General features: G+C 36.1%; 44 protein-coding genes, 4 tRNA genes, 2 rRNA genes and 1 pseudogene (1 of these 51 running past the window's edge). 39 read left to right on the plus strand and 12 right to left on the minus strand.

What is annotated here, in order from left to right:
• The 5 genes from GYX25_RS08265 to GYX25_RS08285 all read left to right on the plus strand — a co-directional run.
• Positions 1-93: ribosomal RNA gene (locus GYX25_RS08265) — 23S ribosomal RNA — on the plus strand; the annotation flags it as partial.
• Positions 94-239: 146 nt separating this feature from the next.
• Positions 240-355, plus strand: a 5S ribosomal RNA gene (gene rrf / locus GYX25_RS08270).
• A gap of 33 nt (positions 356-388) precedes the next feature.
• Positions 389-465, plus strand: a tRNA-Asp gene (locus GYX25_RS08275).
• 8 nt (positions 466-473) lie between these two features.
• Positions 474-549 (plus strand) — tRNA-Trp (locus GYX25_RS08280).
• A 131-nt stretch (positions 550-680) separates the two neighbouring features.
• Positions 681-1,019 carry a DUF413 domain-containing protein gene (locus GYX25_RS08285; RefSeq protein WP_091350762.1) on the plus strand — a complete coding sequence of 113 codons (339 nt, stop codon included), beginning with the start codon at positions 681-683 and terminating at the stop codon, positions 1,017-1,019.
• Between the two features lie 5 nt (positions 1,020-1,024).
• On the opposite strand, the gene GYX25_RS08290 is transcribed toward GYX25_RS08285, so the two are convergent.
• From GYX25_RS08290 to znuC, 3 genes are all read right to left on the minus strand, one after another.
• The gene (locus GYX25_RS08290; protein ID WP_085246932.1) at positions 1,025-2,548 is read right to left on the minus strand and encodes a YifB family Mg chelatase-like AAA ATPase; all 1,524 of its coding nucleotides are present in this window, start codon (positions 2,546-2,548) and stop codon (positions 1,025-1,027) included.
• A gap of 123 nt (positions 2,549-2,671) precedes the next feature.
• Positions 2,672-3,472 (minus strand): zinc ABC transporter permease subunit ZnuB, encoded by an 801-nt coding sequence (znuB, locus tag GYX25_RS08295; protein ID WP_174787162.1) that lies wholly within the window; start codon positions 3,470-3,472, stop codon positions 2,672-2,674.
• Complete coding sequence (gene znuC / locus GYX25_RS08300; RefSeq protein ID WP_091350758.1) at positions 3,465-4,247, minus strand: zinc ABC transporter ATP-binding protein ZnuC; 783 nt, start codon at positions 4,245-4,247, stop codon at positions 3,465-3,467. Before znuC ends, znuB begins: the two co-directional genes overlap by 8 nt.
• A gap of 140 nt (positions 4,248-4,387) precedes the next feature.
• Here znuC and znuA point away from each other — a divergent pair, with 140 nt between their 5' ends.
• From znuA to GYX25_RS08340, 8 genes are all read left to right on the plus strand, one after another.
• The gene (gene znuA, locus GYX25_RS08305) at positions 4,388-5,299 is read left to right on the plus strand and encodes a zinc ABC transporter substrate-binding protein ZnuA (protein WP_091350767.1); all 912 of its coding nucleotides are present in this window, start codon (positions 4,388-4,390) and stop codon (positions 5,297-5,299) included.
• Positions 5,300-5,327: 28 nt separating this feature from the next.
• Positions 5,328-6,677 carry a murein DD-endopeptidase MepM gene (gene mepM / locus GYX25_RS08310; RefSeq protein WP_091350756.1) on the plus strand — a complete coding sequence of 450 codons (1,350 nt, stop codon included), beginning with the start codon at positions 5,328-5,330 and terminating at the stop codon, positions 6,675-6,677.
• Between the two features lie 128 nt (positions 6,678-6,805).
• Positions 6,806-9,139, plus strand: a complete 2,334-nt coding sequence (gene mrcB / locus GYX25_RS08315) for a bifunctional glycosyl transferase/transpeptidase (RefSeq protein WP_174787163.1) — start codon at positions 6,806-6,808, stop codon at positions 9,137-9,139.
• Positions 9,140-9,150: 11 nt separating this feature from the next.
• Positions 9,151-9,960, plus strand: coding sequence for a bifunctional DNA-formamidopyrimidine glycosylase/DNA-(apurinic or apyrimidinic site) lyase (gene mutM, locus GYX25_RS08320; protein WP_174787164.1), 810 nt, complete (start codon positions 9,151-9,153; stop codon positions 9,958-9,960).
• A 412-nt stretch (positions 9,961-10,372) separates the two neighbouring features.
• Positions 10,373-11,668 carry a Tol-Pal system beta propeller repeat protein TolB gene (gene tolB, locus GYX25_RS08325; protein ID WP_446718920.1) on the plus strand — a complete coding sequence of 432 codons (1,296 nt, stop codon included), beginning with the start codon at positions 10,373-10,375 and terminating at the stop codon, positions 11,666-11,668.
• A gap of 167 nt (positions 11,669-11,835) precedes the next feature.
• Positions 11,836-12,315 carry a peptidoglycan-associated lipoprotein Pal gene (gene pal, locus GYX25_RS08330; protein WP_091350748.1) on the plus strand — a complete coding sequence of 160 codons (480 nt, stop codon included), beginning with the start codon at positions 11,836-11,838 and terminating at the stop codon, positions 12,313-12,315.
• Between the two features lie 66 nt (positions 12,316-12,381).
• A complete protein-coding gene (gene ybgF / locus GYX25_RS08335) occupies positions 12,382-13,122 on the plus strand; it encodes a tol-pal system protein YbgF (RefSeq protein ID WP_091350745.1) in 741 nt (246 codons plus the stop codon).
• 132 nt (positions 13,123-13,254) lie between these two features.
• A tRNA-Lys gene (locus GYX25_RS08340) sits at positions 13,255-13,330 on the plus strand.
• Positions 13,331-13,466: 136 nt separating this feature from the next.
• Here the strand turns inward: GYX25_RS08340 and pepT are convergent.
• A complete protein-coding gene (gene pepT, locus GYX25_RS08345; protein ID WP_174787166.1) occupies positions 13,467-14,699 on the minus strand; it encodes a peptidase T in 1,233 nt (410 codons plus the stop codon).
• 23 nt (positions 14,700-14,722) lie between these two features.
• The gene (locus GYX25_RS08350) at positions 14,723-16,282 is read right to left on the minus strand and encodes an AbgT family transporter (RefSeq protein ID WP_091350740.1); all 1,560 of its coding nucleotides are present in this window, start codon (positions 16,280-16,282) and stop codon (positions 14,723-14,725) included.
• Between the two features lie 396 nt (positions 16,283-16,678).
• On the opposite strand from GYX25_RS08350, the gene GYX25_RS08355 reads away from it, so the two are divergent.
• The 4 genes from GYX25_RS08355 (at position 16,679) to murJ (ending at position 23,286) form a co-directional block, all read left to right on the plus strand.
• Positions 16,679-18,943, plus strand: a complete 2,265-nt coding sequence (locus tag GYX25_RS08355) for an aconitate hydratase (protein WP_174787167.1) — start codon at positions 16,679-16,681, stop codon at positions 18,941-18,943.
• Positions 18,944-18,969: 26 nt separating this feature from the next.
• On the plus strand, positions 18,970-20,232 hold the full coding sequence (gene icd / locus GYX25_RS08360) for an NADP-dependent isocitrate dehydrogenase (RefSeq protein WP_174787168.1): 1,263 nt from the start codon (positions 18,970-18,972) through the stop codon (positions 20,230-20,232).
• An 18-nt stretch (positions 20,233-20,250) separates the two neighbouring features.
• Complete coding sequence (locus GYX25_RS08365; RefSeq protein ID WP_091350729.1) at positions 20,251-21,606, plus strand: citrate synthase; 1,356 nt, start codon at positions 20,251-20,253, stop codon at positions 21,604-21,606.
• A gap of 141 nt (positions 21,607-21,747) precedes the next feature.
• Entirely contained in the window at positions 21,748-23,286 is a 1,539-nt protein-coding gene (murJ, locus tag GYX25_RS08370; protein WP_174787169.1) for a murein biosynthesis integral membrane protein MurJ, read from the plus strand.
• Positions 23,287-23,409: 123 nt separating this feature from the next.
• On the opposite strand, the gene GYX25_RS11280 is transcribed toward murJ, so the two are convergent.
• Positions 23,410-23,541 (minus strand): hypothetical protein, encoded by a 132-nt coding sequence (locus tag GYX25_RS11280; protein WP_255457064.1) that lies wholly within the window; start codon positions 23,539-23,541, stop codon positions 23,410-23,412.
• Positions 23,542-24,475: 934 nt separating this feature from the next.
• Here GYX25_RS11280 and GYX25_RS08375 point away from each other — a divergent pair.
• A complete protein-coding gene (locus GYX25_RS08375) occupies positions 24,476-26,164 on the plus strand; it encodes a hypothetical protein (protein WP_174787170.1) in 1,689 nt (562 codons plus the stop codon).
• Positions 26,165-27,951: 1,787 nt separating this feature from the next.
• On the opposite strand, the gene dusC is transcribed toward GYX25_RS08375, so the two are convergent.
• From dusC to GYX25_RS08400, 5 genes are all read right to left on the minus strand, one after another.
• Positions 27,952-28,917: a tRNA dihydrouridine(16) synthase DusC gene (dusC, locus tag GYX25_RS08380; protein ID WP_174787171.1), complete on the minus strand. Its 966-nt coding sequence runs from the start codon at positions 28,915-28,917 to the stop codon at positions 27,952-27,954.
• 8 nt (positions 28,918-28,925) lie between these two features.
• Positions 28,926-29,687 carry a molybdopterin-synthase adenylyltransferase MoeB gene (locus tag GYX25_RS08385; protein ID WP_174787172.1) on the minus strand — a complete coding sequence of 254 codons (762 nt, stop codon included), beginning with the start codon at positions 29,685-29,687 and terminating at the stop codon, positions 28,926-28,928.
• 76 nt (positions 29,688-29,763) lie between these two features.
• Positions 29,764-31,083 carry an amidohydrolase gene (locus tag GYX25_RS08390; protein ID WP_091348507.1) on the minus strand — a complete coding sequence of 440 codons (1,320 nt, stop codon included), beginning with the start codon at positions 31,081-31,083 and terminating at the stop codon, positions 29,764-29,766.
• Positions 31,084-31,103: 20 nt separating this feature from the next.
• Entirely contained in the window at positions 31,104-31,553 is a 450-nt protein-coding gene (locus tag GYX25_RS08395) for a hypothetical protein (RefSeq protein WP_091348510.1), read from the minus strand.
• On the minus strand, positions 31,550-32,341 hold the full coding sequence (locus GYX25_RS08400; RefSeq protein ID WP_091348514.1) for a DUF3100 domain-containing protein: 792 nt from the start codon (positions 32,339-32,341) through the stop codon (positions 31,550-31,552). The genes GYX25_RS08395 and GYX25_RS08400 overlap by 4 nt, the downstream gene beginning before the upstream one ends.
• A gap of 277 nt (positions 32,342-32,618) precedes the next feature.
• Between GYX25_RS08400 and aspS the strand changes: the two genes are divergently transcribed.
• From aspS to GYX25_RS08425, 5 genes are all read left to right on the plus strand, one after another.
• Positions 32,619-34,376 (plus strand): aspartate--tRNA ligase, encoded by a 1,758-nt coding sequence (gene aspS / locus GYX25_RS08405; protein WP_174787173.1) that lies wholly within the window; start codon positions 32,619-32,621, stop codon positions 34,374-34,376.
• A gap of 9 nt (positions 34,377-34,385) precedes the next feature.
• A complete protein-coding gene (nudB, locus tag GYX25_RS08410; protein ID WP_174787174.1) occupies positions 34,386-34,835 on the plus strand; it encodes a dihydroneopterin triphosphate diphosphatase in 450 nt (149 codons plus the stop codon).
• A gap of 14 nt (positions 34,836-34,849) precedes the next feature.
• Positions 34,850-35,266, plus strand: coding sequence for a hypothetical protein (locus GYX25_RS08415; protein ID WP_174787175.1), 417 nt, complete (start codon positions 34,850-34,852; stop codon positions 35,264-35,266).
• Between the two features lie 89 nt (positions 35,267-35,355).
• On the plus strand, positions 35,356-36,819 hold the full coding sequence (ubiD, locus tag GYX25_RS08420) for a 4-hydroxy-3-polyprenylbenzoate decarboxylase (protein WP_174787176.1): 1,464 nt from the start codon (positions 35,356-35,358) through the stop codon (positions 36,817-36,819).
• Positions 36,820-36,973: 154 nt separating this feature from the next.
• Complete coding sequence (locus GYX25_RS08425) at positions 36,974-38,038, plus strand: SEL1-like repeat protein (RefSeq protein WP_091348531.1); 1,065 nt, start codon at positions 36,974-36,976, stop codon at positions 38,036-38,038.
• A gap of 357 nt (positions 38,039-38,395) precedes the next feature.
• Here the strand turns inward: GYX25_RS08425 and ppc are convergent, their stop codons facing one another.
• The gene (gene ppc, locus GYX25_RS08430) at positions 38,396-41,041 is read right to left on the minus strand and encodes a phosphoenolpyruvate carboxylase (RefSeq protein WP_091348534.1); all 2,646 of its coding nucleotides are present in this window, start codon (positions 41,039-41,041) and stop codon (positions 38,396-38,398) included.
• A gap of 352 nt (positions 41,042-41,393) precedes the next feature.
• Here ppc and GYX25_RS08435 point away from each other — a divergent pair, with 352 nt between their 5' ends.
• From GYX25_RS08435 to yejF, 16 genes and pseudogenes are all read left to right on the plus strand, one after another.
• Positions 41,394-41,885 (plus strand): NADH-quinone oxidoreductase subunit J, encoded by a 492-nt coding sequence (locus tag GYX25_RS08435; RefSeq protein WP_091348538.1) that lies wholly within the window; start codon positions 41,394-41,396, stop codon positions 41,883-41,885.
• A 1-nt stretch (position 41,886) separates the two neighbouring features.
• Complete coding sequence (nuoK, locus tag GYX25_RS08440; RefSeq protein ID WP_091348541.1) at positions 41,887-42,189, plus strand: NADH-quinone oxidoreductase subunit NuoK; 303 nt, start codon at positions 41,887-41,889, stop codon at positions 42,187-42,189.
• The gene (locus GYX25_RS08445; RefSeq protein WP_174787177.1) at positions 42,186-44,033 is read left to right on the plus strand and encodes an NADH-quinone oxidoreductase subunit 5 family protein; all 1,848 of its coding nucleotides are present in this window, start codon (positions 42,186-42,188) and stop codon (positions 44,031-44,033) included. Before nuoK ends, GYX25_RS08445 begins: the two co-directional genes overlap by 4 nt.
• A gap of 15 nt (positions 44,034-44,048) precedes the next feature.
• Positions 44,049-45,593, plus strand: a complete 1,545-nt coding sequence (locus GYX25_RS08450) for a complex I subunit 4 family protein (protein ID WP_174787178.1) — start codon at positions 44,049-44,051, stop codon at positions 45,591-45,593.
• A 6-nt stretch (positions 45,594-45,599) separates the two neighbouring features.
• Positions 45,600-47,345: an NADH-quinone oxidoreductase subunit N gene (locus GYX25_RS08455; protein ID WP_091348551.1), complete on the plus strand. Its 1,746-nt coding sequence runs from the start codon at positions 45,600-45,602 to the stop codon at positions 47,343-47,345.
• Positions 47,346-47,530: 185 nt separating this feature from the next.
• Positions 47,531-47,860 carry a preprotein translocase subunit YajC gene (gene yajC, locus GYX25_RS08460; RefSeq protein ID WP_091348553.1) on the plus strand — a complete coding sequence of 110 codons (330 nt, stop codon included), beginning with the start codon at positions 47,531-47,533 and terminating at the stop codon, positions 47,858-47,860.
• Between the two features lie 59 nt (positions 47,861-47,919).
• Complete coding sequence (gene secD, locus GYX25_RS08465; protein ID WP_174787179.1) at positions 47,920-49,776, plus strand: protein translocase subunit SecD; 1,857 nt, start codon at positions 47,920-47,922, stop codon at positions 49,774-49,776.
• Between the two features lie 15 nt (positions 49,777-49,791).
• On the plus strand, positions 49,792-50,787 hold the full coding sequence (secF, locus tag GYX25_RS08470) for a protein translocase subunit SecF (protein ID WP_091348765.1): 996 nt from the start codon (positions 49,792-49,794) through the stop codon (positions 50,785-50,787).
• 126 nt (positions 50,788-50,913) lie between these two features.
• Positions 50,914-50,989 (plus strand) — tRNA-Ala (locus GYX25_RS08475).
• Positions 50,990-51,356: 367 nt separating this feature from the next.
• Entirely contained in the window at positions 51,357-51,629 is a 273-nt protein-coding gene (locus tag GYX25_RS08480) for a chorismate mutase (protein ID WP_091348768.1), read from the plus strand.
• Between the two features lie 89 nt (positions 51,630-51,718).
• The gene (locus tag GYX25_RS08485; RefSeq protein WP_091348559.1) at positions 51,719-52,234 is read left to right on the plus strand and encodes a ClbS/DfsB family four-helix bundle protein; all 516 of its coding nucleotides are present in this window, start codon (positions 51,719-51,721) and stop codon (positions 52,232-52,234) included.
• A gap of 32 nt (positions 52,235-52,266) precedes the next feature.
• A complete protein-coding gene (locus GYX25_RS08490) occupies positions 52,267-52,500 on the plus strand; it encodes a Pathogenicity locus (RefSeq protein ID WP_091348561.1) in 234 nt (77 codons plus the stop codon).
• Positions 52,501-52,704: 204 nt separating this feature from the next.
• Complete coding sequence (locus GYX25_RS08495) at positions 52,705-54,672, plus strand: extracellular solute-binding protein (protein ID WP_202983852.1); 1,968 nt, start codon at positions 52,705-52,707, stop codon at positions 54,670-54,672.
• 1 nt (position 54,673) lies between these two features.
• On the plus strand, positions 54,674-55,762 hold the full coding sequence (locus GYX25_RS08500; RefSeq protein ID WP_174787180.1) for a microcin C ABC transporter permease YejB: 1,089 nt from the start codon (positions 54,674-54,676) through the stop codon (positions 55,760-55,762).
• The gene (locus tag GYX25_RS08505; protein ID WP_174787181.1) at positions 55,762-56,793 is read left to right on the plus strand and encodes an ABC transporter permease; all 1,032 of its coding nucleotides are present in this window, start codon (positions 55,762-55,764) and stop codon (positions 56,791-56,793) included. The genes GYX25_RS08500 and GYX25_RS08505 overlap by 1 nt, the downstream gene beginning before the upstream one ends.
• Positions 56,790-57,671 (plus strand): annotated as a pseudogene (gene yejF / locus GYX25_RS08510) (microcin C ABC transporter ATP-binding protein YejF) (its annotated part continues 693 nt past the right edge of the window); the annotation flags it as partial. The gene GYX25_RS08505 and the pseudogene yejF, both read left to right, overlap by 4 nt.

The raw sequence follows: 57,671 nt of genomic DNA on the forward strand, positions 1-57,671 counted from the left end.
GTCCGTTTGAGACTAAGACGTAGATAGGTCAGGTGTGTAAGTGTAGTGATACATTGAGCTAACTGATACTAATGAACCGAGAGTCTTAACCTTACAACTCGGAGTTGTTTTGTATTACGCAGAAGTTTTGATGAAGAAGAGAGCTAGTATAAAAGTTGAAATAACAGTTTGTTCCGGATTGAGCGATTGGTGCTGATATGAGATAATGGACACCAATTGAGAAGAGAAGACAGGATATGTCTGGCGGTAATAGCGCGGTGGTCCCACCTGACCCCATGCCGAACTCAGAAGTGAAACGCCGTAGTGCCGATGGTAGTGTGGGTATTACCCATGTGAGAGTAGGGTGCCGCCAGACTTTAAAATTTTATGTATACACACCAAATACGGTGGAGCGGTAGTTCAGTTGGTTAGAATACCTGCCTGTCACGCAGGGGGTCGCGGGTTCGAGCCCCGTCCGTTCCGCCACCTTATCTAGGGGCGTAGTTCAATTGGTAGAGCACCGGTCTCCAAAACCGGGTGTTGGGAGTTCGAGACTCTCCGCCCCTGCCAAAAAATGTTAATTTGTTCTAATTTTAGTCATTTGGCTATTTTCGTCTATATAAATAAAAGAATTTTGTTTACAGATTAACTTAGTCAATTATAATTCTCGCCCAATACTTTTACAATCTAGAGGATAGAACATGGCTGAGAGTTTTGTAAGTCAACAACGTTTTTTTGATAATAAAAATTATCCAAGAGGATTTTCCCGCCATGGGGATTTTACTATTAAAGAAGCTTTGATTTTAGAAAAGCATGGTTGTGCTTTTAAAGATCTTGATGCAGAAACCAGAAATCCATCTACTGCAGAAGAAAAATCATTTGTAGCTGTTTGCAAAGGTAAAAAAGAACCATCTACAGATTTTGAAAAAACATGGTTGAAGTACCTTTCTCGTATAAATAAACCAAAACGGTTTCATACATTATCCGGTGGAAAACCACAAGTTGATGTGACTGATGATTTTGTAGATAGTGATGACTAATTCTTTTAACCAATGTTTTTGTGTAATTGAATTAGTAATCGATCCATAGAGCGATAACTCAATGCTTCTGAAATGTGTTTTCGTTCTATGTTTTTTGACAAATCTAAATCAGCAATTGTGCGTGATACTTTCAATATTCGATGCCATGCCCTAGCAGAGAGTCCTAATTTTATTAAAGCTTGCTCTAAATATTCGTTATTTTCATTTGATAACTGACAATAGCATTGAATTTCTTTTGTACTTAACTGACTATTTAATTTATTGTTTCTTTTAAATTGAATTTTTCTCGCCTGTAAAACTCGTTGTTTTACTGTTTCAGTTGATTCTGATTGAGTGGCATTTTGACTCAGTGTACCTTTAGGTAATAAAGGTACTTCAATAGAAATATCGAACCTATCAAGAAACGGTCCTGAAAGTCGATTTAAATAGCGTATTGTTTGTTGCGGTGTTGTTCTATTATGTGTTCCTTGATAATGCCCTGTTGGACTTGGATTCATTGCAGCTATTAATTGAAACTTTGCAGGAAATTTTATTTTTGCGTTTGCTCTAGAAATGATAATTTCACCCGATTCAATCGGTTCTCTCAAAGCATCTAATACCTTTCGATTAAATTCAGGTAATTCATCTAAAAATAATACCCCATTATGTGCTAGTGAAATTTCTCCCGGTTTAGGTATCGATCCTCCGCCAACCAGTGCAGCGGTTGATGCACTATGGTGAGGAGATCTAAAAGGTCTTTTGCGCCAGTTTTTAATTGAGCCATTTGGACTAACTAAACTAGTTATTGCAGCACTTTCAAGTGCCTCTTCATCAGACAGTTGGGGTAATAAAGATGTTAAGCGAGTTGCTAACATCGTTTTTCCTGTGCCAGGAGGACCAATTAATAATAAATTATGACCACCTGCAGCTGCAATTTCTAATGCTCGTTTTGCATGTTCCTGTCCGATTATATCTTGTAGATTAGCCGAATTATTATCAATATCATAATATTCACGATATTGAACTGTTGGTAAATCAATTTCTTTGGATAAATACTGACATAACTCTAATAAGCTACTAGTAATCAATGTATTATTTTGATTAATTAAAGATATCTCAGATTGGTTTTCAGCCGAAATTATTAAGGTACGCTTTTTCTTTTTAGAAGAAATTGCAGCAGGAATAGCGCCTTTTACCGCTCTGATATTTCCTGACAAGGCTAATTCACCCAAAAATTCATAATGCAATAAATTATCTGTTGGAATTTGTTCTGTTGCAGCAAGAATAGCAATCGCTATTGGTAAATCAAAGCGGCTTCCTTCTTTGGGTAGATCTGCTGGAGATAAGTTAACTGTTATCTTTTTAGCTGGAAAGGTAAAACCGCTATTAATAATGGCACTTCTAACTCGATCTTTAGCCTCTTTAACAGTTGCTTCAGGCAGGCCAACTAAGACAAAGCCTGGCAAGCCATTACTAATATGAACTTCAACGTTTATTAAGGGCGCTTGTATTCCAATAGATGCTCGCGTATAAATAATTGCAAGTGACATAATTTCTAATTATTAACATGTTGATTTGTATTCTTATAATATTAGAAAATATCGAGCAACCCATTAATACCATTTTATTAATGGGATACAAAACGCAATAAATAATTCAATTTTGCAATGATTTCAATTTTTTTTATTTAAAATTAGTTTTGAAATAAATAGTGATATAAAAAACAGACAAGTATTACTTAATACTATTGATGGACCAGTTGGCGTGTCGTAAATAAATGAAAATATCAATCCAGCAATAACTGATAACATACCTATTATTATTGCAACTAATGCCATTGTTTCGGGAGTTTTCGAATAATATTTAGCTGTTGCGGCAGGAATAATAAGCAAAGATGTGATAATCAGGGCTCCGACAAATTTCATCGATAGACCTATAGTTAACGCTAATAGGAGCGTCAAAAGTAATTTTGTGATTTGTACATTAATTCCATGGCTAAAAGCTAATTCTTCACTCACAGTAATGAATAAAATGTTATTCCATCGCCAAAACAATAAAGCACCAATAAGTGCTACACAAATTATAATTTGATAAAGATCTGAATATGTTACTGATAAAAGATCACCAAATAAGTATCCCATTAAATCAATGCGAATATTGTTCATTAAACTAATTACTACTAAGCCAAGCGATAATGCACTATGGGCTAAAATACCAAGTAAAGTATCAATGGGAAGTTGTTTTTGAGCTTCTAACCAAATTAATCCTAAAGCGAGTAAAAGAGTTATAAAAATGACAGCATAAAATAAATTGATATTCAGTAAAAATCCAAATGCGATACCAAGTAAAGCAGCATGTGATAACGTATCACCAAAATAGGACATCCTACGCCAAACAACGAAAGTACCTAACGGTCCTGTTATACTAGTTAAGCATAATCCAGCTAATAAAGATGGTAATAGTAACTCAATCATTATTTTTCCTTTCATGGCTAGGTAAAACAATTACCTTATTTTGTTTAATAGGGGATTTGCAACAATCATGTTGGTGATTGTGATGGTGTTTATAAACAGCGATTTGTGATGCCCCATGTTGACCAAAAAGAGAAATAAATTCTGGGTCATTAGAAACAATTGCTGGCGTACCAGAGCAACAGATATGATGATTTAAACAGATTACTTCATCTGTTTTTGCCATCACTAAATGAAGATCATGAGAAACCATTAAGACACCGCAATTAAACTGATTTTTTGCATCGGTGATTAAATCATATAATAATACCTGACCATTGACATCAACGCCTTGAGTTGGTTCATCAAGAATCAATAATTGAGGTTTCTTTGCTAAGGCTTGAGCTAATAAGACACGTTGTAATTCACCACCTGATAATTGATGCATTGATTTATTGATCAAATATTCAGCTTTTACCATGGATAATATATTAAGTATATCTTCGTTATTTAATTGCTTATTTAAGCGCATAAAACGTTTAACTGTAATAGGTAGTGTTGAATTTAAGTTGATTGATTGTGGCACATAGCCAATCGTTAAATTAGGTGAACGCACGATTGTCCCTGAGGTGCAAGGGATTAATCCCAAAATAACTTTTACTAGGGTAGATTTACCCGCACCATTAGGTCCTAATAATGTAATAATTTGATTAAGATGTATTCTTAATGAAACATCATATAATATTTTTTGATGGTCAATTTCTACCGAAATATTATCAAGAGAAATTAATGGCGTCATATTGTTGGGGCCCTTGCCTATAAATATGTTATGTTATATTATAACAACAATTAGTTCTATTCTATCATAATTTATAAATATAGGATAATGATGTGAAAAAATATATTGTACGAAATAGTAAACAATTAGCTTCTTTTTTAATGATACTAAGTTCATTAGCACTTCTTCAAAGTATCACTAATTATGCTAACGCGAAAATTATTTCGTCTGTAAAACCGATAGGTTTTATCACTGAGGCCATTGCTTCTGGAGTGAGCGATACTGATATTTTACTTCCTGATGGTGCATCTCCTCACACGTATTCTTTAAAACCATCTGATTTAGCTAAACTAAAATCAGCTGAGCTTGTGGTTTGGGTTGGTGAAGATATGGAAACTTTTATGCCAACAATCCTAAAAAGTATTGATAAGCAAAAGCAAATCGAATTAATGGCAATACCAGAGATTAACGCATTGCTTCGTACTAGCCATGATGATGAGGATGAAGATAACCATTCTCATGATGAGTCTGTTCAAGATCATCATCAGCATGGTGAATATGATGAGCATATTTGGCTTTCCCCTGAAATTGCTAAGATTGTTGCGCAGTCAATTCATGATAAACTCATCAAGCTTTATCCAAATAAAAGCGCATTAATCGATGAAAATTTAAACAAATTCAACATAAAGCTTGCAGAAACAGAACAAAACATTGCAAAAAAACTAATTACCGTACAAAATAGAGGGTATTTTGTGTTTCATGATGCTTATGGGTATTTTGAGGCACGGTTCGGATTGAAAAAACTAGGTAGTTTTACTATAAATCCAGCAGTTCAGCCTGGAGTTCAAAAAGTTTATTCTATTCAGCAAAAACTCAAAGAACACCAAGCTGTATGTGTATTTCGTGAACCACAGTTTAGCCCAGCGGTTATTGAAAAATTAGTGGATGGGACAGATGTTCGAATTGGAGAATTAAATCCATTAGGAACAGGTATCGCTCTTTCAAAAGATGCATATTCGCAATTTTTATTAAAACTAACACAGCAACTGTTGGATTGTTTAGATAAAAATTAGTTTTAGTAATAAATAGTTAAGGTTAATTTTGGCAAGACAAATAAAATCCCCTGATATTGAAAAAAATAATTTTAACATTCCCTATTTTTCAATATTAGGCGTTCTTTTTATTGTTATTTTATTTACCATTCTGTGGCGTCCACTTAATTTGGATCGCACTGTTTATGTTCCTTTAACTCCTCAAGTTGAAACTACTGTAAATGATAACTCCCATTCTATTGATGATGATGGAATAGTCGAAATAGTCAATGGGAAAGCTGCTACTGTTACCGAATCATCAGATGTTCCTGAAGATGAAATTGTAAAAGATGAATTAGATGATATCGTTGATGATAAAGATAACTCAGTGCAATATACTATTGTGCGCGGCGATACTCTACATGATATTTTAATTCGCTATAATGTTAATCGAAATGATATTTATCAGTTAACGACTAAATTTAAACAACTCGCAAATTTAAGAATAGGCCAACAAATTAGCTGGACGACTGATGATAACCATAATTTGCAAACTTTTAGTTGGACAATATCAAGTAATAATATTCGAATCTATGAAAAATCGGGCGATAAATTTGTAGAAAGTTCTGAAACAGCTGAAGTAGTGCCACAAGATATTGTTATAAAAGGCGACATTAAAACTAATTTTGTTGCTGATGCTCGCAAAAGTGGGCTAACTAGTAATGAAATTGGTATTATTACCCGTGCTTTACAATGGCGTTTAGATTTTCGTCGATTACAAGTTGGTGATAAATTTTCAGTTGCTTTAACACGAGAAATGCATGGTAAAAATTTATCCAATAGCCAGTTGCTAGGCGTCCGTATAAAAAGTGGAACCAAAGATTATTATGCTATTTTAGCTGATGATGGTAAATATTATGACATCAGTGGTAACAGCTTATCCCAAAGCTTTTTTCGTTATCCTTTAGCCACAAAAGCGCGAGTTTCCTCTGGATTTAATCCACGCCGCTTGCACCCCGTTACAGGACAAATAGCCCCTCATAATGGTGTTGATTTTGCGGTATCGCGTGGAACACCTGTATTATCTGTTGGTAATGGTGAAGTAGTCATTGCAAAGTATAGTGGTTCAGCGGGTAATTATATTGCTATTCGGCATGGTCGCCAGTATATGACCACTTATATGCACTTGGATAAAATTTTAGTCAAACCTGGGCAACAAGTTAAACAAGGTGATAAAATTGGACTATCAGGAAATACAGGGCGTTCCACAGGGCCTCATTTGCACTTTGAATTACATATTAATAACAAGCCTGTTAATCCGTTAACGGCAAGTTTACCTATCTCGGAAGGATTAACCGGTAAATCGAAAAAAGCATTCTTATCAAAAGTTAAAAGTATTAGCTCACAGCTAAATTTCTAAACTTACACATTTATTCCATATTTAAGCATCTAGTTACCTGAAATTTTCACAAAAAGAAGGGCGAGGTATCCTTCAAAAATTATGTTATCATAAGCTAATTTTATTGGATAATAAATGTTAGGTGAAGTTTGAACACATCAACTAAAACAGCAAAAAAACGATCTTCTAAAAGGACTAAAAAAAATAAAAAGACTACACTTTGGCGACGATTTTTAACATTACTATTTAAGTTATTTCTCGTATTTGCTGCTGTGGCTATCATTTATGGCGTCTATCTTGATCAACAAATCAAAGAGCGGATTGACGGAAATGTGTGGGAGTTGCCAGCAGCGGTTTATGGTCAAATTATTGATCTTGAGCCTGATAGTGAATATAGCTTAAACGATGTAGTGACACTATTAGTTGGTGCACAATATCGTCAGCAAGATACTAAAGCTACTCGCCCCGGTGAATTTATTGTAAGTAATGATGCGGTTGAGGTTTATCGTCGACCTTTTACTTTTCCTGATGGTGAAGAGCAAGCGTTTAGAGTTAGAATTACTTTTTATGAAAATCGTATCGATCGTATTACTAATCTAGAGACAGGACGTGATTTTGGATTGCTTAAAATTGATCCTAAATTAATTACTATGATGCATTCTCCAAATGGTGAGCAACGGTTATTTGTGCCATTAAAGGAGTTCCCTGATTCGTTGTTACAAACATTAGTTGCAACAGAAGATAAACGTTTTTATGATCATCATGGTGTAAGTTTATATTCTATTGGCCGTGCTATTTTTGTTAATTTAACAACAGGTCGTACCGAAGGTGGGAGTACATTAACCCAGCAAACGGTTAAAAACCTTTTTTTAACTAATGAACGTAGTTTAAGTCGAAAAATACGTGAAGCTTATATGGCATTGATTTTGGATGGTCGTTATAGCAAAGAACGTATTTTAGAACTTTATTTAAATGAAGTTTATTTGGGACAAGCGGGTAGTGAGGAGATTCATGGCTTTCCATTAGCGAGTCTTTACTATTTTGGTCGTCCAGTTAATGAACTTACATTAGATCAGCAAGCAGTACTAGTTGGTATGGTAAAAGGGGCTTCACAATATAATCCTTGGACACAACCTCAACAAGTTATCGAACGTCGTAATGTAGTTTTAAAACTCGCTCAGCAGCAAGGTATTATTGATGATGAGCTGTATACTTTATTAAGTCAGCGCCCACTAACAGTTCTACCTAAAGGTGGTGTGATTTCACCACAACCAGCATTTATGCAAGTTGTGCGCAGTGAACTTCGAAAACAATTAGGTGATAAAGCAGATCATTTGTCTGGTATGAAGATTTTTACTACCTTTGATCCTGTGGCTCAATCCGCTGCAGAGCAAGCGGTCACTAACGAAATTGAGAAACTGCGTACATCAACCAATAAAGAATTACAAACAGCAATGGTGATTGTCAGTCGCGAGACTGGGGAAATACGCGCAATTATTGGTAGCGCAGAGCCGCGTTATCCGGGTTATAATCGTGCTTGGTTAACTCAGCGAGCAATTGGTTCATTAGCTAAACCGTCAACTTATCTAACCGCACTTGGACAACCCGATCATTACCAACTTAATACTTGGCTTAACGATAATCCTTTATCGATTAAGCTTGATGGTGGGGGGTATTGGGAACCGAAAAACTATGACCGTAAATTCCGCGATCGTGTTATGTTGGTCGACGCCCTAGCGCTTTCACTCAATGTACCTACTGTTAATTTAGGTATTGCATTGGGGCTTGATGCAACAAAGAATACTTTACAAGCATTAGGCATACCCGCAGAGCGTATACCTAATTTACCATCAAGGTTACTTGGTGCTTTAGAATTAACACCGTTAGAAACTGCACAGATGTTTCAAACGATAGCTAATAATGGTCAACGTTCTCCACTTTCTATTTTAAGATATGTATTGACGGATAAAGGTGAGCTGGTTTATCAAAGCTATCCACAACAGCTTCAGGCAGTATCTCAACAATCGGCTTATTTAACTACTTATGCTATGCAACAAGTGGTTAATTCTGGGACATCTCGTTCATTAAAAGCTAAATACGGTTCGTTTAATTTAGCTGCTAAGACAGGTACAAGTAATGATTCTCGTGATAGCTGGTTTACAGGGATTGACGGTAAAAATGTTGCTGTTATTTGGATTGGTTTAGATGATCATTCCCCAATGAAATTGACAGGTGCAACGGGTGCTTTAAAAATTTATAGTGAATATTTACAAAATAATCCACCAAAGAAATTAGTATTGCCACAACCTCAAAATATTTTTATGGTACCTATTGATAGCGATGGGCGGTGGCAATGTAATGGAAGTGGCATTCGATCTTTACCTGTATGGACGATTAATCCACAGAGCTTATGCTCTGGCAATAACCAGTCAGTGCCTGCTCAGCAAGCACCAACTTGGGTTACAGACCTATTGAATAATTAGGAGAGAAGAATATGCCTGAATTACCGGAAGTTGAAACAAGTCGTCGAGGTATTTTACCGTATTTAAAGGGACAGATTATAGATAAAATTATTGTTCGACAATCTAAATTACGCTGGCCAGTTGATAGGGCTATAAGTAATGCTCATGGACAAGTGATTTTAGATATAAAACGGCGTGCAAAATATTTATTATTACAGCTATCTAACAATTGGATTGTAATTCATCTGGGAATGTCAGGTAGCTTACGTATTTTACAAAATCACCAAAAAGCAGAAAAGCACGATCATATCGATCTAGTCTTAGACAATGGTGTCATCTTACGTTATACCGATCCAAGGCGTTTTGGATCTTGGCTTTGGGCAAATTCATTAGATCAAATATCTCAATTACAACATTTAGGACCAGAGCCTTTAAGCAATGAATTTTCAGCAGAATATTTATTCGAGAAAGCCCGAAATCGACAAGTTCCTATTAAAAGCTGGATTATGGATAACCATATTGTGGTTGGCGTTGGTAATATTTACGCTTCTGAATCGCTATTTATGGCTAAAATTAATCCTAATCGCAAAGTCAACTCCTTACAATTAAATGAATTTGAAAGATTGGTTGCTTCCATTAAACAAGTTCTTACCAAATCAATTGAACAAGGCGGAACAACACTAAAGGATTTTCTTCAGTCTGATGGCAAACCTGGATATTTTGCACAAGAACTACAAGTTTATGGTCGCAAAGATGAACCGTGCATAATTTGTGGAATAGAAATAAAATCACAAAAAATAGGGCAGCGTAATACTTTTTATTGTGAAAATTGCCAAAAATAATGGCATATTTTTAAGCAAAATTATCACTTCCTTATGGTCATCACCAAAATTGTAAACTTTTTGATATATTCGTTCTTTTTCATGCATAAAAATATCTTTTCAAACTCTTTAAACCTTATTTAAATAGGATTAGTATAGATACATACAATTAGAATAATTTTTTTATTGTTACTTTGAGTATTTTATAGAGTAACACCATGAATATTATAGAAATCTTTTTATTTTAAAGACTATGGACTTGTTAACGGATATCGGCTATCTTTCTTGATACAAAATTGTTTATGTTTTGTAAAGTTTTCATGTGTGGCTAATTATCGGTAATATATTAATTTTAAATGGTTTTTTCTGTTTTTTATCGGTTTATGTTTAATTTAACTCAATGTTTCTTGCTTTTATTAAGGAATTTAAGATGATCAAATTCGCTTCTCGCTTTTTGACAACTTGTTTTATTTTATTTTTTACTACGATGGCTAATTCTGAAGTCAGAATTATTATTACCGATGGTGTGAATTCTGCTAAACCAATCGCTGTTGCTCCATTCAAATGGACTGGTGGCGGTGAGCCCCCACAAATTATTGAAGATATTATTGCTTCTGATTTGCGTAATAGTGGTAAGTTTAATCCTATTGAAGTTAATCGCATGCCTCAAAAGCCAACCACTGCTTCAGAGGTGACTCCTGCGGTATGGAACAATCTTGGTGTTTCAGCAGTTGTAGTAGGTTCAATTCAACCCGATGCATCTGGAAAATACCTTATAAATTATCAATTAGTTGATACAGTCAACCGTCCTGGTACAGTTTTGGCACAAAACCAATTTTCTATTGAAAAACGCTGGGTTCGTTATGCGGCGCATACTGCTAGTGACGAAATTTTTGAATCATTAACCGGTATTAAAGGCGCATTTAGAACACGAATTGCTTATGTTGTTAAAACAACCAAAGGGCCTTTTTCGCATGAATTAAGAGTATCTGATTATGATGGTTATGATCAAACCACAGTTCATCGTTCTAAAGAACCGTTAATGTCTCCTACTTGGTCACCTGATGGTAAAAAATTAGCTTATGTGACTTTTGAAGGCGGTCATTCTGCATTGGTTTTAAAAACATTAGAGAGCGGTGCTGTTCAAACAATTGCATCTTTTCCGCAACATAATGGTGCTCCGGCATTTTCTCCAGACGGTAGCAAATTAGCTTTTGCTTTATCTAAAGGAGGAAGCTTAAATTTATATATGATGGATTTATCTAGCAAAAAAATCACGCAAATTACATCTAGCCGTAGTAATGATACGGAACCATCTTGGATGCCGGATAATCAAACTATTGTTTACACATCTGACCAAGCTGGACGTCCTCAATTATATAGTATCAATATCAATAGTGGAGCCTCTCAAAGAATAACATGGGATAATACGCAAAATCAGAATGCTCGAGTATCACCTGATGGTTCCTTTATTGCAATGATCTCAACTAATAATGGTGAACAACATATTACTCGATATGATATGGATACAAAAACCTATCAACGTTTAACCGATACTTTTTTAGATGAAACGCCAAGTATTGCACCAAATGGTACTATGATTATTTATAGTTCATCACAAGGATTAGGTACCATTTTGAATCTTGTATCTACCGATGGTAACTTCAAAGCAAGGTTGCCAGCAACTGATGGGCAGGTAAAATTCCCTGCATGGTCTCCATATTTATAAGAGGAGCTTAAAAATTATACAATATTAAGATTATTAAAATTGTGTAAAGTTTAAGGCCGTTATAATATATACCTCTAATCTTTCTGGTTAGTAACAGATGTTACTTTTAAGTTGGTTAGATTTATAAAATATAAGTAATAATTTATTTAAACAAAGGAGTTAATACAATGCAATTTTCTAAATTTCTTAAAGTAGCAGCGGTTGCTTTACCATTAATCGCTGTAACTGCATGTTCATCTAATAGTAGCCGTAATGCAGGCGGTAATTTAAATGGTACTTTATCAAAAGAAGCCTTAGAACAACTTCAAAAATTACAACAAACCAATACAGTATATTTTGATTTTGATAAATATAATGTTAAGTCTGAATATGCAACATTATTAAATGCACACGCTGTATTTATCCGTGCAAATAATGTAAAAGTTGTTATCGAAGGTCACGCTGATGAACGCGGTACTCCTGAATATAACATCGCATTAGGTGAACGTCGTGCAGCTGCGGTTAAATCTTACCTACAAGGTAATGGTGCTTCTGCAAGCCAAATGGAAATTGTTTCTTATGGTAAAGAAAAACCAGCTGTATTAGGGCATGATGAAGCGGCTTATGCTAAAAACCGTCGTGCTGTAGTAACTTATGCTGGATATTAATAGCATCTTATAACGGCTGATTATTCAGCCGTTTTTATTTTTTAAGTTCACGCCGAGTCTAATAATATGCATAAAAAAATACTCACATTGTTCCTGTTTCTTTTATTTACAGGTTATGGTTGTGCTGCAGGTAGTTCTGATATTGATCGAACTATTCAAGCTCAAGGGCAGTTGATAATTCAAAACCAACAAAAAATTAGCGATTTACAAGCTGATGTAGATACACTCCGCGGTCAGTTAGAGGAAACAAAATATCAATTGAATCAGGTGATTGAACGCCAAAAAATGATTTTACAGCAAATGGCTAATGGTTCTGGATTTTCATCAAATTCTAATTCTGACTCACAAGAAAATAACTCAGCTCCATCTTCTGATTCGACTTCATCAACATCTTCGTCTTCAGATTTATCTGGATGGACAACTTCAGGTGATGATAAAGCTGATTATAATTTTGTCATGCAGTTTGTTAATGATGGCAAACAAAATAATGAAGCCATTGCCGCGTTTCAAAAGTATTTAAAAACCTACCCAAAGTCTAATTACCGAGCCAACGTTAATTATTGGCTTGGTCAACTTTCATATAAACAAAACAAAAAAGATGATGCTTCATTTTATTATGCGACTGTGGTAAAAGATTTCCCCTCTTCACCAAAAGCCGCTGATAGCCTTTATAAAGTAGGATTAATTTTACTTGATAAAGGAGACAATAAAAATGCCAAAGCGGTTTTTCAACAAGTGGTGAATAAGTATTCAAAAGATAAGAATGCGGTCGCACTTGCGAATAAAAAATTAGCGTCACTAAAGTAAAGTGTATAAATAACCGGCTATTGCGTAAAAATGACAATAAAAGGGTTGCGTAGCATTATAATTATAAGTATTATACCAACCCGAAATCGCTTGTGGCTTTAAGCATTAAAGCTAAAGTGTTTTTTGTCAAATGGGTCGTTAGCTCAGTCGGTAGAGCAGCGGACTTTTAATCCGTTGGTCGAGCGTTCGAATCGCTCACGACCCACCATTTATCTCATAAATCTTCACTTACTTCATTTTTAGCTAATACCATTTCAATGTTTGAACCTTGAACAGAATAAATCTCTACATTCATTGGTATGCTTAAAAGGAAGAAAAAGGGAGATATTCCCCCCTTTTTTATATTACTTTGCTTTGGCGGCTAATTCGATAATTTTCATCGTTACTTCAAAAGATTTAAGAAATGATGATAATGGTAAAAACTCAAAGCACGAATGAAAGTTATGTGCACCAGTAAAGTAATTTGGTGTGGTAAGACCTTTAGCAGAAAGTGCTGAACCATCCGTCCCCCCCCGCATAGCGATCGTATTTGGCTGAATATTGAGGTGCTCAAATGATTGATAAATCAAATCAATACAGCGACGATCATTACCCAAATAGTTAGCTATATTGCTATAAATATCGGTAATTTTACACTCAATTTTAGCCCTTGGATATTTTCGACTAATAAAGCTCACCACTTCTTGGATATAAGCTTTACGTGCTTCATATTTAGCTAAATCAAAGTCACGAATACTCATTTTTAATGTTGTGGTACTTTGATTGCCAACAATATCATTAAACCAAAAATAACCTTCTTTACCTTCGGTATGCTCAGGTGTTTCGAAACTATCAAAACAGTTAATAATATCATTAGCTACACGGATAGGATTGATTAAAACATTTTTTGCCGACATTGGATGAGCAGATACACCAGTAATCTCAATGATTGCTGAGCCAGCATTGAAAGTTTCATAAACAACTTCACCTAGTTCACAACAATCGATTGTATAAGCAAAATCAGGTTTGAAGAGATTTAAATCAAGTTTCTTAGCACCATTTAAGCCTACTTCTTCATCAGGTACAAATGCCACATAAATATCGCCATGAGTACAATTTTGTTGTTGTAATTGATCTAACATTGTCATCACAACGGCAATGGCGGCTTTATTATCAGCCCCAAGAACACTTGTACCATCCGTCACAATCAATTCATCATTAAGATACTTATTCAATTCGGGATGTTCATCAACTTTAAACCAGATATTTTTATCTTTATTCAACAAGATATCTTGACCGGTAAAGGTTACTCTCTGTGGGTTAATTTTATCTGATAAGGCAACATCGACCGTATCAAGATGGGCAACATAACCAATTTTCGGTGCATTTGGATTATTGCCTGGTAGTTTAGCTGTTACAATACTATGCTCATCAAGGTGAACATCTTGTAAATTAAGTTCGATCAATTCTTGTTTGAGTAATTTGGCTAATTCTGTTTGCCCTGGGGTTGAGGGCACATGCGCACATCCAAGAGCACTTTGACTTGGAACGTTGACATAACGTAAAAAACGCTCAACTAATTGTTCGGTAATATTCATTATAGTGTGACTCCTTATGGTAACTAATTATTTACGGGTGGATATACATAGCCACTGTCAAAACCAATTGGTAGACCTAAGAACCAAAAGAGTAATAAGTTTACCGTTAATGCAATAAGTAGTGCGGCGGTATAAGGAATCATCATCGAACTTAATGTGCCTACACCCGTGTTTTTACAGTATTGCTGGCAATAAGCAATAATCAAAGGATAAAAAGCAAACATTGGTGTACTAACATTAACTGCCGAGCTGATACGATAAGCCGCTTGTGTTAATTCTGGTGAGATGCCAACTGACATAAGCATTGGTACAAAAATTGGTGCTAATATGGCCCATTTAGACGATGCAGAGGTAATTAACACATTTAACATGCTCGTTAGAATTATCACTCCAAAGATTGTGACCACTGAAGGCAGATGCAATGCTTTTAAAAACTCCGCGCCGCCAATCGCAATTAATGTTCCAATTTGTGAGTGAGAAAAGACATATAGAAATTGTGCACAAAAGAACGCAAAAACAATAAATGGAATAAGAGATTTAGTGATGTTCTCCATCGCTTTGACAATATCGCGTGATGATTTAAATGCTCCGGTTATAAAACCGTGTATTAAACCAGGAATGGCGAAAAATACAAACAATAGTGGCACAATAATTTGCATAATTGGTGCTTTATTGCTTGTCATACTTCCATCAGGCGCACGTAATAAAGAGTTTTCTGGTAATAATAATAAAACCAAGCCAATAGCAATTGCTAAAAAGACCATTGAAGCGACTTTAAATGCTCGGTTCTCAACCGGTGTGATAGCTGGCGAATTGGCAATATTATCTAACTTTAAATCATTATTTAAAGGCATGGTTGCATTCAAACGAGGTTCGACGATTTTGTCGGTAACAAACCAGCAAGCTAACAATACAAAAAAGGTACCACCAAAGCTCAAGAAATAGTTACAAAGTACATTGACTTGATAATAAGGATCGATAATTTGTGCAGCACTTTGGGTAAATCCTTGCATAATTGGATCGATAATTGATGGCGTATAACTTGAGCTAAATCCACCAGCTAAGCCTGCAAATGAAGCTGCAATCCCCGCTAGTGGATGGCGCCCGATTGCATAAAACATCATCGCTGATACAGGCATTAAAATCACATAAGCAGAGTCAGCCGCAATATGGCAAACCATACTGACAAAAATAACCGATGGTGTGACTAATTTTTTAGGGGTGATAGCTAGTAATTTTTTAAGTAACACATGGATATAACCACTACTTTCAGCAATACCAATACCTAATGTTGCCACAATTGTGATGCCAAGTGGTGGAAAAGAGACAAAATTAGGCACCATCTTGGTAAAAAAAGTGACAAGATGATCGGGGGCCAGCATATTGACAACGACCAGTTTGCCTTGCGTAACAGGATTAATAAAATTAAAGCTGACAAAAGAGAGTAATAAAGAAGCAACAAAACAGATGATTAAAGCATAAAAAAACAGTGTGGTTACATCAGGGATCTTATTTCCAATTCGTTCAATAGTATTTAGAAAGCCACCCGTTCTTATTGGTGACGGATTAGTTGTTTGATTCATAATAAAATTAGCTTAAATATTGTTCGGAAAAACAATGTAGCATAGATCGATCATGCAGGCAAACATGGCTTTTAGCTATTGTTTTGTTTAGGTTGTTACTTAACTTGCAACTTTTTTATATTATTTTTATTTATATGATCACGCAATTTTGAATTGTCGTTAATGTGCATAATATTTAATATTTCGATAGTGTAAAAATCACACTATCGATCGTACTTGTCCTACATAATTTTAATTAATTATCAAAAAGCGCGCTTCATAAAAGATTTTAATACAAGATTGCATAAAAAAATTATTAGTATATTGTAATGAATATTAATTCATAAAAAAAGAATAAATATTCATTTAATTTTAAGTGAAATCTAAAAGGATAATATATGCAATAGGAGCCTAATTATGGTTTTTGATATTGATTTAATTAAACGAATTTACCAAAGTTATCCACAAAAGATTGATCTGATCCGCCAAAAAATTGGAAAACCGTTAACCTTGACGGAAAAAATCCTTTATGCACATCTAGCAGAAGGTGAAGAGATTAAGGTTTATAAACGGGGTGAGGACTATGTTAATTTTTCACCCGATCGCGTTGCTATGCAAGATGCAACTGCCCAAATGGCGCTTTTACAGCTAATGAACTCAGGTCGTCAAAGCGTTGCTGTGCCCTCAACAGTGCATTGTGATCACTTGATTCAAGCCTATAAAAATGCTCATGATGATTTAATTGTTGCAGAAAGTCATAATCAAGAAGTTTATCAATTTCTACGTGATGTATCGAATAAATATGGTATTGGGTTTTGGAAGCCCGATGCAGGTATTATTCATCAGGTCGTACTTGAAAATTATGCATTTCCTGGAGGTATGATGATCGGTACTGATTCACATACGCCAAATGCTGGTGGACTTTCAATGCTCGCAATAGGGGTTGGTGGTGCAGATGCCGTTGATGTCATGGCTGGTATGCCTTGGGAATTGAAAATGCCAAAAATCATTGGCGTAAAATTGATTGGTAATCTATCAGGTTGGGTATCACCAAAAGATATTATTTTAAAACTAGCAGGCATTTTAACGGTTAAAGGCGGCACCAATTCAGTGATTGAATATTTTGGTGAAGGGACTTCAACTTTATCAGCAACAGGAAAAGCAACTATATGTAATATGGGGGCCGAAGTCGGAGCAACAACATCAATATTCCCTTATAGTAAAAAGTCGGCTGATTATTTAACGATGACAGGACGCCAAAAAGTGGTGGATTTAGCAAATATGTTAACGGACTGTTTCAATCCTGATCAGGCTGTTTTAGTACAACCAGAAACATACTATGATCAAGTAATAGAAATTAATCTATCTGAATTGGAGCCTTATGTTAATGGGCCTTTTACACCTGATTTAGCTTATCCTATTTCACAACTTGCTACTGCTGTCAAAGAGCATAATTACCCAGATAACATGGAGGTGGGCTTGATTGGTTCATGTACTAACTCTTCCTATCAGGACTTGATGCGTGCGGCTTCTGTGATTGATAATGCAAATCAATTAGGACTAAAGGTGAAAGCAAAACTAATCATTAACCCTGGCTCAAAACAAGTGAAATACACCTCAAAGAAAGATGGCATTTTAAGTCGCTTTGAACAAGCTGGTGCAGCTATTATGGCTAATGCTTGTGGACCTTGTATTGGGCAATGGCGTCGTGATGAAGTTGCTGATGAACATAAAAATTCGATTGTGACATCTTTTAATCGTAACTTTGTTAAACGTAATGATGGTAGCCCAAATACTTATGCATTTATATGCTCTCCTGAAATTGTAGCTGCATTATCAATTGCAGGTAAACTCAGCTTTAATCCACTCACTGATAGTTTAATCAATGATAAAGGCCAGAAAGTGAAATTATCTGAACCAGTAGGGGATGAGTTGCCTAAGCAAGGGTTTGTTGTTGATGATGCTGGTTATATAGCACCCATTGCCAATGGCAGTGCGGTTGAAGTTCATATTTCAAGTCACTCAGAGCGGCTACAACAACTTTCACCTTTTTTACCTTGGGATGGAAAAGACATTACTTCACAACCCTTGCTCATTAAAGTAACGGGTAAATGTACAACCGATCATATTTCAATGGCGGGTAAATGGCTAAAATTTCGAGGACATCTAGATAATATTTCTAATAATATGTTAATTGGTGCAGTTAATGCCTTTAATCAAAAAACCAACTCAGTTTTAGATCCGCAAACAGGTAATTATGTTGAAGTACCCATATTAGCTCGTCAGTTAAAAGCTCAAGGACTAGGCTCAATTGTTGTAGCTGAAGAAAATTATGGTGAAGGCTCATCACGGGAACATGCCGCAATGGAGCCTCGCTTTTTAAATGTTAAAGCCATTGTGGTTAAATCATTTGCACGAATTCATGAAACGAACCTTAAAAAACAAGGAATGTTAGCTTTAACATTTGTTAATAAAGACGATTATGACAAAATTCGTGAGGATGACAAAATTAGCATTATTGGGTTAGTAGATTTCGCACCAGATAAAGAGCTGACAATGATACTTCATCATCAAGATGGAAGCGTGGACTCTTTTGCTGTTGCACACACTTATAATCAATCTCAAATAGAATGGTTTAAAGCAGGTAGTGCTTTAAATAAGTTGAAGGAAGGATTTAACTAACTGAAAAAAGAGGGGGAAGATGCAATATGAATCAGCAAGTTTCAATTGAAAATGGACAATTAATTGTCCCAAATCATCCAACTATTCCTTTTATTGAAGGTGATGGTGTGGGTAAAGAGATTTGGAATGCTGCTCGAACAATTTTTGATAAAGCGATTGAAAAAGCTTATCAAGATAAACGTAGCATTAAATGGCAAGAAGTACTTGCTGGTGAAAAGTCATTCAACTTGAATGGTGAATGGTTACCTAAAGAAACCATGAATGCTTTTAAACAATATCTTGTTGGTATCAAAGGCCCTTTAACTACGCCAGTGGGGGATGGGATTCGTTCACTCAATGTTGCTCTTCGCCAAGAGTTAGATCTTTATGTATGTCTGCGTCCTGTTCGTTGGTTCAAAGGGGTGGAATCACCAATAAAACATCCCGAAAAAGTAAGCATGACTATTTTCCGAGAAAATACTGAAGATATTTATGCTGGTATTGAATGGCTACAAGGCACACAGGAAGCTGAAAAATTTTATCAATTTTTATCACAACAAATGGGCGTTAGTAAAGTTCGTTTTCCTAAAACTTCGTCATTTGGTGTCAAACCTGTTTCAATTGAAGGATCAGAACGTTTAATTAGAGCTGCAATTAAATATGCTCTTCACCATAAATTACCCTCTGTTACCTTAGTACATAAAGGTAATATTATGAAGTTTACTGAAGGGGGATTTAAACAGTGGGGATATGCACTAGCAGAGAAAGAATTTGCTGATGCTGTTTTTACTATGAATCAATATGCAAAAATCCAAAAAACGGCTGGCACATCAGCGGCAGAACAAGCATTAAAGAACGCTCAATCTTCGTCAAAATTAATTATTAAAGATGTGATTTGTGATGCATTTTTACAAAATACTTTGTTAAAACCAGAAGATTATTCTGTTGTTGCAACGTTAAACCTTAATGGTGATTATGTTTCAGATCAACTTGCTGCGATGGTCGGGGGCATTGGTATTGCACCTGGCGCGAATATTAACTATCTGACAGGTCATGCTATTTTTGAAGCAACACATGGCACTGCGCCTGATATTGCAGGAAAAAATCAAGCAAATCCATCATCATTATTGCTATCAGGTGTGATGATGTTTGATTATCTTGGTTGGTATGAAGTTGGACAATTAATTACCCATGCAATGCAAAGCTTATTTCAAGAAGGTAAGGCAACAACCGATTTAGCTCGTTTTATGAAAAATGGGCAATCGTTATCTACAACTGAATTTACTCAAGCAGTAATCGATAATTTATAACACAAAAGGAAATAATAAATGAAAGAAAAATATTTAGTTTATAAATTATCTGAAACGATTAAAAACACTAGTAAAATTGAATCACAATTATTTGAAACTTTTAATGTAAAACGTGGGTTACGTAATGCTGATCACACTGGCGTATTAGTTGGTTTAACCAAAATTGGAGATGTGCTAGGTTATGAACATTTAGAAGGTGGTTCATTAAAACCTATTCCAGGGAAATTATTATATCGAGGCATTGATATTGAAGATCTTGTACATAATGCACAAAAAGAGCAACGAACAGGATTTGAAGAAACGATCTATCTACTATTATCAGGTTCTTTACCCGATAAAGAAGAGTTATACGATTTTTCACGATTACTTTGTGAATCAATGGCACTGGAAAAGCAAACTAAGATTGCTATCATGGAACTTGAAGGTCATGATGTGATGAATATTTTAGCAAGAACAGTGCTTGAAATGTATACTTATGATTCTAAAGCTGATGATACATCCCGTGATAATTTAATGCGACAATCCATAGATCTCATTGCAAAATTTCCTGCCATTATTGCCTATGCTTATAATATGTTAAGTCACAGCGCTAAAGGTAAATCATTACATATCCGCCACCCAAATGAGGATTTTTCCATTGCTGAAAACTTTTTATACATGATGAAAGGATCTGAAGGATATACTGAACTTGATGTGCGAGTGCTTGATTTGGCAATGATTATCCATGCAGAACACGGCGGCGGAAATAATTCAACATTTACGGTACGAGTGACGAGTTCTACAGGCACTGATACTTACTCATCAATTGCGGCAGGTATTGGATCGTTAAAAGGTCCATTACATGGTGGTGCTAATTTACAAGTGGGTAAAATGCTTAAACACCTAGCTAAAGAAATTAAAAATTGGAGTGATGTAAATGAAATTGATGCCTATTTACAACGTATTTTAAATAAAGATGTATTTGATAAAAAGGGTCTAATTTATGGTATTGGGCATGCAGTTTATACGGTATCAGATCCAAGAGCTGTGTTGCTCAAAGAAATGGCGTATGAACTAGCCAAAGAAAAAGGGCGAGAAAAAGAGTATAATTTTTTAAATTTGCTTGAAGAACGTGCTATCCATGCTATTTTGAATCGAAAAAATGCCAGAACAAAAAAACAAGTTTGCGCCAATGTCGATTTCTATTCTGGCTTTGTTTATGACATGATTGGCTTACCTCGAGAGGTTTATACGCCATTATTTGCAATGTCACGTATTGTTGGTTGGTGTGCTCATCGAATTGAAGAGCTTAATTTTGATGATCGCCGAATTATTCGCCCTGCTTATAAAAATATTGGTCAATTTATGCCGTTTATTCCATTAAAAGATCGTTAAACTTATCATCCGTCAGTATTATGCTGGCGGCATGAATAAAAACCATTATTTATTGAAAAAAGCGTGGTGATTTAAAGTAATAGTTTGTAGACTATGCTTCCTTATCAGTTTTCAGCTGTATACTTTTTATATAAATTAGATATGAATCTTTTAAAATCTTTAGCCACAGTTAGTTCAATGACGATGGTCTCTCGTGTATTAGGTTTTGTTCGTGATGCCGTTATTGCGCGTTTTTTTGGCGCTGGTATGGCAACTGACGCTTTTTTTGTAGCCTTTAAACTCCCTAATTTGCTGCGGCGTATTTTTGCGGAAGGTGCTTTTTCGCAAGCCTTTGTGCCTATTTTAGCTGAATATAAAAATCAGCAAGGGATTGAAGCAACGCGTACCTTTGTTGCTTATATTGCAGGTTTATTAACGCTAGTATTAGCTATTGTTACTTTTATTGGTGTTGTCAGCGCACCTTTTGTTATTATGTTAACTGCACCAGGATTTATGCAAGAGTCAACCGAAAAATTTGAACTTGCAACGACCATGTTGCGTATAACCTTTCCTTATATCTTTTTTATATCACTGGCTTCACTTGTCGGCGCTATACTCAACACATGGAATCGTTTCTCTGTTCCTGCTTTTGTGCCAACACTACTTAATGTGAGTATGATTATATTCACGCTATTTTTAACTCCTTACTTTAACCCTCCGGTATTAGCGCTTGCTGTATCGGTTGGTGTTGGTGGGATTTTACAATTACTCTATCAGCTACCTTATTTAAAAAAGATTGGCATGCTAGTGTTACCTCGTATAAATTTTAAAGATAGTGGTGTTTGGCGGGTTTTAAAACAGATGGGGCCGGCAATTTTAGGGGTGTCTGTTGGACAAATATCATTAATTATTAATACAATTTTTGCATCATTTCTTGTTTCTGGCTCGGTTTCGTGGATGTATTATGCGGATCGATTAATGGAATTCCCTGCCGGTGTGCTTGGTGTGGCATTAGGTACTATATTATTGCCATCGTTAGCTAAAAGCTTTTCTAAAGGCGATCATAAACAATATTCAGAGTTGTTAGATTGGGGATTGCGCCTCTGCTTTTTATTGGCCTTACCAAGCACGATTGCATTAGGTGTTATTTCTCGCCCACTTATATCAACGTTATTTGAATATGGCCAATTTACTTTAAATGATACATTGATGACACAGCGAGCTTTAGTTGCTTACTCTATCGGTCTACTTGGATTGATTTTAATTAAAGTGTTAGCACCCGCATTTTATTCCCGTCAGGACATTAAAACACCCGTCAAAATTGCAATTGTCACGTTAATTTTAACTCAACTAATGAATCTCGTTTTTATTGGGCCATTACAGCATGCAGGCCTTTCACTATCCATTGGTTTAGCTGCTTGCTTTAATGCTGGATTATTGTATTGGCAATTACGTAAAAAACAACTTTATCAACCCCAACCCGGTTGGTATCGGTTTTTAATTAAAATCGTCATAGCGGTAATTTTAATGTCTGCGGCATTATGGTTTGGTTCACACTTATTACCTGACTGGTCAACCGGCTCAATGTTGGTTCGTATTGGGCGATTGTTTGCATTGGTAATTGTTGGAATCGTTGTCTATTTTGCGTCGTTGATTGCTATGGGATTTAAGATCAAACACTTTATTAAACGAATTGATTAACAACAAACAATAATTAAAATTTTGTTAAAAATTTTAGGTAACAGGAACGTTTAAGTAAAATTAATAGGGAAATAAGATGAATAAAGTGTCTTTTTTTACTCTTCCCATTATTGGCAGTTTAGTTTATTTTGTGTTGAGTTCTTTTCTTTGGTTGTGTTTTGCCTTTTTACGACCCGAATCAAGCATTTCTTTTGAAACACTTGGTTCTTTATTCCCTGGTATTTTATTTTTTTCTAAATAATCTTGTAGATACATTATGGATTTTGGGTTTGTTGTCGCTTGTTTTTCACTACGCTAATATTCATATTGTCAATAAAACCAATACAGTATTATTGATTGTCATGATGGCCATATTCACGACAGTAGCTGAACTTATTCAACAAAGCATCATTGTTTATTTCTACGAGAGCCCTATTTCGCCAATGATGATAATGATTATCCCATCAGTTGTTTTCTGCTTTTTGTTGTACAGTTTATTAATTTACTATTTAACAAATTTCTTTGAAAAGTTCTTTGTAAAAAGTAACCAACCCTTTGCAATTACAGAAACTAACAGCTCAAATATTCACTTCATTTTATTTTCAATGTTTATCGTTATTGCTTTTGACTGGAGAGATAGTAATTTTCTAAAGGCTATTTATATTGGTGCTATACTAATTGGGCTATTTTTGTCTAAAAACTGTTTTAAAAAGCCCTTTAATAAAATTCAATCAGAAAGCTCATTAAAAGTGTTTTTGTATCTGTCATACTGATTTTTATTTGTCTCATTGTTTATTTTATCTCTTTATACCATATGCCAATAAGGTTTTATATTAACGGCACTACCCTGATTCGTGTAGGTCGTAGCTTGCTCTTGTTGATATTGCTTATTATGCTAGTTGGTTTGATTCTTAATAAAGTGACTAAGCATTATTTTCTAAAACAAAAAATCGGTCAGAAAAGTAATTGATTTTATTGGTTTTTTTTGTGGTGTTTTTTTATTCAAAAAACACCACCCAAACTATTCCTCCCAAAAATAGGACAACAAAACCTTAAAATTTTTAACAAAAACTAGCACATTCCTAATTAACCGATTATAATTCAATCTCTTTCAAAACAAGAGAGAGCTCATCAGTTAAGCAGTCAGTTGTAAAAAATTCAAATAAAACAAAAAATTACTTGACAGGATAATCGAAATGCGCTACCATGCATGGCATCTGGCATCTGGCATCTGGCCTGCCAAACCTACGCCCTAAATCTTTTTCATTTTCGCTGTAGTTTAAATCAGACTCAGTTCTTATTTTTATCACCTAAATTATCAAAATCATTGCACTTGGCGAAATCGCCATGTTTATCGGCAGGGTTATCACGAAGGCCGAGACACTTATCTTTTCTATCTAAATTATCAGACTTACTTAAATTATTTAGATTACCTAAATTGCCGTTGTTCTTTGCGTTGCTACTCTTATTGTCGTATGCGCAGTGTTCTATAGCATTGACGGCAAATACATCAAAGGAAATAGAGGGTAGTGCGCCATATTTAACGTTCGACGGTGGTCGGACAAAGGTAACAGATGCAGACAATTTGTTGTCTATAAGATTGCAGGATGGTCGGGTTATCACGCCATCTACTAATCCATCAAGTGCAGCAAATCCGATAAGTTTGCCGTATGTGGGGAGTAACTTAGATCATATAACAATGGTCGTCCCGTCATCACAGAGTTCAATTAGTATGAATGATTTGGTTGTTCAGGGTAATTGGGAAGATGATGATGGGGATGGACAGGGAACAAATGGAGTTACCGCATCGGGGAGTATATCGGTATCATTTACGGATAAGGATGGCAATACTGTTAATCGTAGTGATGCATTAGATATATGTAATGCTCCTTATAGGGTAAGGTTAATAAGTACAGGAGGAAGTTTAACTACCCAGTATGGGGTGCCAAGGAGTAGTAATTTCGGTGGAGCTATGGTGGATTATTATATCAATCCGTATAACACTGTTGCTCGAGTTTGTTACGCAAGGCCGAATTTGTTAATGGGTGGTACTACTATCCATTCTAATGATGAACCTCGCTTTGCCGGTTCAGCTAACATATGGAGTCCTGTTAAGGGTTTTTTAACTCAGTCAACGAGTTCATCATCTTACGACCAAAATTTTCCTACAACGGGTGCTGATGGTTTGTATTTTGATTTAGACATAGGTGGAGTTGATGGAAGTCAGTTGACGTGGTCTGTTGTCACGAATGGTAGTATAAGCGCAACGGTAAGTTGGATAAAGCCGCGTTCTGGTTCATTCACGGCCCCAGATGGAAATATCCTACAAGCTGATGAATGGATTAGAGATAAATCCAGTTATGTAACACGGGTAATGTTAAGAGGTCCAAGGGCAAGTAGTAATCAGATAGATTCAGATAGTCCTAGTCGTTTAAGCGTACCAAGTTTACCACAGACCTTTGAGTTGGTGGGAAGGGATGGTCGAGGTAATGAGGTGAGGTATGGATTTGTATTAAAGCAGTGGTTCGTCCATAGTGGTGTTAGTGAGCGTAATCAGTTTAACCTATCCTCTTGGTGTAGAAATTTGGGTTATCGCATTGCTAAGGTCAATGATTTAACTAATGCGGTTTGTTCTGGTTGGCATTCAGGATATTGGTGTCAAGGTGCAGTAGGCGCCACGCCGTCCTCAGGTTTTAATGGTTACCAGCGTCACATAGGTGCAGGATTTTTCACGGAGTGGGGCGTTATGTACATCTACGCTGATGTGGGCTTTGCCGACCACTTCTACTGGACGAGCGATGTAGCAGGTAGCACTAGCTTTGTTGTCAGCTCGGCCAATGGTGGAGTTAGCAGCCACGGTGTGTTCATCCACAACTACGCTGTTTGCACTGCACCTTAGCTGTTACTTCTTAGTCCTTAATCTTTGGGCCGCAGAGGTGGTTATAGTGAAGATAGAGATTTGTGGTCTATTTATAGTACGGCAAGGTTTCGGACGTTTTGACCTTTGGTGAATAAAATAGCCACAGTGACCACGTCCGAGCAAAGGGAATTAAAGCGAATTCCCTTTGCAATCCCACGCTTTGGCTACAGAATGTGGCCTACGGCTGCCCTCCGCCGTCGCTCGCTCTTAACGCACCGGCTATTATCCGTTCCAGACGGAGAATAGCCTCGCCAAACATCCCTGTTTGGCGTGCTAACCTCACTCTGTTGTCGGCACATTCTGACGCCGAAACAAGACAAACTACATAACCTTTAGTGCTTTTTGTGAGTTATTTTTGTGTTAAAAAGCAATGCAATTACATCCAAAAAGTGGTCAGGAAAGGTATTGATTTTATTGAAGTTTTTATTTTGATGTTTTTAAGATAAATCAATCACTTACACAACCTAAGCAAAGCGCCGACATACAACAACTCAACAAAACCACAAATAGCGCTCTAATAACAACAATTTAACCGCTCCAAACCTTTTTTTTAACGATAATTTAAAATTAAATAAAATCAACACATTAAAAAACACCTCAAAAAAAGGGTTTTCAAAGATGAAATTGTTGTTTATCTTTATATAGCAAGATTTATCAAATCTTAAGCTCTACCTTAACGCCGTGTAGGCGGTTTAGAAACTATGCCATCCCCTCACTTGACCTCTTGAGACCCCTTAACGCCGTGTAGGCGTTTAATCAAAATAAAATCAACGATATAATTATAAAAACACAACAACCCATTCCAAAAAAGATGGTTATGTTATTTGTCCTATTCCGGCGTCAGAATGTGCCGACAACAGAGCGAGGTTAGCACGCCAAACAGGGATGTTTGGCGAGGCTATGCTTCGCCGGGAGCGAATCATAGCCGGTGCGTTAAGACCGAGCGACGGCGGAGGGCAGCCGCAGGCCACATTCTGCAGCCAAAGCGTGGATTGTCAGGGAATTCGCTTTAATTCCCTGACTCGGACGTGGTCACGATAGCTATTTTGTCCACCCAAGGTCAAAACGTCCGAAACCACCGCACCCAATCCATCCTATTCACCAACCCAAAAAGGCCTGATTTTCCGCCCAAAAATCGGTCAGAAAAGGTATTGATTTTATTAAAGTTTTTTTCTGGCTGTTTTTTTAACAAAAACCGCCTAATAAAAACACAACAACCCATCCCAAAAAAGATGGTTATGTTATTTGTCTTATTCCAGCGTCAGAATGTGCCGACAACAGAGCGAGGTTAGCACGCCAAACAGGACGTTTGGCGAGTTTGTGCTGCGTCTGGAACGCATCACAAACGGTGCGTTAAGACCGAGCGACGGCGTCGGGTAGCCGCAGGCCACATTCTGCAGCCAAAGCGCGGGTTGTCAGGGAATTCGCTTTAATTCCCTGACTCGGACGTGGTCACAATAGCTATTTTGTCCACCCAAGGCCAAAACGTCCGAAACCACTGCACTCAATTTATTCTATTCACCAAAACAAAAAAGGCCTAATTTTCCGCCCAAAAATCGGTCAGAAAAGGTATTGATTTTATTAAAGTTTTTTCTAGCTATTTTTTAACAAAAATCGCCTTATAAAAACACAATAACCCTTCCAAAAAATGATGGTTATGTTATTTGTCCTATTCCGGCGTAAGAATGCGCCAACAACAAAGACAAGTATCAGGATGATACGAGTAATCATAGCCGATGCGTAATGAACACCAATTAGCTATTTTATTATTCCCTAAGGCACTTATTTGGGCCGTTATTCGCTAAAAAATCACAGATCTCTTGCTGTGATTTGAGTGTTCGAATATTTTGTAGAACTTCTGCTGCTTGAGCATAGTGCTGTTTTAAGTAAGCAAGCCACTGTTTGATACGTGCAGAATGATAAAGCGGTTTAACGTCATCAATGGAGGATGTCGCATAGTGGATTAAAATTTCCATCACTTGTTGCCAATTGAATGATGATTGTTCAGTTCGAATCATATTGGCTAAGTTAGGAATTGTTAAAATACCTCGCCCTAGCATAATGTCGTTAGTTTGGCTTTGGTTTATGCAATTTTTTGCATCCTCAATAGAAAAAATTTCACCATTAGCAATAACGGGTATGTTTAGATGTTGCTTGATTTGACCTATTGTTTGCCAATCTATTTTTTCGGCTTTATAGCCGTCTTCTTTGGTTCTGCCATGAATAGCAATTTCATTGGCACCGGCAAGTTCAATGGCACTGGCGATGTCATGGCAATGCGATTTATTATCCCATCCTAAGCGAATTTTGACTGATAATCTATGCGTTGCCCCAATCGCTTGCCTTACTTGGCTGACAATATTAAATATCTGCTCGGGATATTGTAATAAATAAGCGCCTCCGTGACTGCCAACGACCGTTTTGGCTGGGCAACCAAAATTGATATCGATACCATAAGAGCCTAATTCAATAGCTTTAACGGCATTTTCCGCCATCCACTCTGGCGATTGGCCAAGGATCTGCACTCGAACTGGCGTGCCAGATTTAGTTTTTCCGTTATGGTAAAGCTCAGGACATAGGCGATAAAAGGTTCGATTAGATAATTTATGATGGGTTACTCTAATAAATTCAGTCACACAATAATCAAATTGGTTAATTTCAGTTAAAAGTTGTCTGACTTGATAATCAAGCACACCCTCCATGGGCGCTAAAATAATGCGATTAATTTTCATTGCGAAACCTAATTAATATGACTGTTTCCACAAATGCGACAGTTAAGTTGTTTGGTAAATTTAACTTGGTTAAATTCCATTGTCATTGTATCAATCATTAGTACACGACCAATTAATGGTTTTCCATATTGGGTTAGCACTTTGATGGCTTCTAAGGCTTGCATGGTGCCAAACATGCCAACAAGCGGCGCCATGACACCTGCTTCAACACATGTGAGTTGATCTTGACCAAATAAGCGGCTCAAACAGTGATAACAAGGTTCATCAGGCTGATAAGTAAATACGCTTAATAATCCCTCCATACGGATTGCTGCTCCAGAAACTAGCGGTTTTTTTACATGAAAACAGCAACGGTTAATTTGCTCTCGTGTCACTAAGTTATCAGTACAGTCGATGACAATATTATGCTGTTTGATAAGCGCAAGGAGCTTGTCATCGTCAAGTTGCTGATGCACTGTTTCAATTAATGTATTGGCATTGATATTGGTTAAGGCTTCTTTTGCAACCTCGACTTTATATTGATTGATGGCTGTTTCGGTATATAAGATTTGTCGATTTAAGTTGGATTTTGATATGGTGTCAAAATCAACTAACGTTAATTTGCCTAAACCTGATGCAGCCAAATAGAGTGATGCCGCACAGCCAAGTCCGCCTAAACCGACGATTAGTGCTGAACTGTTTTTCAATATTTGTTGTTTATCAATATCAAAACCACGCAATGTGATTTGTCTATCATAACGAAACAGTTCTTGATCAGTCAGTTCTTGCATAGTGGATGATTATTGGGTTAATTATGAAAAGCATTATAACAGAAACTTGGCACAACAATGTGCCAAGCGATTAAGATTATTTGTCAAAGCCAGATAGGAATGTTAAATATTCTTCTTTGGTCATAAGTGGCTTATATTCTGACATCAGCGTTTGTGCAGCTTTGGCGTCGTCATAAAGTAAATCGATAATTGTACAGGCCATCATTTGCGCAGGACGGATGTAAGCCATCTCTTCATCAAATACGGTATAATCTTTACCGTGTAAAACACCTCGAACCGAACCAATCCATGGGTGGCTAACAGGCATAATGTGGGATAGATCGCCTGTATCGGTGCTTCCTGTCATATGAGGGGCAACTGAAACATTTTCTTCACCAATTAACGCTTCGGCATTATGTTTTAAAAGCTCGTTAAGCGTTGGATTGTTATTTAATGGTAAATAGCCTGGCAAGTCCTTAATTTCACAGGTGGCACCAACTGCCATAGCACCTGCTTTTAACGCTTGGTTAATTCGTTCATTGGCATTAATCATTGCGGGCACATTGCCAGCTCGCACATAACTTTCCATTCTCACATCGCTTGGAACCACATTAACTAAATCACCGCCTTGAGTAATAATCGGATGGAATCGAATATAGTCTTTTTCTTGAAATGTTTCGCGAATCGCGTGTACACCCATCATTCCCATCATCGCTGCATTTAAGGCATTGACACCTGCATGTGGTGCAGCAGCCGCGTGTGACGCTTCGCCTTTATATTTAATCAGTTTACCGATAAAACCATTACTAGTGGTTGATATTTCGATAAAACCATCTTGGCGGTCATTGGGTACGCTAGTTAAGTGTATTTGCAGTGCCATATCAACATCGTCAAATTCACCCCGCGAAATTAGCTCTGGTTTGCCACCAATATATTTGATTTTACCTTCTTCAATTAAGCGATTTCGATAAGTGATTTCAACATATTCTTCAGCAGGCACCGCAAAAGGTACGACATCGCCCGCTAAAAATTGCATAGCCCCTGCATCAATTAATCCCATCGTGACTGCCATCATATTGGCAATTTGCGCATTATGCCCACAACAGTGCGCAGCGCCAGATGTTTCGTCAGCAGCAGGGTGATCAGCACAAATAATGGCATCAAGCTCGCCAATAACAGCAATGCTGTACTGACTACCTTTTCCGCCTTTTAAGCGACCTTTTACGCCAGTTAGAGCTAATTTATTTTTAAATGGTACACCTAATTTTTCAAAGGCTTCTTCGACTTTTTTAGCGGTTTTGTGTTCTTTATAACCAAGCTCTGGTTCTGCCCAAATTGACTGAGCAATCGCTTTGATGTCAGCTTTTCGGTTTGCTATTGCGTTACAAACCTTTTTTTTAAGTTCTTCTTTTGTCATACGTTAAATCCTAATTCAAATTAGATAACACCTTCCCAATGCAAGGTTATTTGTGCAATGATTGCCGCAAAAATAAAGGTACCTGAAAACACGGCTAACGAAACAGGGATGATTCGCCAAGAGATACTTTTAAATAATGCTAAATCTTTGCCAATAGCTAGTCCTGCATAAGCAAGTACTGGGGTACAGACAGCCAATAAAGAAACTTGATCAGTAATTGAAACAACTTGTTCGTGATAAGGAAAGATTGGTGATGAAACAACTGCGGCTACGACTGATACCCATAATATAACTGGAAATTTGTTTAATAGTGGAATTTTACCAACTAAATAGCCGACTATTGAGATAGCAACTAAGATTGATAATGCTTGTAGCGACAGCATAAAATCAATTTTGTAACCTACAGTATTGCCGGCGGCCATAATAATAGCAACTAAGATCAGTAAAAATATTGTTTCTAGGCATTTCATGATAACGCTCCTTCTTTGTTACGTCGTAAGCGGGCAAAAAGGTTATATAAGAAAGAGGCAAAAGGTAACGAAAATAGTGTATAAATATAAATACCAACAATACTTGATATTAAATTTGCTGTTGTTGCATAGGCTTTGATTTCGCTAGCCATTTGAGGATAAAGGTCACTGATTGGTGCAAGTGATGCCGCCATCATACTACCACTTCCAACCCCAGCCCCCATCGCTAACGCATAAGGATGGAGGATATCTAATTTTGCCATTACGCTAGCAAGTATGCTCATCCAAATAGCGCCATAAAGCGTGCCACACACATACATCGCCATAACACCACGACCTTCAGCAGAATCTAATCCATATTTGTCGGCAACGATCGCGATATTGGGTTCGCGAGCAACTGAATAAGTTGCGCCCACCGCTTCGCGTTTCATGCCTAATATCATTGCCAGTGGTAAGCCTAATAAAATCGTGCCGGCAAAATGACCTAACTCTTGAAAAATTAAGGCTAATTTCGCATCTTCTAAAATCATATCAATTTTAGGACCAACCGAAACGCCAAGCTTGGCAACAAGTAGCATTAAAGTAACCATCATGATGGTACTGGCATGATTCATATTTTTTAGTTTTAATATTTTTAATTTGGGCAGACTAATTATTCCGCCAATAATCATGGCGTATAACATCGGGTACACTGAGATAGTCCAAATCGATTGTTTACCGATGAACTCACATACTAAAACAACGACTAGTGCAAGAGCATGCACTTTGTAGTCTTTTAACATTTCCATCCTTATGGCCTCATAGAATATTTTATTGTTAATAAAATTAGTTATAGTCACTAAAATCATAAGCAACAATTATCATTGTGTAGTTAATATACATAACCTAATTTACTTACGTCAACAAACAAGTTCCATCAATTACGCGTTAGTAAACAATATGGTAATAACAACACAAAATATTTAAACAATTAAAGAAGAAATCTCAATAAATGCCTTTATAAGGGTTTTATTTGTTTTATAATAAACACTATTTTTAAAGATTGATACTTAAACAGGATATTTTATGCGTTCAATTTATTGCGGTCAGTTAACGGCATCTCATATTAATCAAGAAGTAACATTGTGTGGGTGGGTCAATAAACGTCGAGATTTAGGCGGTATGATTTTTATTGATATGCGCGATCGTGAAGGCATTGTTCAGGTGTTTTTCGACCCTGATTATCAACAAGCGTATCAACTTGCTGGTGAGTTACGTAATGAATTTTGTATTCAGATTAAAGGGAAAGTGAGAGCTCGACCTGAAGGTCAAATCAATAAAGAGATGGCAACTGGCGAGGTTGAAATTTTGGCCACTGAGCTGACTATATTTAACCGTAGCGATGTTTTACCTCTTGATTTCAATCAAAATAATAGTGAAGAACAGCGTTTAAAATATCGTTATATCGATTTACGTCGCCCTGAAATGGCAACGATTTTTAAAACTCGTGCCAAAATTACTGCGTTTGTTCGTTCATTTATGAACGAGCATGGTTTTTTAGATATTGAAACCCCAATGTTAACCAAAGCAACACCTGAGGGAGCTCGAGACTATTTAGTACCAAGCCGAATTCATAAAGGTGAATTTTATGCTCTTCCTCAATCGCCACAGTTATTTAAGCAATTGCTGATGATGTCAGGATTTGATCGCTATTATCAAATTGTAAAATGTTTTCGAGATGAAGATTTGAGAGCCGATCGTCAACCTGAATTTACTCAAATCGATGTTGAAACTTCATTTATGACAGCCGAACAAGTGCGTGAGGTTATGGAACAAATGATTCGTGAACTTTGGTTGCATGTTAAGAATGTTGATTTAGGCAAGTTCCCTATCATGACTTTTGCTGAGGCGATGCGTCGTTTTGGTAGCGATAAACCCGATTTACGTAATCCGCTCGAAATTATTGATGTGGCTGATATTGTTAAAGATGTTGATTTTAAAGTGTTTTCAACTCCGGCCAATGATCCTAAAGGTCGCGTAGCTTTACTTTGTGTACCAAATGGCGCTCAATTAACTCGCAAGCAGTTAGATGAATATACACAATTCATTTCGGTTTATGGTGCTAAAGGTATGGCATGGATTAAGGTTAATGAACGTCATAAAGGGCTAGAAGGCGTACAAAGTCCTGTAGCAAAATTCTTTAATGAATCACAGATGGAAGCCCTACTTAATCGAGCCAATGCTAAAGATGGCGATATTCTATTATTTGGTGCTGATAGTTATAAAGTTGTGAGTGATGCACTTGGCGCATTACGTTTAAAAGTTGGTAAAGATTTAGGCTTAACTGATGAAAGTAAATGGGCAGTGCTTTGGGTTGTTGATTTCCCTATGTTTGAAGAAACCGACGAAGGACTAACGGCGATGCATCATCCATTTACGTCACCAAAAGATTATACGCCAGAAGAACTTATCAAAAATCCAGAAAATGCTGTTGCGAATGCTTATGATATGGTTATAAATGGTTATGAAGTGGGGGGGGGATCAGTTCGTATTCATCGTAGTGAAATGCAGCAAGCGGTTTTTTCAATTTTAGGTATTGATGAACATGATCAACGTGAAAAATTTGGTTTTTTACTTGATGCATTAAAATACGGCACACCACCACATGCAGGATTAGCATTCGGATTAGATAGATTAAGCATGTTATTAAGTGGAACCGATAATATTCGCGATGTAATAGCATTTCCTAAAACAACCGCTGCCGCATGTTTATTAACCGATGCTCCAAGCCCAGCTAACGCGGCGGCATTAACTGAACTGGGTATTGAAGTAAGTAAAAAATAGCGATATTTGATGCAGAAATTTAAAAATCCTGAATCTGTTCTGGTAGTGATTTTCTGCCAGACAACAAATCGTTGTCTTATGTTGCAGCGTAAGGATGACCCTTGTTTTTGGCAATCAGTTACAGGTAGCATGGAAGCTAATGAATCGCCATTAGATACTGCGATTCGTGAAGTCTTTGAAGAAACCGGCATTGATATTATAGGGCAAAATCTTAAGTTAATAGATGCAAAGCATACCGTTGAGTTTGAGATTTTTCCTCAATTTAGACATAGATATGCGCCAGAAGTTAAGATAAATAAAGAACATTGGTTTTATCTACCTCTTATTAATGAGATAACACCTGTGCTTACTGAACATTTAGCTTATCAATGGCTAACGATTGATGAGGCTACTAGTCTTACTGTATCGCCAAATAACAGTGAGGCTATTGTTAAAATTCATAGTTTGCTTAAATCTTAATTAAGAGGTCGAAAATGAAATTGAGTCTATCTGCTCTTGTGTTGTCCTTTTTATGTTTTTTTGTACCCATCAGTCATGCGGAAATAAGTATAAAAAAGTGCCAACCCAATCAAAGTGATTATATTATTTTTGATGAATATGACGCTAAAATCGCTGAGAATATCATTGATTACAAATTACATGACCAACCTGAAAAGCGTGAAAATAGTATTATTCAGATATTTGCTAATGAAAATAGTGATGATCGTAATGACTGGCTCGCCTCGTTCCGATTCGATGATGAATCTGAACAATATTTATTTTATCAAGTTGATCAGGATGAATTTATTGAAATTGACAAAAAACAGTTTGAAACCCTATTACCTAAAATTGTTGCATGTAATCAAAATAAGCAAGTACCTATTTACAGTGAAAACTTTGATGCTGACTAATTCAATTGCATGATAGTTTTTCATCAAGGATTAAAAGACCTTTAGATTTTGTTAACTCAAGATGAGTCAGTAACAGGGAGTAATAATACATGCATTTTTCAAATTTTAGAGATTTTTTAGATTATCTTGAGCAGCAAGGCGAATTAAAACGAATTACTTTTCCTGTTAATCCTTATCTTGAAATGACCGAAATTGCTGATCGCGTATTACGTAGTGAAGGTCCTGCCTTATTATTTGAAAAACCGATTGGTTATGATATGCCTGTTTTATGTAATCTGTTTGGTACCGCCAAACGTGTTGCGATGGGTATGGGGCGTGAAGATACTTCAGCTTTGCGTGAAATCGGTGAGTTATTAGCATTTTTGCGTGAACCCGAACCACCCAAAGGCATACGGCAATTTTTTAATGTATTACCTAAATATAAACAAGTGCTTAATATGCCTGTTAAACATCGTTCATCAGCCCTCTGCCAAGAGGTGATTTTTAAGGATGATGAAGTGGATTTGACGCGTTTACCTATTATGCATTGCTGGCCCGATGATGTGGCACCGCTGTTATCTTGGGGACTGACTATTACTAAAGGTCCTTATAAAGATCGGCAAAATTTAGGTATTTATCGCTTGCAGCTTTTAGGTAAAAATAAATTAATTATGCGCTGGCTTTCACATCGTGGTGGGGCGCTTGATTTTGCCGAGTGGCAACAAGCAAATCCTAACCAAAAATTCCCTGTTAGCGTTGTGATTGGTGCTGATCCTGCAACCATTTTAGGTGCAGTGACACCCGTGCCAGACACTTTATCCGAATATGCTTTTTCTGGATTATTACGCGGTAGTCGAACCGAAGTGGTGAAATCGTTATCAAACGATTTAGAGGTTCCAGCTAGTGCAGAAATCGTGCTTGAAGGTTATATTGATCCTAATGAGTTAGCATCAGAAGGTCCGTATGGTGATCACACCGGTTATTATAATGAAGTTGAGCAATTTGCCGTATTTACCGTGACACATTTAACACGTCGTAAAGATGCGATTTATCATTCAACCTATACCGGTAGACCACCAGATGAACCTGCGGTAATGGGGCTTGCGTTGAATGAGGTCTTTATACCAATTTTGCAAAAACAATTTCCTGAAATTGTCGATTTTTATTTACCCCCCGAAGGATGCTCATACCGTATTGCGATTGTGACAATTAAAAAACAGTATCCAGGCCACGCTAAACGAGTCATGATGGGGGTTTGGTCTTATCTAAGGCAATTTATGTATACAAAATTTGTGATTGTCTGTGATGATGATATTAATGCTCGTGACTGGAAAGATGTTATGTGGGCTATTTCGACACGTATGGATCCACAGCGTGATACCACTTTTATTGATAATACACCTATCGACTATTTAGACTTTGCTTCGCCGGTTTCTGGATTGGGTTCTAAAATGGGGTTGGATGCGACTAATAAATGGAAGGGTGAAACCAATCGCGAGTGGGGAAAGATTATCAAGAAAGATCCTAAAGTTGTTGCTCGGATTGATGAAATTTGGGATGAACTTGGTTTATAATTTAATATATTATGTTGTTTATTAAAGGGAAAATAAACTCATATAGCTTGATATTAAAAAATATAATTTCAAAATGAATAAGTATTAAACAAAAACTATTCCCTTTGGTCGCATTTATGTATAATTATTATTAATATCATTATAATTAAAAAATATGAAAAAAAATCAAATTTTATTAGTACTATTATTATCCATTTCTTGTTGTGCAATGGCTACAAATTATAAGGTGCAATCAAGCGATGCCCAATTAAAGCTTAAAGAGTCAGAGTCGTTGCTCCCTTCTTTGCGTTTGTCTGCAGAAAAAGGAAACGCAGAAGCTCAGTATTCATTAGGTGGTATTTATAAACAAGGATTGGGGGTTGAAGCTAGTGATGTGCGTGCTTTTTTTTGGTACAAAAAAGCAGCCGAACAAGGACTTGCCAAAGCACAAAATAATTTAGGGTTTATGTATCAAAGTGGTCTAGGTACTGAGCGTAATTTAAATGAAGCGTTTAAATATTTTAAATTAGCTGCAGCTCAAAATTATGCGTTGGCTAAATATAATTTAGCTTTAATGTATAAAGAAGGTGACGGTATAGGAAAAAACACATTAGCTGCGATTGATTATTTTTCACAAGCAGGTGATGAGGGTATTTATGATGCTTATTTAAATCTCGGTATTATGTATTTTTTTGGTGATGGAGTAACAAAAGATCGCATGATAGCGGCTGATTGGTTTAGTAAAGCTGCGAAAGATAATATTCCAGAAGCGCAATATTATTTAGGGCTAATGTCAGAAAATGGTGATGGTTTAACCCAAGATTATGTCGCTGCTAACTATTTTTATACACAAGCGGCAGAACGAGGGTATGTGCTAGCTATGTATAATTTAGCTATTATGTATGCAACCGGAACGGGAACTAAACCAGACAATACACAAGCTGCATATTGGTTTACTAAAGCTGCTGAAGCGGGTAATGCCGATGCTCAATATAATATTGGTGTGATGTACGATGTAGGCGGTGGTGTTGATAAAGATGAGAAAAAAGCCGTTGAATGGTATCTAAAAGCTGCAGAGCAAGGCAGTGTAGATGCTCAATATAATTTAGGTGTTAAATATCTGGAAGGTGAAGGTATTGATAAAGATCAAGAGCGTGCTATCTATTGGTTCACTAAAGCTAGCGAACAAGGCGATCAAGACGCTAAAGCTTATTTAGAACAGTTATTACCTAAAAAATAAAAAAGCATTGTGCTTTTTAGATTGTTGACAAACCTCGATATCATTCGGGGTTTATTTTTTTATTGGGATGCTACCCAAAATACTTAAAAATATGCTATCGGCTAACATACATTATTAAATGATTTTTATAAAAATAAAAACTTCAATAAAATCAATATGTTTTCTGACCGTTTTTTATTGAAAATAAGATCGGTTCTTGTTCGGTCGAGGGAACTTATCTTTGATGTAGTTGGACTTAGAACATTTGAGTTTTTTCGGCATTGAGCAATAACTTTGGCTATTTTATACACCAAGGAGATCAAAGAACTCGTTAGAAAACGAGTTCTTTGTTAACAGCAGAAAAAGTATTGAGTTTTTTTATCCTGAGTTTCGCATACCAGCTGCAATTCCAGAAATAGTAATCATTAACCCCTGTTCTACTATAATATTTTCGTTATCGCTGTATTTTCGTGAACGACTTAATAACTCAGCCTGTAATAAATTTAATGGTTCAATATAAGTATTACGCAAAGCTACCGACTGTGCTATCCACGGTAAATCAGCCATTAAGCTAATATCATCGGTAACAGTTAGCACGGTATTGATATCTTGGGTTAACAAACTTCTTAGTTCTTCACCTAATGGCCATAGTGCAGGATCGACTAAACGTTGCTCGTAATATTCGTGAATATTCGGTGCGGCTTTGGCATAGACCATTTCAAGCATACCTAATCGAGCATTAAAAAAAGGCCAATTGTGATACATCTCTTTAAGGAGATTTTGTTTACCCTCTTCAATAGCTACTCTAAGTGCACTACCGGCACCAAGCCAAGATGGCACCATTAAACGGTTTTGTGTCCAAGCAAAAATCCATGGGATAGCACGTAAACTTTCAATACCACCGCCAGTACGGCGTTTTTGAGGTCTGGAACCAAGTGGTAATCTACCTAATTCCGCCTCTGGCGTTACTGCTCTAAAATAATCAACAAATTCAGCTCGTTCTCGTACATAACTGCGATAGCAATTGCACGAAATTTCAGACATTTCATCCATGATATTGCGCCATTCTTGTTTAGGGGCTGGCGGTGGCAATAAGTTGGCTTGTAAAATCGCTGATGTATACAGCATTAAACTGCTGAGCGCAACTTCTGGTAGGCCAAGTTTAAAACGGATCATTTCACCTTGTTCGGTAACTCTAAGTCCGCCTTTTAATGAACCAGGTGGTTGTGAAAGCAGGGCGGCATGCGCTGGTGCTCCACCTCGACCTATTGAACCACCTCGCCCATGGAATAGCACTAAGTTAGTATCATATTTTTCAAATAAGCTAACTAATTCTTCTTGCGATCGATATTGTGCCCAAGATGCTGCGAGTGTCCCTGCATCTTTAGCTGAGTCGGAGTAGCCTATCATCACCATTTGCTTACCTTGAATTTTGTCGCGATACCAAGGAATATCCAGCAGTTTTTGCATCACTGATTTTGCGTTATTTAAATCTTCTAATGTCTCAAATAACGGTGCAACTGGAATATATTTTTGGCAATCAACAATTTTCAATAATAAGTAAACGGCTAATATATCAGAAGGGGCTTTAGCCATCGATATTACGTAGGAGGCAATCGATTCTTCGCCAGCTTTTTTGATAACACGACAGGTATCTAAAACTTCTTGAACCATTTGATCTGGTTGCCAGTTATAAGGCAATAATGGTCGATTAGATTGTAATTCAGTTAATAAAAACGCTTGTTTTTCTTGCTCTGTCCATTTTGCATAGCTACCTAAATTAAGCTCTTTGGTTAATGCATCAAGCGCTTCAGTGTGCATAGAGCTGTCTTGGCGAATGTCTAATCGGACTAATTGTAAACCAAAACTTTTTATGCGTCGTAAAGTATCAAGTAATGGACCATGGGCTATAGTTGACATACCATGATCAATTAACGACTCATAACAGGTATAAAGTGGCATCCATAGCTGTTCATTTTTAATTAAAATATCACTGGGTGGTAATACTCGTTCATTATTCAGCAAAGCTTCAATATAATTGTGAGTGTTAATCAAACGTGTTCGTAACTGTTTCATTACAGCTCGATAGGGCTCGGAAACAGTTTTGTTTTTTTCATCTAATAGATCAATAACTGAATCACTACATTCTGTCATTGAAAGCTCACGTACTAGTATTTGAATATCGGCTAAAAATAACTCGATTGCCTTTAATCTCGCTTGTAGCATGACCTTTTCGGTCACTTTAGCTGTCACATTTGGATTACCATCACGATCTCCGCCCATCCATGAGGTAAATTTAATAGGCACATGATCAACTGGTAATTGCTCATCAAAGGCATCGACTAACTGGTCATTAAGTTCACGCAAAAATAGCGGCACACCTTCCCATAAGCTATCTTCAATGACCGAAAATCCCCATTTAGCTTCATCAATGGGGGTAGGGCGTTTTTTGCGGATTTCATCGGTATACCATGCCTGACAAACTAACTGTTTTAAGCGACGCATAATTCGTTCTATTTCATAGTCGGCTAAATCATCATGATCCAGTTGAGATAAACAGTTATTAATAGCCGTATAAGTATTTATCATGGTTCGGCGATTAATTTCGGTCGGGTGTGCAGTTAGCACCAATTCAATCGATAACTCATTAATCGCTTCTGTAATAGTTTGATTTGAAAAATTGAGATTTTTAAGTGTACTAAATAATTCAGTCATTTTTTTGGGGCTACTAGATGCTTCTCCATGGGGAGAAATACCATAATATTCAGCAGCCGTATTGACTAAATTTAAAAACTGATTAAATGCTCGTGCAACATGTAATAAATCATCATCATTAAGGTTTTCAATTAATTTGAGTAGCTCATTATGTGCTTGAGTGTTTCCTTGTTGAGCTGATTTTGATAGATTTCTTATTTTTTCAACTAAATCAAAGGTTTCATTGCCAGTGGCCCGTTTTATTGCATTGCCTAGTAAAGTGCCTAACATATTGACATTACTTCGCATTGAAGAGTATTGGTTATTCATGATTCTCTCATCTTAGATTTTATTATGCCTAAGCACCTTTAAGCTGCATGACCCAAATGACAAATTAATGGGATAGGTATAATGATTGGTTAATGTGCTTAATTTATATACTTTATAACAATTTCGCTTTGAATTTAAATAATAAAATTTTATGGTTTTTATTTTTTTTAGTTGTTTTAATTATATTTACCATGAAAGATTAACAAATAAAAATTTCACATTTCATTATGACATACTCACCCAAATACGGTTTAATAAGCTTATTTTTCGATGAACACTATGTTTGTAAACTGTATCTTGATATCATTTGGGTATATACTAACAGCATTATCAATACATATCGGATTATTTAATGATCGCTGTTTTTTATATCGCGTCGATTATTGCTGTTTTTGCCAGTATAAAAGTGATTAGTAGTTTAAGGATTGATAAAGCAATCTTATACCTTGTTATTTCTCTTTTTGCATCAGCGTTGATATTTATTCTACTTGATAACTATTTTTTTGCTGTTTTATATATCCTATTATTTATTGGTGGATCGGTAACTATTTTTTTACTTGTTGCTTCAATTTTGAAAATTAGTGTGGATACTGTAGAGCATAACAAAAACGGTATTAGTCCAAAAATTTGGTTAGGACCGCTAATTTTAGCCTTTATTTTGCTTGTTGTTCTTATTTATGGTGTAGTAAGTGTTAATTACTTAGAATTAAAGGAATCTCATGAATTAATGCATGAAATGTCCATATATGCCTACATTTTGATGGCTGAATTAGCCTTGTTTTTATTATTAGGTGCAGCCGTGATTTCGTATCATTTTATGCATCGGCTTATGTCGGAGAAATAATATGATTCCACTCATGTATTGTCTTATTTTTGCCTCTATTTTATTTGTGATTGGTTTATTAGGCGTAATGATTCGACGTAATTTTTATTTTTTATTACTTAGCCTGATTATTATGAATAATGGTGCAATAGTTGCATTGTTTGCAGCAAGTAGCTATTGGCAACAATCCGACGGACAAGTGCTTGCAATACTAGCGGTAATAACGACTTTTGCTGAAGTTTGTGTTGGCCTTGCGTTAATGATGAAACTATTTTATCGTCGAAAAATCTTTAATATTGATTCATTGAGTGAAATGAAAGGATGAATTTACTTTATTTAACTATTATTGTTCCCTTGCTCACTTTTCTAATATTAGTTTGCTTTGGAAGGCATATTCGATCAATTAATGTGATGATTATTGGTATTAGTACTATGCTAGTAATTACATTAATTACTATTTTTTCTTGTATTGACTTTATTTCAAACATAGTTCCAGACATGAGCTTAGTTTATACAAGACCATTATGGAATTGGTTTTCTGTAGGCGATTTTATTGTGCCTATTTCTTTAACTTTAGATGGTTTATCACTAATTTTTTTAGTTTTAATCTCATTCTTCGGTTTTTTGATCTACTTCTTTGCGGCCTGCTATTTAACGTCAAGCAAGGATATTTATAACTTCTACGCGTACAGTAATTTATTAATTGCCAGTATATTAACCGTCATATTAGTTGATAATTTGTTTGTTATGTTAATTGGTTGGGAAGGTGTAAGCATAAGTACTTACTTACTTATTGGAATCTACTATCAACAGGCTCGTAATGGTTATGCGGCTGTAAAGGCATTTATCATGATGCATTTAACCGATATCTTTTTAATTCTTGGCATATTTTTATTGTATCAAACTGTAGAAACATTAAATATCCGTGATGTTTTGACGCAAGCTCATGATAATTTGGCGGTCGATTCAGACATCATCTTTTGGATAACGTTAATGCTGTTCCTTGGTGCAATGAGTAAGTCTGCGCTATTTCCTATGCATTCATGGTTTGCTCAAACAACATTAGCACCAATGCCTGCGGTAGCTTTATTGCAATCTTCAACGGTGATTTTAGCTGGAGTATATTTAGTTTTAAGGCTTAGTAATTTGTTTATGATGTCAAATGACGTGCTTGCTATTATATCAATAATGTCATCGTTAACCATATTATTTGCTAGCACTATCGCCTTAGTACAATATGATATTAAACGAATTATCACCTATATTAATTTAGCGCAAATCAGTTATATATTTTATGCTTTTTCAACGCAGAATTGGAGCTTGTCTCTTAATTACTTAATTAATTATGCTGTAACAAGCACATTGCTGATTTTAGCTTCATCAATTTTAATCAGAAAATGCCAAGGTGAACGCGATATAAGCAAACTAGGCGGCTTAATTAAATCGTTTCCGATGCTATATTCGGTATTTTTGTTTATTATGATATCACTGAGTGCTATGCCTTGGATTTCATCATCATTTTATATCAAGGGCGATATCATATTGGGCTTAATGGCTCAAGATAAATTGATATCTGGGACCATTGGTTTATTAGGTATTTTGCTTTCTAGTTTAAATATTTGGCGTTTAATTTCAATAGTATTTTATCACAAACAAAAACAGTCTGACTTTGCAAAAACTAAATGGATAAGTTATTTGCCAATTTTTATATTACTGATATTTCCTACCGCGTTATTTATCTATTTCCCATTACCAATTCGCGGTATTATTCCAATCGCTGAATTAGATACTAACGGACAATTACTCTTCCAACTACTGTTAGCCGCAGTGACAGGATTAAGCTTCTTGATTGCCTATATTTTGTATGCGCGTCCAAATAGCGAAGTACAAGAAGTTTTAAATACGCCAATGATTAAATTCTTTTTACGATTATGTAGTAGTGATTGGCGTTATGATTATTTGTTGCATACTCTATTTGTTAAACCTTATGTCTACCTAGCTAATTTATTAAAAAAAGATCCATTAATTTTATGGGATAATTGGATCTTGTGGGGTATTCGAAAGGTAAATGAATTCATCGTTGACTTAGAAAATGGGCAAATTCGATGGTATATGCTGTCAATGGTTATAGGTAGTATTACCATATTAATGTTACTGATTTTTATTTAAAAGGTGTAATCATTCATGTTGTTATGGCTTGTTTTTTTACCTGTAATAGGCGGATTTATTGGTTGGTTATGCCATGTATGTCTACAAAGAGGCGTTGTTTCTGTCAATGTACAAATTCGTTGGTCAAAATTACCAATAATTGTGGCATTTATCACTATTTGTATTACATTATTGATGGCAATAGTATTATGGGTAGATGCCTTTAATGTGTTAAATAAGGGGTCAAATTGGGTACAGGAAGTTAATTTAGAATGGATCCCTTTGTTAGGAATTCATTTTCATCTTGTTTTAGATGGCCTATCTATGGTCGTTATTACCGCAACTCTATTCATCGTGTTATTGACGATTATCTATTCAAGTAAAGAAAGTCTAAATAATCTTGGCTTGTTTTATTTATGCCTATTATTTATGACATCAGCCATTATGATGTTATTTGTAATCACTGATTTATTTTTAATGTTCTTCTTTTGGGAAGCCGTCGCAATTCCTATCTATTTTTTAATTTCACTATGGGGACGACGAGATTCAAGCTCACAATTGCGTTTTAATGGTGCCAGCAAATTTTTGATTTATACTCAATTGAGCAGCTTACTTATGCTTATCTCCATTGTATCATTAGCCTTAATTAACTGGAACTTAACAGGGCATTGGACGTTTGATTATCAGGTACTAACAAAAACGCCAATTTCAAGCGATACCGAATTTTTGCTCATGCTTGGATTTTTAGCCGCTTTTATTGTGCGAATCCCTTTTGTTCCTTTTCATGGTTGGTTTATTGAAGCCCATATGGAATCCTCAACAACTGGATCGATGATGATCAGTGGATTGTTACTTAATACTGCAGCATTTGGCTTACTGCGTTTTGTTATACCGCTATTTCCTAATGCTTCCATCATGATTATGCCAATTATGTTAGTTCTTGCTCTGCTTACAATTGTTTATGCTGCGCTAGTTGCATTTAATCAAACGGATATTAAAAAACTTATTGCTTATATTCATATTGCGTTAATGGGATTTGTTACAGCCATTATTTATAGCGGTTCTGTTGTTGCTTATCAAGGTGTGGTTATTCAAATGATCGCTATCAATTTAGCAATAGTTGGCATGTTTATAATTAGTGGATTATTGGGGGAATGTTACTCAACACGAAACATAACTCAGTTTATTGGTCTTAAAGAGCGAGTACCTTATCTATCTTCATTTACCTTGTATTTTATCTTAGCCGTATTGGGCATTCCTGGCACAGCTAATTTTGTAGGTAATTATATGATGTTACTTGGTAGTTATAGTACTTTTTCGTTCTATACAATTTTTCTCGTAATTGGCTTATTATTGCTGTCTATTTCATTTATTGTCCGTATGCAGCCTATTTTTTATGGAGCTGTCGATAAAGGGGCCGCACCAAAATATCTTCTTAGTAAAAAAGATCTTTTGTTATTATCAAGCACTTTAATTGTCCTTATTTTTATTGGTTTGTATCCTCAAGTGGTTTTAGATATGTCTTATTCTGTTGTGAATCAAACACAACAATACATCACTACCGAGCGAGTGGGAGAGTAATCACCTATGATAGCTTTATCGCCTATTTTTGTATTAAGCTTTGCCATCATTGTTTTATTGTTTTTATTGTTTGTTTTTAAAATAGGTACCAAAGGATGCGCTATTTTAACGGTATGTGGATTATTCTGCGCATTAATTTTTTCTGTGGTGGTTGGTTATAAAATTTCGTTTAGCACGCAAGCTATTACGGATATTAGCAGTGACAATATGCAAATATCGGTATCAACTTCTGATCCTATTAAAGAACCCAATCCATCGAACGAAGAAACAATTGCAATTGATTCCGTACCTACGGAATCGGTGGAATCACCAAATGAAAACATAAGTATTGACGATAATATCGACAACAGTGCTGTTGATAATAATGGTGATATAAATATGGATGCTAACTCTAATTCCCATATTGATGATGGTTCTGGCATTGACGATCCTTCAATGGCAGAATGGAAAGCGCGCCATATCACCGCACTTTTCACCTGCGATGGCTACGGCTTACTTTATACCAGTTTGATTTTGATGATATCCATTGCAGTTGCATGCTTTGCTTATCGTTGGTTTAAGCAAGAACAGGTTCAGCACGGATTATTTTATTTAATTCTGCTTTTTATGGTATTAGGTGGTGTAACACTGGTATACGCCAGTCATTTAATCGCATTTTTTGTTGGAATTGAACTATTATCCATTCCCTTTGTGGGATTAATTGGTTATCAATATACACAGACTCATTCATTAGAAGCTGCTGTTAAATATATGATTTTATCGGCTGTTGCTAGCGTATTTTTATTGATGGGAATCGCTTTTTATTATGCAACGACAGGAGAGTTGACTTTCAGCGGGTTAAGTTACCAGCTTTCAACGATGTCTTACCCAAGCACATTACTACTAATAGGTGTTTGCTTGATGTTAGTTGGTATTGGTTTTAAATTATCACTGGTGCCATTTCAACTTTGGTTGCCTGATGTTTATCAGGGGGCACCAACGGTTGTCGCCTTATTATTATCAACAGTTGGAAAAGTGGCAGTGTTCTGTGCCATCGCAAGGCTATTCCTATTGGCACCGATCGTTAATAATGAAACTATCCGTATTATTTTAGTTATTATGGCTTTTTGTTCTATTTTGTGGGGCAATTTACTGGCGTTAAAGCAAAGCAGCTTAAAGCGATTACTTGCTTATTCATCAATAGCGCATTTCGGCTATTTATTTACGGCTTTAATTGCTGTTCAGTATCAAGTGCTTGCATTAGAAACCATTGGCGTTTACCTAATTGGCTATATTTTAGCTAATATCTGTATATTAGGTGCTATCAGTTTAGATTCGCATTCTAATGAACTGCAAGACCATGAAAACGAAATCGATCTTTCAGGTCTATTTTGGCGCAGGCCAATCCTTGCATTAGCGATGGGCATTGGCTTTTTATCTTTAGCAGGGACACCTCTAACTGCCGGTTTCGTTGGACGATTTTTATTGGTGTTATTAGGCGTAACTGCGGAATTATGGTGGTTAGTTGCCGCCGTGGTTATTGGTAGTGCATTGGGGCTTTATTTTTATGCCCGTTTAATTATCAATCTTTACATTAAACCGTCTTGTCGAGATGGCCAAATGTTAAGTGGCACTTCGATTAAGTTAAAATGGACAGATATTAGAATAAGCGAGTTAATCATCGTATTGTGTGCCTTATTGACTCTACTTTGTGGAATTTACCCTAAATGGTTATTTAACTTAGTTAGCATGGCGCAATATTTAACTACGTAATTAACTTTTATCCGCCTTCATTGCTTGGTTGGCGGAGTTATATTAACCAAAGTATCTTAAAACACTTTTTATACTAAAACGCATACTTTCCTGAAATTTTTTTACAAGAAATAGTTAATAACAGATTTATTTATTGTGTTATAATTCCGACCTTTAAAAATTTAGTTTAAAACAAGAGGACCAGTATGGATTTTTTAATCTCTAATGCCTATGCAGCCGATGGTAGCCAACCAGGTGGCGATTATATTATGCCAATTATGTTAGTTGTGTTTGGTTTATTTTTCTATTTTATGATTATGCGCCCACAGCAAAAACGCGCTAAAGCACATCGTGAGTTAATGGCTTCAATTTCAAAAGGTGATGAAGTGTTAACTAGTGGCGGGCTTATAGGTCGTGTAGCAAAAGTTAACGAAAATGGTTACATCGCGCTAGAGTTAAATGATACGACTGAAGTTGTGATCAAGCGTGACTTTATCGCATCAGTTTTACCAAAAGGGACAATGAAATCACTATAATAGAGCTTTATCTATTATGTTCATTGTATTAATTACCTAATCCTACAAGAGAATATGTCGTGTTAAACCGCTATCCTTTGTGGAAATACATCATGTTGGTCGTTGTCATTTGCTTCGGCCTTCTTTATGCACTTCCAAATATTTATGGTGAAGATCCCGCTATACAAATTTCAGGTTCAAATACTGCCGAAATCGATGTCGCTACACGAGATCAAGTTAAAAAACTTTTGTCCGATAATCATATCCAACCGAAATCATTAGTTTATGACAATAAATCGATATTGATTCGTGTTGGCGATAACGATACCCAACTTAAAGCAAAAGAACTTATATCTGAAGCATTGGGTGAAAAATATATTGTTGCATTAAATTTAGCACCAGCAACGCCTGCATGGCTTACTGTGTTAGGTGCAGAACCGATGAAACTGGGTCTTGATTTGCGTGGTGGTGTTCACTTCTTAATGGAAGTCGATATGACCACTGCATTAAGTAAACTCACTGAACAATCTATCGAAAACATCAAAGCTGAATTTACTAATAGCAAGTTAAACTATAAAACGATCAGCAAAGATAGTAATCAGCAAATTGTAATGCAATTTGATAATACTGAAGATCGCAATAAAGCCATTACCAAGATCAATGGAATACAAGACTATAAAGTGATCTCTCAACGCGACAACAGTATCGTCATCAATGTCAGTGAACAACGTTTACAACAAGCGAAAAATGATGCTGTACAACAAAATACTACCATTTTACGTAATCGTGTTAACCAACTCGGTGTTGCTGAACCAATTGTTCAACGTCAAGGGGCAGATCGTATTGTCGTTGAATTACCCGGCATACAAGACACTGCATTAGCCAAGCGTATTTTGGGAGCAACGGCAACACTAGAGTTTAGACAAGTTAACGAAGAGAGTACGTCTAATTTGCCGGCTATTCTAAATGGTGATAAGCGTATTCCTTATGGTTCAGAAATTCAGTATATGGAAGACGGTCGCCCAGTACTACTTTATAAACGCATTGTATTAACTGGCGATCATATTACCGATTCTTCATATCGCGTTAATCAATATGGTCAACCCGAAGTTGCTATTACACTTGATGGTTCGGGGGGTAAAAGAATGCTTGATTTTACCCAAAAAAATCTTCATAAAGCGATGGCAACCTTATTTGTTGAATACAAAGATACTGGTAAACGTGATGAAAACGATAAACCGATCTTTGAAAAACAAGAACGAGTTATCAACGTCGCGACTATTCAGGGTATTTTTAGTGATCGCTTCCAAGTAACTGGTATTGGTAGTATTGATGAAGCTAAAAATTTATCACTATTATTACGTGCAGGGGCATTAATTGCACCGATTCAGATTATTGAAGAACGAACCGTTGGGCCATCAATGGGGCAAGAAAATATAACCCAAGGCTTAGAATCTTGCGCATGGGGTTTATTGATTTCTGTCATTTTTATGCTAGTGATGTATCGTTTGTTTGGTGTGTTTGCAAGCCTTGCATTAGTTGCAAACTTAATTTTAATTGTTGGTGCAATGTCTTTACTTCCTGGGGCAACGCTAAGCATGCCCGGTATCGCAGGTATTGTATTAACTGTGGGTATGGCTGTTGATGCCAATGTACTGATTAACGAACGAATAAAAGAAGAGCTTAGTAATGGACGTGGCGTTCAGCATGCAATTAATGAAGGGTACGCCGGCGCTTGGAGCAGTATTTTCGATGCCAACCTGACCACTTTAATTACTGCTGTTATTCTTTATGCAGTTGGTACAGGATCAATTAAAGGTTTTGCCATTACACTAGGCATCGGTATTGTAACATCAATGTTTACATCGATTGTCGGTACTCGTGCATTAGCCAATCTTATTTATGGCGGTCGTCGCGTTAATAAGTTATCAATTTAGAGGTTTATTGTGAGTATTACTAAAAAACAAAATCATGATGTTAGAGAATTGAATCATGGTCGCAGAGTCCTCGACTTTTTAAAATTTGGCTTTATTGCTTTTGTTATTTCAATGTTATTAGTTGTCGCATCGTTTGTGGTTATTTTTGTTAAAGGATTTAATCTAGGACAAGATTTCACTGGCGGTACGACAGTTGAGCTCACCGTAACAAAAGCTGTTAACCTTGATGACCTTCGTAACAGTTTACGCAATGCTGGCTATCATGAACCGATAGTACAATATTACGGTAGTAGTAAAGATATCATAATTAGATTACCTTCGGCTAAGCAAGAAGACGGTGCTGCCTCATCTGCTATTGATAATGCACTAGGTACAAAAATTTCCAATTTAATCCATAAAGATATTGATGCAGAAGCTCAAATTAAACGGATTGAATTTGTCGGTCCAACAGTTGGAGCTGAACTTGCTCAAGATGGTGTTTTGGCTATATGTGCCGCATTAGTGTGTATTTTAATCTATATTGCATTTCGCTTTGAGTGGCGATTTGGTACGGGTGCGGTTGTTGCCTTAGCGCATGATGTTGTTATTACTGCAGGTTATCTATCACTATTTGAACGAGAACTTGATTTAACTATCATTGCTGCGATGTTATCAATTATTGGTTATTCACTTAACGATACCATTGTTGTTTTTGACAGAATTCGTGAAAATTTTAGAAAGATTCGCCGAGCAGAGCCTTACGATGTTATTAATATCTCGTTAACACAAACTTTGCATCGTACTTTAATGACATCAGGTACAACCCTTGTTGTGGTGATTATTCTGTATATTTTTGGTGGTTCAATGTTAAAAGGTTTCTCTGAAACATTAGGCGTTGGTATTGTACTTGGTACAATTTCATCAATTTATGTGGCTGCGTATATGTCACTTAAATTGGGCGTAAAACGTGAACACTTTATGCCACCTAAAATTGAAGCAGAAGGCGCAGATCAACCTTCAATATTGCGTTAATTATGTAAACTCTGCCATCAATAGGCAGAGTTTTATTAGCCTGTTTTTTAAACAAATAATATCAAATCGATTGACACTTATTATTTAGTTGCATATTATTAGCCACAGTTTTATCCCTTTCTATTTGGGGCCATAGCTCAGCTGGGAGAGCGCAACGCTGGCAGCGTTGAGGTCAGGGGTTCGATCCCCCTTGGCTCCACCAATCAATATTCTGTAAGATTCTTTAAAACCCACTTAAAGTATATAAAATTCTCGAAGTATTTGTTAGCAGATGCATGACCAAAATTTTTAGTTATATTATTGTGTTATTCAGTGGTTATCAATGAAAAACGAAATTGATTTAATAAATAAAAAAATCAATTAATTATTGAATATCTCCAAATATTAAACTCAATTCTATTAAAAGTGCACAATCAATTTTGTATATATAAATATAGTGCAACGATGACATCTACTAAGTGATACTTTTGTGCATAATCTAATAGTGATAGGATATAAAAAGTTAAATAAACAAAAGGTATAAAATCGTGACTTATAAACCTACCCAAGCGCCAAACAAATGTGAGAATATGAACCACATTCGTGCCGAAATAGATCAGATTGACCATTCCATAATTAAATTGCTTGCTACACGCTTTGAATACGTCAAAGCTGCCAGTAAGTTCAAGAAAAATACCACTGACGTACAAGCCAAAGAACGTTTTGACAGTATGCTAGAGCAACGAAAACAATGGTCGAATGAATTAGGACTTAATGGCGAAATCATCAAAGATCTATATGCAAATCTAGTACGATATTTTATCGATGAAGAATTGAAATATTTCAAAAACAAAGAAAAATAAAAACAGATATTTCATTAAAAATATTTAGATAAGATATTGATTTTATGTTATCTTTAAAGATATGAATGATCTCATAAGAAGTAGGTGACATGGCTTATGCAACTAAACAGCAGTTATTAGATGAAATAAACAAAACGGCCAAGCTATTTATTGATGAGTTTATAGTTTTATCTGAATCACAAAAAGACTCTTTGGTAGAGGGCGTTGATCGTACTCCTGCACAAATGATTGCTTATCAACTCGGTTGGCTTAATTTGGTGAAATCTTGGGATGATGATGAACTTGCTGGTAAAACACCTGAATTACCGGCTTCTGGATACAAATGGAATCAATTGGGTAATTTGTATCAACAATTTTATAAAACATATCAATACCTATCATTACAGGCATTAATTCAAGCATTTAATCAGCAAATCACCATTTGGAATGATTGGATTCAATCTTTGAACGAAGACACTTTGTTTATAAAAGATAGTCGTAATTGGACTAAACCTTATCCTGAATCTTGGACTGTTGCTCGATTTATCCATATCAATTCTGTGGCGCCTTTTAAATCGTTTAGAGCAAAAATCAGAAAGTGGAAAAAGCTAAATGCATCAGTTTAAAATTATATTCAATATAATGTAAGGAGAATAATATGGCCTTTACAGAAACAGAACGACAGCAATTGATGGAGCTTAAATTTGTGGGTGCCAAAATTATTGAAAGACTTGAAGAGATGAACTTCGATTCTTTCGATAAATTGCGTAATGTTAGTTTAGATGAAATCCTTAATAAAGGTGCGTTATTAACAGGTTCAACTTGTTGGAAAAACAGTCATCAAGCAAAAACGGCAATAAGTAATATTTTAAGTTTGGTTAACAATGCGTAGTGTTGTTTGGTTTTTTATGAAATGCGTGTTTTAGCCAGCAATCTTATTTTATCTTCGTCTTATTAATTAGGTTTTGCTCATTTAGTTGAAGTTTGGCAAAATAGGCAACTTAGTTGAGGCTTGCCTTGAATGACTGATTTTTTAATAATCAATAAGAAGTTACATCATTATGCTATTGTTAAATAGAGCAGGAATGGAATTGGGATGAATAGTCGAATTAAACAACTTATAACAGTATTATTTATCTTGAGCTGCTTAAGCAGTATGGTCATTTGTTCTGCACCTGTTTTTGCTGATGAAGAACAGCCAGTGCTTCTTCAGACAGAGTCTCAAACCGAGGTCGAAGTGGGTGTTAATCCCCTAACTCAATTACCTGAAACTAAGCAAATTGATATTGTTGGTCCACACCCAATACATGAGGAAATTTATCATAAGACTATCTATTCACTTTCCGGTCACCCTAAGTATCCAGATGATTTTCAACATCTTGATTATGTCAATCCTAATGCGCCAAAAGGTGGTGTGATTAAACTGGCCGAAATTGGCTCTTTTGATAATTTGAATCGCTTTGCTAGCCGTGGTGCACCTGAACGTAATTCTGGGGAGCTATATGATAGTCTTTTTACTAATACTGAGGATGATATTACCAGTTTTTATCCACTTATTGCGACGTCAATTACCTATTCTAATCAATATCGCTGGGCAGAAGTGGCGATTAATCCTAATGCCCGTTTTCAAGATGACAAACCCATTACGGCACACGATGTTGTGTTTACTTTTGATAAATTTATGACCGAAGGGGTGCCTCAATATCGTGTTTATAATAAAGGTGTTATGGTTAAAGCGATAGATGATTACCATGTGAGGGTTGATATTCCCGAGTCAGATCGTGAAAAGCTCCTTTCATTTGTTGGTAGTATGCGAGTTATCCCTAAACATTTTTGGCAAAATCATGATTTTTCAGAGCCATTAAGCACACCGCCAGTTGGTAGTGGTCCTTACTATATTAGTGATTATAAAATGGGGCAATATGTTGTGTATCGACGTAATCCCAATTATTGGGCGCGCGATTTGCCAATTAATAAAGGCTTAGATAATTTTGATGAAAAGCGTATTGATTACTATATGGATAATAGTGTTTCGTTAGAAGCCTTTAAAGCGGGCGAATATGATTTACGCGATGAAGATCAACCTAAAAATTGGTTTACTCAATATCAAGGTAAATATTTTGATGCTAACCATATTATTAAACAAGAAAAACCGGTTAAAACAGCAACCGATACTAAGTGGCTTGCATTTAATTTACAAAAAGAGCTATTCAAAGATATTAAAGTGCGAAAAGCTATCACACTAGCATTTGATTTTGAATGGTTAAATCATGCCTTTTATTATGATAGTTACAAAAGACCTTATAGTTTTTTTGAAAACACTATTTATGCGGCAAAGGGTAAGCCAACAGAGCAAGAATTGAAGTGGTTAAATCCTTATAAACATATTATTCCAGAAGCCGTTTTTAAGAATGCTTATTCTATTCCCAAAAGTGATGGTAAGGGCTTTAATCGTGATAATTTATTAAAAGCTGCTGAATTATTAAAACAAGCCGGATGGGTGATTAAAGACGGTAAGTTGATTAATGTTAAAACGCAACAACCGTTTGAATTTGAGTTGATCAGTTATCTTGGTAACGATATTAAATATGCGGTTCCATTTCAACAGAATTTAGCCCGTTTAGGGATTACCATGAAAATCACCTTATTAGATTCAGCACAACATTTACGTCGTGTTCGTGAGCGTGATTATGATATGGTTGCACGTAATTATTATGCTGTAAATTATCCAAATTCTAGTTTGTCAATGTTTTGGGGCAGTGAGTATCTTAACTCGTCATGGAACGCTTCAGGTTTACATAATACGGCTATCGATAGTATTATCGCTGAAATTATTAAAAATGTGGATAATCAAGAAGCACTTGTCCCATTAGGGCGTGCGCTGGATCGGATTTTAACGCAAGAATATCCAATGATTCCTATGTGGTATAATAGCAAATCGTACTATGCATACTGGAACAAATTTGGGCAACCAGCTATACAGCCAACTTATTCGATAGGGATTGATAGTTGGTGGTATGATGCAGACAAAGCAGCTAACCTGCCTAAAAATCGGGAACATTAATATGCTAAATTATTTTATTCGTCGATTGTTACTGATTATTCCAACATTATTTGTGATTTTAACAATCAACTTTTTTATTGTGCAAGTGGCACCAGGTGGACCGGTTGATCAGGCGCTTGCTATGATTGAAAATGGGCCGCAAGCAGGGCAAGGGCTATTGCCGGGGAGCGATAGTTCATCTACATCAGTACAACAGTATAAAAATGAGTCAAACTATCGTGGATCTCGAGGGCTTGATCCACAAGTTATCGCGATGATTGAAAAACAATACGGCTTTGATAAACCAATATTTGAACGTTATATCGAAACACTAAAAAAATACATATTATTTGATTTTGGTAACAGTTTTTTTAAAAGTGAATCGGTATTAGGATTGATTGCCAAAAGTTTACCTGTTTCAATTTCATTGGGATTATGGAGTACGTTAATTGTCTATCTGATCTCAATTCCTTTAGGTATTCGCAAAGCGGTGAAAGATGGTTCAGCGTTTGATTTTTGGTCAAGTACCTTAATTATTATTGGCTATGCCATTCCTCCTTTTTTGTTGGCTGTATTGTTGATTGTGTTGTTCGCTGGTGGTAGTTATTGGGATGTTTTTCCTCTTCGCGGTCTTATTTCGAATAATTTTGATCAACTTGACTTTTGGGGCAAAGTAAAAGACTACGCATGGCACATGTGCTTACCGACTATTGCTATGTCGATTAGCGGTTTTGCTTCCTTGACAATGTTGACAAAGAACTCGTTTTTAGATGAAATCCGCAAGCAGTATGTAATTACTGCGCGAGCGAAGGGGTTGAGCGAAAGACAAATTATGTATAAGCATGTTTTTCGCAATGCAACGTTACTGATTGTATCGGGCTTTCCTGCTGCTTTTATCGGTATTTTATTTACCGGTTCATTACTAATTGAAATCATCTTTTCGCTTAATGGGCTTGGTTTATTGGGCTATGAGGCAATTATTCAACGTGATTACCCTGTGATTTTTGGGACGCTCTATATTTTTACGTTAGTTGGACTCATCACAAAACTGCTATCTGATTTATCTTACATGATTATAGACCCACGCATTGACTTTGAGGCTCGAAACTGATGACCACACATTATTCTTTTAATCAACAACGCTGGCAACGATTTAAGCATAATCGCCGTGGCTATTATTCACTTTGGTTATTTTCGATCTTTTTTGTGATTAGCTTATTTGCTGATTTTATTGTTAACGATAGGCCCATTTTTATTAAATATCAGGATAATTACTATTCACCAATTTTTCATTTTTATCCAGAAACAGAGTTTGGTGGGCAATTAGAAACACAAACCAATTATCTTGACCCTACTATACAAAATAAAATAGAAGCCAATGGTTGGATTTTATGGCCGCCGTTTCGCTACAGTTATAGTACGCTAATCTATGATACGCAGAATACTTTCCCGACTCCGCCTTCAGCATCGCATTGGTTAGGTACAACCGATACGGGTTTCGATGTACTGGCTAATATATTATATGGTTTTCGTATTTCAATGTTTTTTGCTATTTTTTTGACATTGTTTACTTCATTTATTGGTGTCATCATCGGGGCAATCCAAGGTTATTATGGCGGAGCAGTAGATCTAATAGGGCAGCGATTTATTGAAATTTGGTGTGGTTTACCGAATTTATTTGTGATTATTTTATTAGCCAGTGTTTTGCCACTTAATTTTTGGTGGTTGTTAGGTATTACTGTTTTATTTGGTTGGATGGGGCTCGCCAACGTTGTGCGTACCGAGTTTTTACGGACTCGCAATTTTGACTATATTCGCGCAGCTAAAGCAATGGGAGTTAGTGATAGTAACATCATGTTTAGACACATCTTACCTAATGCGATAGTGGCAACATTAACTTTTTTACCGTTTATCCTCTGCGGAGCTATTACAACGATAACCTCGTTGGATTTTTTAGGTTTTGGCTTACCGATTGATTCATCATCGCTTGGTCGATTATTGCTGCAAGGTAAAAATAATTTACAAGCCCCTTGGCTTGGTATTAGTTCATTTTTAATTATAGCTACGTTACTTTCTTTACTTATTTTTATTGGTGAAGCAGTAAGGGATGCATTCGATCCAAACAAAGGAGCGTATCAATGAGTTCTCCTTTATTATCCGTTCAGGATTTAAGTGTTGCTTTTAGACGTGGTACGCAAACTACATCCTCCATCGTGGATCATGTTAGTTTTGATATTCATGAGCAAGAAACATTGGCTCTTGTTGGTGAATCAGGCTCTGGAAAGAGTGTTACCGCGCTGTCTATCTTACGTTTGTTAGGTAAAGAGCAAGTGGTTTACCCCACTGGCGATATTTTGTTTGAAGAAGCCTCTTTATTGCATGCACCAGACAAAGTGCTTCGTAAAGTACGCGGCAATCAAATTAGCATGATCTTTCAAGAACCAATGGTGTCATTAAACCCTCTACATACGGTTGAAAAACAACTTTATGAAGTATTAGCATTACATCGTGGTATGCGTCACAATGATGCGCGTTGCGAGATTTTGCAATATCTTGATCGTGTGGGAATTAAAGAGCCAAAAAGTAAATTATCGGCTTATCCGCACCAGCTATCAGGTGGCGAAAGGCAGCGAGTTATGATTGCTATGGCAATTTTAACCCATCCAAAATTATTGATAGCAGACGAACCCACCACTGCTTTAGATGTGTCAGTGCAGGCACAAATTATTCAGTTATTAAAAGAGTTAAAGAACGAACTGAATATGAGCATGCTATTTATTTCGCATAATCTTAGCATTGTTAAAAAGCTGGCCGATAAAGTAGCTGTTATGCAAAAAGGCGAAATTGTTGAATATAATAATAAGCAGCGCATCTTTTTACGTCCAGAACATAAATATACGCAAACACTATTAAATTCACAGCCAAATGGTGATCCGGCCCCTTTGCCTGATACTCCTGGAATACTGCTTAATGTAAATCATCTGAGTGTTGAAGTTATTGCCAAAAAGCGTTTATTTAGT

The organism is Gilliamella sp. ESL0254, assembly GCF_013344985.1.
Lineage (GTDB): Bacteria > Pseudomonadota > Gammaproteobacteria > Enterobacterales > Orbaceae > Gilliamella > Gilliamella bombicola.

What these genes read in the sequence shown, in the direction of transcription:
- GYX25_RS08285 (WP_091350762.1), top strand. Translation starts at nt 681, where the DNA reads ATGGCTGAGAGTTTTGTAAGTCAACAACGTTTTTTTGATAATAAAAAT.
- GYX25_RS08290 (WP_085246932.1), bottom strand. Translation starts at nt 2,548, where the DNA reads ATGTCACTTGCAATTATTTATACGCGAGCATCTATTGGAATACAAGCG.
- znuB (WP_174787162.1), bottom strand. Translation starts at nt 3,472, where the DNA reads ATGATTGAGTTACTATTACCATCTTTATTAGCTGGATTATGCTTAACT.
- znuC (WP_091350758.1), bottom strand. Translation starts at nt 4,247, where the DNA reads ATGACGCCATTAATTTCTCTTGATAATATTTCGGTAGAAATTGACCAT.
- znuA (WP_091350767.1), top strand. Translation starts at nt 4,388, where the DNA reads ATGATACTAAGTTCATTAGCACTTCTTCAAAGTATCACTAATTATGCT.
- mutM (WP_174787164.1), top strand. Translation starts at nt 9,151, where the DNA reads ATGCCTGAATTACCGGAAGTTGAAACAAGTCGTCGAGGTATTTTACCG.
- pal (WP_091350748.1), top strand. Translation starts at nt 11,836, where the DNA reads ATGCAATTTTCTAAATTTCTTAAAGTAGCAGCGGTTGCTTTACCATTA.
- ybgF (WP_091350745.1), top strand. Translation starts at nt 12,382, where the DNA reads ATGCATAAAAAAATACTCACATTGTTCCTGTTTCTTTTATTTACAGGT.
- pepT (WP_174787166.1), bottom strand. Translation starts at nt 14,699, where the DNA reads ATGAATATTACCGAACAATTAGTTGAGCGTTTTTTACGTTATGTCAAC.
- GYX25_RS08350 (WP_091350740.1), bottom strand. Translation starts at nt 16,282, where the DNA reads ATGAATCAAACAACTAATCCGTCACCAATAAGAACGGGTGGCTTTCTA.
- GYX25_RS08355 (WP_174787167.1), top strand. Translation starts at nt 16,679, where the DNA reads ATGGTTTTTGATATTGATTTAATTAAACGAATTTACCAAAGTTATCCA.
- icd (WP_174787168.1), top strand. Translation starts at nt 18,970, where the DNA reads ATGAATCAGCAAGTTTCAATTGAAAATGGACAATTAATTGTCCCAAAT.
- GYX25_RS08365 (WP_091350729.1), top strand. Translation starts at nt 20,251, where the DNA reads ATGAAAGAAAAATATTTAGTTTATAAATTATCTGAAACGATTAAAAAC.
- murJ (WP_174787169.1), top strand. Translation starts at nt 21,748, where the DNA reads ATGAATCTTTTAAAATCTTTAGCCACAGTTAGTTCAATGACGATGGTC.
- GYX25_RS11280 (WP_255457064.1), bottom strand. Translation starts at nt 23,541, where the DNA reads ATGTATCTACAAGATTATTTAGAAAAAAATAAAATACCAGGGAATAAA.
- GYX25_RS08375 (WP_174787170.1), top strand. Translation starts at nt 24,476, where the DNA reads ATGGCATCTGGCATCTGGCATCTGGCCTGCCAAACCTACGCCCTAAAT.
- dusC (WP_174787171.1), bottom strand. Translation starts at nt 28,917, where the DNA reads ATGAAAATTAATCGCATTATTTTAGCGCCCATGGAGGGTGTGCTTGAT.
- GYX25_RS08385 (WP_174787172.1), bottom strand. Translation starts at nt 29,687, where the DNA reads ATGCAAGAACTGACTGATCAAGAACTGTTTCGTTATGATAGACAAATC.
- GYX25_RS08390 (WP_091348507.1), bottom strand. Translation starts at nt 31,083, where the DNA reads ATGACAAAAGAAGAACTTAAAAAAAAGGTTTGTAACGCAATAGCAAAC.
- GYX25_RS08395 (WP_091348510.1), bottom strand. Translation starts at nt 31,553, where the DNA reads ATGAAATGCCTAGAAACAATATTTTTACTGATCTTAGTTGCTATTATT.
- GYX25_RS08400 (WP_091348514.1), bottom strand. Translation starts at nt 32,341, where the DNA reads ATGGAAATGTTAAAAGACTACAAAGTGCATGCTCTTGCACTAGTCGTT.
- aspS (WP_174787173.1), top strand. Translation starts at nt 32,619, where the DNA reads ATGCGTTCAATTTATTGCGGTCAGTTAACGGCATCTCATATTAATCAA.
- nudB (WP_174787174.1), top strand. Translation starts at nt 34,386, where the DNA reads ATGCAGAAATTTAAAAATCCTGAATCTGTTCTGGTAGTGATTTTCTGC.
- GYX25_RS08415 (WP_174787175.1), top strand. Translation starts at nt 34,850, where the DNA reads ATGAAATTGAGTCTATCTGCTCTTGTGTTGTCCTTTTTATGTTTTTTT.
- ubiD (WP_174787176.1), top strand. Translation starts at nt 35,356, where the DNA reads ATGCATTTTTCAAATTTTAGAGATTTTTTAGATTATCTTGAGCAGCAA.
- GYX25_RS08425 (WP_091348531.1), top strand. Translation starts at nt 36,974, where the DNA reads ATGAAAAAAAATCAAATTTTATTAGTACTATTATTATCCATTTCTTGT.
- ppc (WP_091348534.1), bottom strand. Translation starts at nt 41,041, where the DNA reads ATGAATAACCAATACTCTTCAATGCGAAGTAATGTCAATATGTTAGGC.
- GYX25_RS08435 (WP_091348538.1), top strand. Translation starts at nt 41,394, where the DNA reads ATGATCGCTGTTTTTTATATCGCGTCGATTATTGCTGTTTTTGCCAGT.
- nuoK (WP_091348541.1), top strand. Translation starts at nt 41,887, where the DNA reads ATGATTCCACTCATGTATTGTCTTATTTTTGCCTCTATTTTATTTGTG.
- GYX25_RS08445 (WP_174787177.1), top strand. Translation starts at nt 42,186, where the DNA reads ATGAATTTACTTTATTTAACTATTATTGTTCCCTTGCTCACTTTTCTA.
- GYX25_RS08450 (WP_174787178.1), top strand. Translation starts at nt 44,049, where the DNA reads ATGTTGTTATGGCTTGTTTTTTTACCTGTAATAGGCGGATTTATTGGT.
- GYX25_RS08455 (WP_091348551.1), top strand. Translation starts at nt 45,600, where the DNA reads ATGATAGCTTTATCGCCTATTTTTGTATTAAGCTTTGCCATCATTGTT.
- yajC (WP_091348553.1), top strand. Translation starts at nt 47,531, where the DNA reads ATGGATTTTTTAATCTCTAATGCCTATGCAGCCGATGGTAGCCAACCA.
- GYX25_RS08480 (WP_091348768.1), top strand. Translation starts at nt 51,357, where the DNA reads ATGAACCACATTCGTGCCGAAATAGATCAGATTGACCATTCCATAATT.
- GYX25_RS08485 (WP_091348559.1), top strand. Translation starts at nt 51,719, where the DNA reads ATGGCTTATGCAACTAAACAGCAGTTATTAGATGAAATAAACAAAACG.
- GYX25_RS08490 (WP_091348561.1), top strand. Translation starts at nt 52,267, where the DNA reads ATGGCCTTTACAGAAACAGAACGACAGCAATTGATGGAGCTTAAATTT.
- GYX25_RS08495 (WP_202983852.1), top strand. Translation starts at nt 52,705, where the DNA reads ATGAATAGTCGAATTAAACAACTTATAACAGTATTATTTATCTTGAGC.
- GYX25_RS08500 (WP_174787180.1), top strand. Translation starts at nt 54,674, where the DNA reads ATGCTAAATTATTTTATTCGTCGATTGTTACTGATTATTCCAACATTA.
- GYX25_RS08505 (WP_174787181.1), top strand. Translation starts at nt 55,762, where the DNA reads ATGACCACACATTATTCTTTTAATCAACAACGCTGGCAACGATTTAAG.